The following is a 57671-nucleotide window of genomic DNA, read 5'->3' as shown; positions in this document are numbered from 1 at the left end:
GCAATGGTTTGATTATTGATAGGACTAAACCCTTGTTTCAACAAATTCCCGAAGGACAATACGACATTATTGGTGTCACAAGTTAGTTAACTTGTGTCGATTGTGTAACCTAATACGGATTGGTATTACTTTCAATTTTGGTGTGATGAAAATTCAGCTTGTAATTGGGGGGATAGAAAATCCTTTAAATTTCGACTGCGCTGATTACCAATCAATTTAGCATGAGCTCCATCTCTTTTACGTATAGGTTTATTGGTGAGATTGCCTTGAATTAATACATTTATAGTGGAAGGAAATCTATATTCAATTGAGTTTGGGTAGCTATGGCCCAGATAAATTTTATTATTCAACACTTGTGTATTTGGGCTCTCCTCTAACACAATACCTACATCGGCATTAGGGTGGTGGGGTGCGTTATGATATATAGTGTTGTTGCGAATGATCCCCCCCATGGTTGGTCTGTTTTCCATTCCGAAGCCAATTCCTCGGTCACAGTTAATAATCACATTATCTTCAATTAGAGTGTTTTTTGTATTGTTCCAAAAATGAATCGCATGTTCTGCGACTTTGGATCCTGGGCTGGCAATGCCTTTGAATTGATTTTTGCGGACTATCCAGTTGTGTCCACCATGTACGTCAATACCACCAATATAATACTGAGGACCTATTCCAGCGGTGTAACTAAACTCACAGTTTTCAATCAGCCCATTGTCACTGGCAACTTTAGTTTTGCGGTTGTAACTCACCTTGAATAATTGTTCATAGCTGTCTTTTAGGACACAGTTTCGTAGAGTAGGGAAGTCCGCATCTTGCTCTCCAGCAATTTGAATCAAGTGGTTACCAGCAAACTGCAGAGTGATTCCGTCTAATGTAAAGTGTTTGCCTGACACTCGAATTAAATTATTCACTTGTTTGGTTTTCTTCATACCTAAACCACTTATTATGACTTTTCTGCGGTTCCCAGAACCTGAAGATAGAGTAATGCCATTACCAAGAATAATAAGGCTTTGGTCGATAATATAGGTTCCGTCTTGCAATTTTATATGTGTATTACCGTATTTATTTCCGTGTCTAAGCGCCGAAAATAACTGCTCTACGTTTTGAACTTGTATCACCTTATCTGCAGCGATGGCATTAATTGAAAACAAGCTGATGATGACTATTGAAACTAAAGTCATTAGTTTAGCTACGGCAATGCAGGGGAGTACCAGGGCATTTAGAAACACTGTAAAAATCCATTGTAAATAATCATAGTGACTTATTTACGCATTTTGATGATTTTAGCCGGGTTACCAGCAACGATGGCATAATCAGGTATATCCTTTACCACTATAGAGCCGGCTGCTACCACGCATTTTTTTCCGACGTTAGCCATGATTAAAGCTCCATTTCCTAACCAGCTATCTTCACCAATCGTGACTTTTTCGAACTGACCTCCTTGGTCTTTTAATGGTGTGTTAATATCATCAAAATTATGTTGGCCTTTACCACTCAGAATATGTACACCACTGCCAATTAAACAGTTTTTGTTGATGGTACATTTTCCAATGTTACATTGTGGGCCGATGTAAGTACCTGAGTGTATATGAGTATCTTGCTGAGAAAACAAGGTTCCAAATCCAATCACCACATCATTATCACAATGGGTCATGGCAAACTTATGAAATGCTACTCGTAGATAAACGCCAAAAACTCCCGGAAAAAGGCTTAAGAACTGAGCAAAACTAGCAAATGCACTATCTGCTGCACCGATTAAAGACAATAACCGAAATAGACAATATAGCGGCAGAGCCAATAGGCTAAATAAAAAGTGCGCTGCGGACTTTAACAAAGACTTCATTTGGGGGTTTTAACCTTAGCTGTAACTGCTTGGTTTAGTATTCTATCAAAAGGAGCTAATACCCCTTCCCAAGCATAATGCTGATGGATTATTGCTAGAGCATTGTCTGCAATACTTTGGCTTAGCGCTTTATCTAAAGTCAGTGTTTCAATTCTATCCACAAACTCTTCTGGTGTTGCTGCAAGTAAAATACTCTCTTGGTTTTTACACCTAATACCTTCTGCACCCATATTGGTGGATACTACAGGGACACCACAAGCAAAGGCCTGTAAAACTTTATTTTGTACGCCTCGAGCAATCCTAAAAGGGCCTACAAATATCGTTGCCTGATGGAAATACGGTAAAATGTCTTCCACAAAACCAGTGACTACAATACCTTTATGTTTACTTAAGTTATTCACCTTGTCAGATGGCGACATGCCAGCGATATAAAATTTAGCCTCGGGCCACTTTGCCAATATCTCAGACCAGACATTTTCTACAAACCATACTACCGCGTCTACATTTGGCGCATAATCCATCACACCTGTGAAAAGTAAAATCGGTTGCTCAGACGTTATCGGGGTTGTTGCTGGTTTAAACGTTTCTGTATCCATTCCGTTTTCAATGGCGAAAATATTATCATTATTAGGCGCATCTTTAGAAAACAAAGCCTTTTCAGCATCTGTGATAAAAAAGCAGGCATCAAAATGTGCAGCAATATTCAGTTCGAACTTGTTTATTAATTTGGTTTCTCTTTGATAAACCCATTTCATTGGTAAGCCTGAACGCTCAGAATATTGACGCCATTTATCTGAGTCTAAATCCATAAAATCCATCAACAATGCAGGGCCTGGATTTTCTTTAAGCCACTGACTCTTAAATACGTATTCAGCCATACTTGAGGCGGTACAAATTATGGCATCGAACTTTTTGTTTTTGAGTAATTCATCAAAACATTTTTGCAGATCATTGCTGTAAAAATTAGCAATGCTCAAGGCCTTTCCTTTGATTAAACCACTACATAAACGTAATAATTTATTAGATAACTTAATGCCAACAGCCATTTCACAATATTGTTTTTCTAAAGCTTTAAAAAAGTCTAGTTCTAGGTCTTCTTCAAAAGGGGCTAATACACTAATACTGTGCCCTTTATCACCCAAAAATTTAAGTTGGTGAAAGGTACGTATTTTCTCCCCTTTATTAGGCGGAAAAGGCACCCTGTGAGATAAAAATAAGATATTCAACATCGATTATTCACTTGTTTTTATTGATTAGATACGACGACTTGAGTGGTTAATTTTTAGTGTTGCTCACTCGGCTGCTAATGAGAAAGAACAATAACATAAAAAATAAGCTGCTGACTCGACTAGAGTCTAGGGGGTCACCAAATAGACCAAACGCAAGGTAACCTAACACTATACTTGCTATCGCCCCATTTATAGGCCGCTGCTCTACTGGGCTCGCCATTACATTTTTGGCTGCAATTCCCAACATGATTATAAACAATAGGCTGCCTATAGCTCCTATTTGATAGAAAATGGATAAATATATGTTTTTAATGTGCCATGGCAAGTGTTCAAAGTCATGATAAAAGAACCAATGATCTGTTCCTTGTGTGAAGTGGCTATTTGTAATGGCTGACTCCATACCTTCATCTATTAATTCAATACTCTTTATTGCAAGTGGAGCGTCGCCTTTTTTGTACCTCAGTAACATAACCGTAGGTAGTCGTTTAATCGCCCAATTCGCTCCAATTGTTTTACTGTTAATTGTGGTTGAAATAAATTGTGTGTCTTTGCTAGGTTGGACATTAATCTTTTGAGTTTCACAATTGACTGCCCAACGTTCAAAAATGATTAGGTTTCGTTCGCATAGAGAAGCAAATATTACGGTTTTATTGGCGATGGATTGTGAATTTAGCTCGAGGTTGAGGTTATATTCAGTGTTTGGTTTTATTGTAAGTCTTTGTCCAAAGGCTAAGTCTTCCCCAGGACCAAGTAACAAAGTGTTTTCTGTACCATTGGTGGTTAATACGTAACTTCCGATACGACGAACTAAGTCAGGCTCGTTGGTGACATAATTTAGTGGAAAACTACCCAAACCGTTGCCCATCATTATCTCTTTAAAAGACCACTGCGAGGAGTTAATAACTGTATTCCAATGATCAAGTCTGGTATCTAAATCTCTAGAGGTGGTGTCCATTCTCATTTGAATACGAGTGCCGCCAAGTGCAATTGCTAATACAGCTGAAATAATTATTGCGGCTAAATGGGGGTAAAAAGTATTGTCATCTTTTTGTGTCCTTGGTGTATTGGCAAAAAAGACACTTCCAATGATACCGACTAAGGATATAAGCAATAAAATTAGGTTGTTATTGGTTTTATCTATCCATTGGCTATCGTAAAAACTATCGATACAAATATAAATTACTAAAATATTTATCATCAATATTAAAGGCCAAAAGGCATGTTTTAGTTTGTCTTTATATTGATAGGTAAACATTGTAAAAATTAAACCAAGGGCAGCAGCCCCTATGGCGTAATATCCTGTTTGCCCATAAGCAAACCAAACACTGATAATATACATTCCATATACACTTAATTTAACGACAGGAAATGATTGTCCTTGTTTTCGCTTCTCTTTGAATTTCCATAAAAAGTGCATAATTGCTAGAGATGATAGGCTAACGGCTGTGGCTACATAGGTTGCACGAGTAAATCCAACTAACACACAATACAAGAGGCTAAGTAGCCCAATTAATGCGAACCCTTTGGCTTTATGGGATTTAAACAAATAAACCCCTAACAAATTAATAGGGGCAAGTAGTAAAAATATGCCGTCTAAACTTTCGCCTCCTGTGTGCATATCCGCCATGACCCCAGTCATTCGATAGGCCCCGGAAAAGTTCAGAAAAGAATGAGCCACTTTCATCCAAGGGGTGTCATCGAGCAAGCCCCCAAAGATTTTTCTTTCCCATAGGGCGATGAAAAAAAGCAATATCGAGGTTAATACCGCGGCATAGATTAAATAAGACACCACTAATTTTCTATCTTGTTGGCTATGCTTTACTAGTAACCAACTAAGGCCTAATCCATATGCAATTCCTTTCGTTATGGCAAAAGGGTAGGTCTCTGAGAAATACAGGTTTTGTGTTGTGGGGCCAAACAACTCAGCCAGTGGAACATGGGCTAGAGATAACAAACAAAAAGCAGTAAAAATACTGGGAAGTAACATAGTGTGTGTTTGGCCACTGTTTGGCTTCTTTAGAGTATTTAAAAGTCCTACGGCAATGGTAATCAAAACAAATATGTCATGTTCATTAAAAATAAATCTACCGCTCCAAGGAGATAGACTTAGACCTACTGTTATTAGAGGTAAAATAATCAGCCAGCTTAATGGTTTATAAAGTAATAAAGCCACATAAATTACAATTGCGATAAGTAATGACGTTTGAGCAATGGGAAAATGCCAGAGACCGTATAAGCACAAAGTAGCCAGTAATAGACTTGGCATAATAACGCTGATTTTCATGCTGGCTGGCAAAGTCGAAGGCGCGTGTGTAGTCAAACCTATTCCTTATTATCTGAAAATAAATGTTAAGTGCCTATCAAATGATTATGTGTATTTTTCTAATCGTGACACAAGCAAAAAGCTTGTGCGGTTCAAAAGCTTATTTTTGTACCATATCATTTGATGTTTTGGGTGATAGTATTGTACAAGGACACTATGCCAGACAGCAAAAAATAGCTATTATAGTATGCTAAATCTTTGATGTATTGGCACTTTGTGTTCATCATCCTATTCAAATAATGGCATAAGGATCTTATGAGTCAACTTCCTAAGTTTATATGTATTGGTGCGCAACGAGCTGGTACAACTTGGTTACATGAGTGTCTGAGTGAGCATCCAGATGTATATGTTCCTCCAGAAAAAGAGTTACATTTTTTTGACCGTTTTTATGACAGAGGTATAAGTAGTTATCAAGATTTTTTCAAGGCTGAAAAAACGGGTAATGCAAAAGTGTGGGGTGAGTTAACACCAAACTATTATCAAGAAGATCAAGCCTTAGAGAGAATAAAAGCCCATATTCCTGATGTGAAGTTAATTTATATACTTCGTGAGCCGGTTTCGAGAGCTTATTCTCAGTATCAACTTTATAAACCTAGTCAGTTTTCTGAGCAAAGCTTTGAAGAAGTTATCGCTACACAGCCTTTTGTCACCGATTTAAGTCTGCAAGGTAAACACCTAGAGCGTACCTATTCATTATTTGCCAAAGAACAAGTCTTAGTGTTGTTTTATGATGACTTGTCTAGTGATCCTAAAAGTACCCTAGAAAAGGTGTATTCGTTTATAGATGTTAAAAGTGATTTTATTCCAGAGCATTTAGATAAGCGCATTAATCGTGTTGTGTTGCCTGATTTACAGGAAAAGCTACAGAAATTTGGACTTGGTTGGTTAATTGACCTAGTAAAAGCCTCACCATTTTCGGAGTGGGTCAAAGAATTTTTCCATAAGACACCAAAGAAAAAACAAAGTGATCCTATGGTTAGTCAAATGCAAGGGACCTTCAAAGAAGATATTAAGTTGATAGAAAAGCTTTTGGATGTTGACCTAACGGCTTGGCGACAAGATTAATTGTTGCTAATTTAAGGCTATTTTAAATTTTGAGCATTTCGTTCATTATGATACTCAAGCCATTGGTCTGGTAAGTTCATTGGGATGTCAGGTCTATCATCATCAACAATTATTTTATAAGCGACTAACTTTGCCTGTTTACGATCACCTATCGCCGCCCAAAGCAGCTGTCTTTGGTTATCCCAAGTAACTGAACCCACAACCGTCGGGTTTTTTGAACTAACATCCCATTTCAAGCCTGAGTCAGGCCACTCAAATTGACTGAGCTGTGTTTCCCATGGCTTTTTCTTATTGTTGTACACTTCGACTAGGGCATCAGGGTCAAATACTCTTCCTGCATGTGCGAGTATGCCTTCTGGATAGGTACTATTTGCTATTTCTTTGGAATGGTTACCACGGTCATTGCGCCTACCTAGGCCTCGCTCTGTGTAAAATATTTCTGGCCTTTGTACTAAAAAATAACGAATTGAACCAAGATCTCCTTGGGCTCGATAGTCATGTAAACCCCTTCCAAAATTGTGTGTAGCTAAAACACCTTTTACCTCAGGGTGATTGATAAAAGTCAATCCACCCACACTTCCAGCTTGCCAATAGCCTGTATCACCTTGTGGATGTTTCCACATAGGTATATGAGCAAGATGTGAGGTGTTTGGGTCTTTTTCGGGGTAAAAGTAATATGGGTCGCGGGTAGCAGGTTGTTTATTATGAGGGTAATCAAGTAATATTCGGGGTGGCTTATTATCCATCTCCCAATAACCAAGAGCAGGGCCTAAAGGTGAGCCCAAAACGTCATAGCCGCCTTTACCTAATAAAAAACCTATGCCGTTAAGATACTTTTTCGACCATTCTTTATCGGTCAAACGCATAAAACCACCGCCTAAAGCTTGCAGCATATGGAAGTTATCATTTTTTGTATTACTTTCAGATGTAATTGTGTACTGAATTTCTGTACCAGTTGCAAGGTTCACTTTCGCCAACCATTTAGGTTCAAACCCAGACCTGTAACTTTTTCTGCCTGATGTGAGTACTTCGTCTTCATTTAACCACAACACTCCAGAAGCTGTGATTTTCCTAATATCTTGTAATGCAGGCTGTTTTCTGGCTACTTTTAATGTGGGCCAAGTTTCAGGGGCTCCTATTCCTATTTGTTCTGGTTCGATAAGCTCAATCACATAGCCTGCAGAATGGCCGGTAACCCATTTGTTACTGCCAGGTAGAAAATCAAGCTGAATACTTCTGTGATAGGTTTTACCTATTTTTATTCGAGGAATAGTGAAACCACCTACGGCTTGTAAATATTTACCTTTTAATAATTTACGTTCAGGGTAGGGTTTAAAGGTTTCTGGTTTAGGTAAATACAGATTATTTAAAAGAGGAGGGCTGTCTGCCTCTGGTTTAACCAAAGCCATATCTTCGTTAGCTGTTATTGACGGCTGCTCAGTTTCGGTGGTGCCATTAGCCGCTGGTAGTAAGTATTTGAATAACAGTACGGTGAAGATTGTTAGAATAATAGACAGTGAGATGTTTTTTAAATTGAGAAGTCTCATTTATGTTTCTTTGTTTTATTTTTTGATAATAATAAAGCGAAGCCAATAATCATTATGATTATTGGAAATGGCCATTTTAGAACATAGGCGACTTTTTCAAAATAATACTTGTTGGTAATAAAGTGTTTTACCCCATCCCAACGTTGGTAACCCAACTCGTAAGCACGCATTAAGCCCTTTATTTCTCGTAAGCTATAACCCTTATCAATGTAATGCTGGTAAATCTGGGTTGGTGAATCTTTTATCTCTGCTGGGCTGTAGGGTAGGGTTACTCCAAAATCAGGATCAAAAAGTTTCTCTTCACCATCAATCTCAGCAGTTACGATGACGTGCCCTGGAAAAGATAAAATTTGATTTGGGATCCCTTGCTGGTCAAATAGCTGCGACATTACCATTGAGGCATCCCCACATATTCCAATTCCTCTTTTTAGGCTACGTTGGTAATTTGCATAATGATATTTCTCGTATTCAGGGATCCCTGAGTACTTGCCCATAAAATACAAAAAGTAGTTTTCCCAAATGGGAATTAATTGGTTGTATCGAGTCACGTCGTACTCTTCGTTCCAATGTATATGTGCCAAACTTTGAGAGATAACATCTGTCATTCTAATGGCATATTGTGAGTGGTCTTCATCTGGAAGAGCTTCAATGTGTTTCATCGCTTGTTCATAGTTTAGTGAAAGATCATTAGGAAAGCGTAATGGTTCAGTCTCAATTATGCTTGGTCGAACGTCTTGAAAAAGTCCATAAACGTTAACAGCTAACAATGAAGTTCCCATAACAATACAGATTAAAGATAAAATTTTTCTTATCATGAATTCATTGCCTTTCGTTTATTTTTGACCACAACCCAAGCTTTAGTAAAAGCGCTGATGATTATATAGCTGACGCAACAAATAAGGAGTGCGACTATAAATTTTAATATAGATGTCATGGCGTAGCTAAGGTGGGAGCCAAAATGGTCCACAAACCATTTCATCACGCCCCCATGCAATAGAAATATATAGAAAACAGCGCTGGCTAAAATTATCACAGGACGATAGCTAAAGTTTGGAATTTTAACCGTACGGAATAATATCAATAAGGTGACCAATATCGAAAAAATAATAAAACGGTTAATGGGAATAGGTTGATAAACTTGTAGCACAATAAAAGTACTAGTTACAACAATCACCCAACAAAGCAATTGGTTTCTCACCGTTCTAGGGGAGTCATACAGCATGGCCCAAATAACCCAGCCCAATATAAAATTCCAAGCAATATAGTGGGGCAATTTCCAATATAAACTTGCACTGTCAATGAATAGGTCTATTGCCAATGGCATGGCCATGGCGAGAGCCAACATGCAGAGACTGAATTTAATTGGATGTGTTTTTGTCCATCTTGAAAAATTAAATAGAAAAGCCAGTGGTATTATTATCAGAAAAAGTTGTGTGATGGCTTGTACATACCACACAGGAAAAGTTGAAATTTTTTGTGGGTAGTAAAAATTACTGATAAGAAAAAGCTCTTTCCAGTCGAACTTAGTATAAATCATGCTATAGAAGATAATGAGTAAGACACTTGGGACTAAGAGCTTTTTAAGTAATCTTAAAATATCTGCAACCATTTCCTTGTTGTCTTTTTTAAAGGAAAAACGTGCAAAGTTTAAACCTGAAATCAAAATCAGTATGTTTACACCTCCTTGCAAATTATGCCAAGAGGAGTGGTTGATCAACACCAGTAATATGCCTAGGGCTTTTAGTAAGTCTAAGTTATCGACTTTTTTTAAGGCGAATAGCGAACTAAAGGACATGACTTTCCTTTTTAGCTTCAAGCTCCTTGATGGAAGTGTTGTGCCAATCTTCTGGTAATGTTCCCAAATATTCTTCAAGGGCTGAAGAGGTGCTCACATAAGATAAGGAGTCGCCCGCTAAGCTTCTGAAGGTACAAAGTACTGTAATATCAGTTGAAGCCAAGGTTGTTTCATAAATTTGCAGCACGCTTTCCCAAGAGTGGTCATTTAGGCCTAGGATATTGAGTATTTGCTGTTTAAATTCATGGGTAAATAGTTGTATCAAAGACTGTTTATTAGTTTGTTGCAAATAGTCAGATTGCAATTTCTTATAGTCAAACTTATCGTTTGCTAACCTGGGTAGTTGGATTAAAGTTTCAACTTGGAATACTTCAGGAGGCAACTTATAAATTGATATTAGTTGCATGATTGTTTGGTGGTCCTCAGGTTTTTTACTCTCTACTGCGACGATAATTTTTTCATCATCTCCAGTTACCGCTACCACATAACCTTTAGTAGATAAGGCATTCTGAATATCGTCCAAACTCACTCGTATTCCAAAAGGTTTTACAAAACGTGACATGCGTCCCACTATTTTATAAAGCCCTTTTTCATTACGTAGTGCGATGTCTCCCGTTTTTAACTCTGTAATCGTTTCTTTATTGTGGAAGTCATTAGGCCCTAATGCATATCCCATCATGATATTAGGCCCTTTATATGTTAGCTCACCTGGGGTATCTATATCAGTGATAACTTGGTCTTCTTCATCGATAATTGCCAGCTCACCATATTCCAGAGCAACACCAATACAATCGGCATATTCAAATACATATTTTGGGGGGAGGTAGCTTATTCTAGGACTAGCTTCAGTTTGTCCATACATTACAAAAAACTGATTATTGTTATCTTTTAGTTGTTTAGCAAAATGTAATATTGAGGTTGTAGATAATTTCCCTCCCGCTTGGGTAACATAGCGAGTTGATGGATAATCATTAAAATCAAAGCCGGTGGATTCAAGGGACTGAAAGCTATAGGGGACCCCTGAAAAACTAGTGACTTTATGCTTTTTATAAAGCTCCCAGAAGCTTTCATTAACCACTGAAAGCTCTGTCAATACGATTGACGCTCCTATGCGTAAATGAATATTGAGTAACGACAATCCATAAGAATAATGGATAGGTAAAGATGTAATTCCTCTATCTTCGGCGGTTAAGTCTAAATATTTAATAATCCCATCACAGTTAGCTTTGATATTTCCATGGGATAGCTTGACGAGTTTCGGAGAGCCTGTAGAACCAGAGGTACTTAGTAGGTGAGATAACTCTGGGTGCAGCTTAATGTCTGTTTGGTTTAGTAACTTGAAGATAGGCTTTGAGGTATCGGTAGTTACAACTATATTTGGATGATAACGGCTGATAAGTTCGTCTAATTGGACTTGGTTTTCATTGGCGACTAATAACACAGGAAAGCCTGCTAGCACGCAGGCTACATAAGCGAGAACGGCTGCGTAGTTATTTTGAGCTCTAATAAAGACTAGCTGTTTGCTGTGCTGGTACTCTAGTGTTAAAGCTTGGGCATCATTACAAAGCTTTTGATAACTGATGGGATTCTGGTTCTCGTCAATTATGGCTATGGTATTTTCATACTGCTCAATACCAGAAAATAAAGTCGTCACTTTACTACCTCACAGAGCCCAATTTTGTCACTACAGGCTCATCTTCTGTGTGTCTCTTTAGCACATAAATATTATAGGCAATTGCGGTATACAATACGCACCAATATAAAATTTCTGCCCGTAATCGGTTCATAAAGGTCATAGCTATCATAAATGCGATGAGCGAAGCTTGAATAGCAATAATCTTAAAGTACTGGTCCACTTGATTGTTCTTTTTAAGGTAAGATTTACATTTTTGAGTGGTTTTAGCGCAGTAATACAACATCATAATCAATGCAAATAAACCCAAGTAACCAATCTCTGATAAAGCTTCAAACCAAGTGGAGTGTACGGTTCGGTTTACTTTCCTCCCAGTATTCACACCTTCGGGAATATATAAATGAGCGTAAACGTTAAATCCTCTAAACCCTTTGCCAAAGGGGTAATCTTTGGCCATCTCAACCGAAGCCGCCCAAAACACCATTCGTGTTGCCCCAGACTCTTGTTCTTCATTTACTTCTGTTTCACTTGAAATAGAGTAAATTCTTTCTATAAACGCATCATCCGCTAGATATAGGCCTCCGGATACTCCTGCCAATGTGATAAAAACAGCTGAGAGCTTCTGAAATTTACGTTGGAACGAAGAGAAGTACATGTAATACATGAAAATTAAGATGCTGATCGCCACACCTAAAAACGCCCCACGGCTGTTTATGAGTACTATTGCATTGGCTATAAATATTCCTGCGACAGCAAATGCTGCTTTGGCGTATTTGTTCTTAGATGTCCAAAAATAATACAAGCATAGTACTATGGAAGGCGCGATAGCGGCTGCAAGCCCGTTGGCATCTGGCGCATCGACTGTGCCAATGCCTTCGACCCGTCCACCAGAGTTTCGGCCAACTTGCCAAGCATAGAAACTGATATACCAAGCTCCTAAAACATAACCCCATAAAACGTAATCAAACTTTTTGTCGGTATCGCATAACTTGTAAGCAATGCTAATAACTATAAATAACTTAATCATATTGACCATGGCATTGTAATGCAGCACAGGGATAGCGGCGTAAGTATAGGCAATACAATATAAAAATAGGATGAAAAAGGCCCATCTAAATTGTGGGACTGCAAATAGACGATTTGCTTTGATTTTCTCGAAATTTGTGAATAAAAATAAAATTAGGGTGATTGAAATAAAGAAAGAATAACTGATGTCCGGGACCATTTTCCCCCACCAGCGGGATTCTGGATTGAAGAAATAGACGGCTTCATAAAGCACAAAGGCGAATATTGGAAAGACTCGAAATGCCAAAATGAAACCTGAAACATAGGTTAGAAAAAACAGTAAGACACTTATCATTAGTCGTCAGAGCCTATTAATTTTGCTTGCGCCATTGCTTTACTTTGCCTTTTATCTTAGCTCGTTTTAGCTGAAACTGAAGTTGCCACTCGCCAACTATTTTTTGATGGAGCTTATAGTAGAACATAGCGATAGGGGATAAGGTTATATTTTGTCCCTGTAAAGTATAATTATTGGCGTTGAGCTCATCACCAGCCGCATACTCAATGATATCAATTTGCTTTTTAGTTAATCGTTGTTGCCATTTATTAGCCAGCTGAACGTCGGGCTTTCTTTGAGTGTTTATGTTTTCTTTATTGGCCACATATGCGGCATCACTCTTATGGTAATTTAACATAGTGTCGGAATATTCTATGTTTAGAAATTCACATACCTTCTTTAGGTTATTTGGCATATCCGTCACTAGGTCTTCAAAGCGGATTAACATAAAGTTTTCTGGAGCTAATTTCATAAAGGCTTTTTGTTGTTGTACTTCTTCTTTCCAGCGTAGGGCCCCAGTATACGCATTGGTGCCTAACCCCCATTTATTTTCTATATATGAGTTAGCCACTCCTCGGCCGTCACGTACAATAATTATGAACTTTGACCCTGGTAGGAATGCTTTTAGCTCTTCGATATACTCTGTTAATTGAGGGTCCTTTAAGCCCCAACATTTTATCCCTTTATCAGACACAAGTTCATCTACCGAAGAGCCATGTTTGCGTTTTATGATTTCGCTTATTTTTTTAATTATCGTGCTTTTACTACGATCTCCCACAAAAACCTTTATCAAAGGTAGTTCGTTTTGCACAAATATATGCGCATGAGCTGATAACATTCTTGTTAAAAGGGTAGTGCCAGAGCGCTGTGTGCCCATAATAAAAATAGGGTGTTGAGCTGCATCTAATGGTTTTTTCAAATCATTCATTGGACATCTCCCGCTTTAATTGCGGACTTATAGTTTTTATACCCCTTGTATCTATCAGACCATTTACCTTTTATATTATTTCTTAATTGGACACTCGTTAGATTCGTTGCTGGCGACGTAAACCATGAGCTTAGCCAGCTTTTCAAGTCTGCACTGAGCTCCCAATACAGTAATTTTTGGGCGTGTTTATGTCCATTGGTAATCTGCTTGTAGTAAAAAGAGCCTTGCCCAGTTTGGTAGTTATGTTTGAGTTTTTGGTGTTCTTCTGGTGTGCGGCGCCCATGATTATGAAACACAAACCAATCGGGGCAATAAACTATTTCTTTTCCACTTAACCAAATACGATAATAATAATCAGTATCTTCTGCTGAGCCACATAGGCTACCTGCGCCTAAATTGGTATCAAACTGACCTGTTTTATCCATGACGTCTTTTGAAAATAACATGCAGCAACCATGTACGAATCCAAATAGTTTTAAACCACCTGCATATTTGTCGTGGTTTTTACTTGTTTTTATTGTGATAGGTAAATCTTGTTGGTTGTACAACTCAACTCGGCCACCTATCATTCCTGCATGGGGATATTTTTGAATACTACCTTGTAAATCAACTATAAAACTCTCTGGTAATACAAGGTCGTCGTCGATGGTACAGACATAGTCTGTGTTATCTGAGATAGCCTCTATGGCGGCGTTTCTGGCATTACTCAAACCTTTTTTCTTTTGATTTATATAAGTAAGTTTAAACGGACATTCAATTGAATTAACTAAGGCCTGTACATTCGCATCAGGGCTATTGTCTATTACTACGATAGTAAAATTCACATCTGTTGGTTGAGTAAGCTTTGCGATAGAGTCGAAAAGAAGACGAATATCATCAGGTCTATTTAACGTGGGAATGATGCCAACCAAATTCATTATTTACTTACTCTTTTTAATGCTATGTCGTTAATTTGCTTAGTTTATCTGAATATTTAACGGGGATCTTAATCCAAGGTAAATATTTTAATCTCTGCCAAGTAAGGTCCTCAGATACCGTCTAACTCTATGATGAAGTGGTGGGCTAGGAGGCTTTCTATTTAAGGTGTAAGTTAGCGCTTCGCTTAATTCCGCTTTTTCTGGAAATTGTGCTAAGGCTTTTAGATTTTCTAATACAAACTCTCTGGCACTGTGGCTATTTATAGGCATAGCTCTAACTTTCTCAAAGGTGAGTTTGTCGGGAAAAGCGGCGCTTCGATTTAGCGCATCATATATTTCTAAATTAATCATAGTACGAATACATTTTTCACATTTACAACAATTATAAGCACTGTCTGGATTTCGCCAACATACCCTGAGGCTTTCAAGGGCTAAATTGTTTGTAGCGATTAGCTTGGCCTTATCGATGCGTTTTGCTTCACAGCCATCATGAATAAACGCTAAGCCCGATGAACTCCATTGAGGATCTAACAGAGGGTGGGTGCCCCAAGGAAATAGGTTACCATAATGATAAGATGAAGGAATGGTAATAGATTCAAACTCGTGGCTTAACAAGTGACCTATGCTTATTAATGCGGCACCATGTCCTAATTCTCCCCAAGTCACATATTTATCTAAGTAATCTCGTAGATTAGTTTCGATTTCAATGAGGTTGACATTGTTTTGTTCCGCAACCTTGTGGAGTTGAGCGGACGTTTTAGTTCTTAATTCATGATCTGAGAGTTTAATGTCATAACCATGTACAAATATCAGATCTGTAATTTTGCTTTGATGCTTTAGAAAACTGTAAAACGAGTCCATTCCACCAGAGAAAAACATACCGTGTCTTTTAAAGTTTTGAGGGGTAACTTTAGTTTCAGAGGAATGAATTACAGGGAGAGAGGTAGCCTGGTTGTGCTCAAAGTCTACTTGAGTAAAGTTTTCATGCCAGCTTTTGTAAATATTTTGAACCGTGTACTGACCTGCTTTAAAGTTTGTATCCAATTCTGCTTCTAAAAATACTTTGGGTATTCCTTGTTGCATGGCTGGTAGTAATGTAATCGTAGCTTCCACTTCTGCAGACATCACTAAAGGGTGTTTACTTTTAAAATATATTTCTTTGGGGGCAGATTGGTTCTGAATGTTCACAACAAAACCAGCTCCATCAGGCAGTGAGCTTGATGAAACATTGAGCTGAGAACTCTTAACGTTGTTAGACATACTCTGTTCCATTATAGGTGATCTTGTAAGTCATCGACTTCGTTGAGTAGGTAAGTTAAATCGGACTCTGTCATCCAAGTATGGTGAAAGTTTGAAATTTTTCCCCCTAAAGAGTCAAAGGTGTAATTTTTTATACCGAGCAGAGTGCTCATTATAAAAGCATGCAGACGGTCGGTTACCACTCGCTCACCTTCACTAAGCAATGCTATTCCTCGGGTGAGATTGGTGTGAGCATAATGTAGTCGTAGTTTTTCATAAAATGGTTGTATTAACTTGGTTTGGCTAGGATAACGTTTGATTAAGTAGCATAACCAAAGGTTTAGTTTGCTCTGTAATGGGGCTTTTTCGACAACCCAATCAGAATAAGAATAGGTTAGCGCCTTGGCTTTTAGTAATTGGTTAATTGCCTCAGTTTTATTCACTAAAAGTTCTTTGTCTTCACGAAGTAAGCAGAACACATCAGACTTTGCTGGCAGGCGTACTATCGTTGGTAAATAGAAAGCCATATCGGGTATTAACTCAGTTGTACAACTGAAATTATGTCGCGCAAACTCCAAACTTTTTTTATCTCTTACAAACAGTGAGTAGTGAGCACATTTTGCTATAGCATCTGCCGTTTCTTTGATTGAATCTTGGGTTTCAAAGTGAATACTTTGTGGAAATTGTATTAACCTTTTATGTGAAAATTCATTCATTATCGCAAGGCGAATTTTTTGGTGACGTTTCCAAAGATCACCAAAATTCCCTCCACCTTGAAAAAATATACAATCAGCTTGTTCTAAGAGGTATTTTTGCCCTTTAGCGTAACTTCTATGGTCAATAAAATGTACCTTAGCTTGTGGAAAATGAATGTTTAGAAAATTCATTTGTCCCAGAAAAATCGCACTATCACCTATGTTTGGATAATCTGGCGGATCGACTAAGACTATATTTAAAATGTTTTCAGGTACGCTTGGTAGTAACGTCTGTTTAATTATGTTTTTTAAAAACATATTGCATTTCTAATTAACATTTTATTTTTCCTTAAAAAATGTTGTACAAGCCACGCTAAACATTCTCTGTATCTATCTTATATTAATGTTTCTAGTTCACTTGTCTTCGTACTATTTTATTGTTTCTCTTAAGTCATCCACATCGTCAATTAGATGGGTAATTGATGCATCACTTAACCAAGCCTTATAAAAAGACGCTACCTTGCTTCCTAGCGAATCAAAAGTGTAGTTAGTGATGCCTAATAAATGACTCATTATCATGGCATGCAACCTGTCGGTTACAACTATTTTTCCTGAGCTTAATAATTTAACACCCCTTTTTACATTGTCTCGCATATAAAGAATACGGATATATTCGTAAATAGGTTGGAGTATTGGAGTGATACTAGGGTGTAATTTAAACCAGCGACATAATAAGTCATTCAGTTTGGCTTTTAGTGGCGCTTCTTCAATGACCCAGTCTTCGTGCTTATGAGTAAGGGTAAGCTCATCAAGAATGGATATAATCGCTTTAGTTTTGTCTACTAATAACTCCTTATCTTCTCTTAGTAAGCAAAAGGTATCTAGGTGTGGTTTCAAACGTGTCAACTTAGGCATATAAAATGCCATATCTGGACTTAAGTTAGTTTTACATGAGAAATGTTTTTCAGCGAAAGCTAGGCTATTTTTATCTCTTACAACTAATGTGTAATCTGCACATTTGCTAATTACTTCAGCCATTTCGGCTATATTGTTCTGGTCTTTGAAGTGAATACTTTGTGGAAATTGCAGCATTGGTTTATTAGGAAATTCGCGCATTATTCTAAGGCGTGTGTTTTGATGTCGCTTCCACAAATCCCCAAAATTGCCACCACCATGAAATAAAATACAATCTGCTCGTTCTAATAAATATTTTTGGCCATTTGCATAGCTTTTGTAGTCAACAAAGTTTACTTTTGCATTTGGAAAGTGGACTGATAGAAACGTCATTTCACCATATAATATGGCACTGTCTCCCACATTGGGGTGATCAGGAGGGTCTACCAAAACAATCTTAGTTGCGTTTGGTGGTATTGCAGACAAAACTTGTTGCCTTATTACTTCTTGTAAAATCATACTGTATCTCTTTTCAATCTTTTATTGACTATGCCGCTGAGTTTTTGCTCTATACCTTGTGGTTTTCCTTGCATTATCCAAATAAGAAAATGACAACTGCAATAGGTGAGTGCTCCAGCAGCACAAAGCAGACTTAGTTCTATCATTAAGTCCAAGGGAGTGGTTTCAAAGGTTAACTGACTCTTTAATAACAGCATAGTGAAATACATAACACAGACACTTAAAACTGGGCGACACAAGACTGTTAACTGCTGCACTATGCCTACATTAAGTAAGTAGCGTACTAAGAAAAAGTTATACACAAGGAGAAATATCAAATTAAGTAATTTAGAATATAAAAGTCCAAAAAAGCCGTAAATGTATAGGCCGCCTAGACTAAGCACTACTTTAACAATAAAGAAGAGCACGTCCCGTTTGAATATAATTTTAGTCTTACCAGTGGCCATGGCAATGGCTTTGGTGACTGAAGTAATACAAGCCACAGCATAAATACCAGCCAATATTTCTATGACAAGGATTGCCCCTTGCCATTTTTCACCAAGAGCCAAAAGTACCATTGGCTCAGCTACAAGCACCAACCCAAAACCTATGGGTAATAAAATAGAGTAAAAAATGGAAATGCTGGTGAGATAAGCTTGAGTGAAACGTTCTGGTTTATGGATAAGTTGAGAAAAGGCTGGAAACAAAGCCCTATTTAAAGGTGTGGTTGTTTCTCTTGTTGGCATACTCGCCAATTCATTGCCGATATTATAAACCCCTAGGGTGACCGTACCAAAAAATTTCCCAATTAGTAATTGGTCGAGCTTCCAATTAATATTATTGATAACGTGGCTCAGTGAAACCCACACAGAAAACGATAGAATTTCTTTATGTTTTTGCAAAGACAGTTTTGGGAAATAAGGTAAAAACCAGTAAGTAAATACAACATTGAGTACTTGAGTAATAACACTGCCAATAACCAATGCCCAATAAGATTGGGTGTAGTAAGCAACGGCAAGAGATACGCCTATTGCAAGTACCTTTGACAAGGTATTAGTGAAAAATAGATAAGAAAAGTTTAGAGATTTTTCAAAAATTACAAATTTAGGATTGATAAAACCACTAGCCAATGCAGCGATAGAAAATATGATCAGTATGGCAGTGACTTGAGGTTCATTATAAAAATTAGCGATAGGTATGGCTAATACCACCAAAACTATACAAATCATTGCCGTACGTATAATGTTGATCGTGAAAGCGGTATCAAAATGGGACTTTTCAGGATTTTCTATGGCAATAAGAGCTTGGCTAACTGGAATTTGCACCATTGATTGTAATAAGGTGGCCACCACACTCGCAATGGCTACTAACCCAAAGTCTTCTGGCGTTAATAATCTTGCTAAAATAAAAATGCTGGTCATGCTTAACACAGTAATGACAACTCGCGTGAACATAAGCCAGCCAGATGCTTTAAATACTTGTGAGCCGAGTGATTTAGGCACTGAAATCCTTAAATAAATTAATCATGTTATGAATAACATTGTTTGCTTAACACGCCTACCTGTTCCCAAGTTAACTTGTCAGCGGCTGCTTTATTATTCGTACCCATGGTTTCTAGTGGTAATTTGTGTACATTTTGTAGTACTGATGTGAGCTCTGCAGTATTTGTAAAATACTTAACACCTAATTCGGGAACACAGCCAAATACTTTTGCTTTTTCTGGCAGAATAAGGGGCTTACCTAATGTCATGGCTAGTATGGTTGAGCCTGAAGTCAGAGTGTCTGCAAATGGTATAACCACAATGTCGGCCGCAGTGATTTGATCCACTAATTGCTGTTCTGGCAGAAACTCAAAATTGGCAACGATCTTACTGTTTAGTTTTACTTTTTCTGATAATTCATTTTTATAGTTTGCATCGGACACGCCGCCAGCAAGGGTTAAGGATGAATTTTCTAGAGTGGATTCAATACTATTGAAACAGTCAATTAAATTATCCACCCCTTTGTAAGGTCGTATCGAACCGAAGTACAGAATATTAATGACATCAGGCTTGATATTTAAGCTTTTTCTTAAGCTATCTTTAGTTGCTGAAGGTTTTGGGTAACAGTTGTCGTAATTACCATGAAATATTACCTTCGCTTTTTGCTGCAACGGATATTCGTAGAGCTTAGTAACAAGCTTCATTGCTTCAGTGCTATGAATAATTACTTGGTCTGCTAGGCGGCAAAATTGACGTCTAATTAACAACTCTCTGTTCTTGTTTAAACTTTGATGGGAGAGCTTGTTATGTATGGTCCATACTATTTTTACGCCCCGTTTTTTGAGGCACCATAAATCGAATAACATTCGCGCTAGTTTAATGAAAAAAACTAAAGAAGATTTTGACCAGCTTAAACGGTGAATTAACTCTGCAATCCAATGTAAGTGCAGAACTTTCATCTTTGGGTTCTGGTGATATAACTTAGTAAATGGTGCTAAGCCTTCTGGGTAGTTTTGCATGGTCACTTGGTAGTCATCTGCAAGGCTTGCAGCTAACAAATTTTGGTATGGGTTATTTTTTGACCAGTTAGGGGCAAACACTACTAAATCTTTATTACTACTCATAGTTTAATGCCTAAAGGCGCTATGCAGATTCTGACTAGGCTCACTAGATAAGATTTAGCATATCGCCAGTTAGTAGGGGCCAATTGCCATGCTTGTAGCATAGCGGATGAGGATTCTTTTAATTGCCCTAAGTCTTTTAAAGCTATCGATAACTCCCATGCATTAACCCTTGCCAGTTGGTTCTTTACTGCAACCACTTCTTGTTTTGAATGGGTTAATGGTAATAGTGCGCTGTAGCCTCTAAGCATAGTGTTTGCACTACGTTTGACTTTCTCTGGGTTGACGTCAGTCACTAAGGAGATATGAGCGTCGTGAATATGATAAATTTGATGTGTGGTGTCTACAAAAGCGAATTTATGTCCTCGTAATACAGATTTTATTGCATAAAATCTGTCATAAGCGGTTCGATAAGTACCGTCAAACACGTTTTTTTCAAATACACTTTTGCGTATAAGTGCACATTGAGTACTCCCTGGTACACAATGTTTAATGGCCACAGTTTTAATGGATTGGTCATTGATTACTGAAAGTCCGTTTCTTTGCTCTGTATGTAAATTTACAAACGGGTGGCGACTGCCGTCTGCCATAATAAAGTTGCTTGCTTCCTTAATCTCTTTAGTGTCGTGATCAATTCTTTGTAAAGAGCCAAAAAGCCAATCAATGTCTGAATGCTCGTCGAGTGCTTTTACAAACTCATCAAGATGGTAGTTTGGCCATTCATCGTCGCTATCTTGAAAGGCAATATATTGACCTTTAGCTAAGGATAGTCCGTAATTTCTGGCGACATAGGGGCCAGCATTTTCTTGATGTCGATAAATAACATCTTGACCATGGGCTAAAGCATGTTCTTGTAACCATTGTTGAGTATTGTCTGTGCTGCCGTCATCAATCAAAATAACCTCAAAATCTTTAAATGTTTGTGCATCTAAAGTGGCATATAACTGAGGTAGAAATTTCTCTCTGTTATACAGAGGAACGATAACACTGATTTTAGGTGTAGTATCTTGCACTATTGGCTACCTGCGGTTTTTTTGTCAAATGAAGGAATAAGCTGTGTCAAACATAGATAAATCATTTTTTTAATAGTTTTTACAGTTTGTAAATAAGGAGAGAGCAAAATTATTATCAACCAAAGGGTTACAATGTAAACCCCTAAAAATGAAGCGCCGGATATTATTAGCTTTAAAAATGCATACTCAGGCACATACACAGTTATTAAACGGGCACAATGAACCGCCAAGTAAATATCAGCAATACAGACTAAAAACCAAAATATAAATAAGCCTAATGAGAAAGGTATTTTGAAGCGCACGGTGCAAAGCAATAACAAGGTACAGCCGATCCCAAGACCGCCTCTAATTAATGCAAATGTTTCAATATTTTCAGCTGGAATATAAATAAGTCCGATCATTATCAAAAGCAAACTAAATAAATCAAAAAGGCAGGCGAATTTGATTTTGCCTCTAATGATCAATATTTGCTCGAGCAACAATACGTAAGGTATATACAAGACTAGCAATGTTAAGTAGGGCATTAAGTTATAACTTGCTGTCCATTGTTTCCCTAATAAAGTGTCGATTATAAAATGTGGAAATTGAGCAATATATGCGACCACCGGTAGGGTAATGCTAGTGACCACTAAAAGCGTTTGATTTAGCTGGTTTGCAATGCCAGTCGTGCTGTTTTGTTGGTGTCTAAACGCCGCAAGTATAGGTTGAATCGCTGGTAAAATAATATTTTGGCCAGGCAACATCACTATGTCTCTGGCTACATAGAATCGCCCTAAAGTATTGGCATCAAACAATTTAGATACAAAAAAAGTGTCTATTTGGGAGCGCAAATACCCTAGGATATTTTTGCATAACATCCACTTAGAGAAGCCCCATTGTACTGTTGTGCGCTCTAAGCTTAGGGTTGGGCGATAAGGGTTATATAAATATGAACCTATGGTAAAAACAACAGCTGCGACTATGTCTCCGATAATGAGTGCCCAATAGGTTGGCTCTATGTATACAATGCTCATTACTGTGGCAAATGAAAGAAGCTTTTGCCACACAGACAAACCAAATATTAACTTGTAATTAAGCTGACGTCTGAGCAAGTGTAATACTGGGTTGCGAAGTGCACTAATTGGTAATATTAGACAAGATACATAGAGTATATTTTGTAAGTCTGGAGCGCTGTAAAAAGCAGCGATTAAAGGGGCGCTTAGAATTAGCGTTAAACATAAAGCTCCTTTAATAATAATATCTAGGGTCCAAGCTGTATTGAGGTCTCCGTTAGTTAATTCTTCTTTTTGTATAATGTATTGTTCGCTACCAGCGCTCGATAATACGTCAAAAAAATAGATAACCATTGAAACAATTGCAACTACCGCAAAGTCTTCTGGGGTCAATAACCTCGCTAGGATCAATAAGCTAATTAAACCAACACTACGTTGAAAAAGCTTCGCCGCCACCATAAATACAGAGCTGCTTATCAATCTTGAACGAAGTGAGTGCATAATGATGGCCTGAATCTAATTAGACTAAGGAAACAATCTAACGGCTTGCTGAGTCAGATTTTCCCAATCTAGAGTTTCAATTACATGTTCTCTGCCTTTTTGCCCCATCTTTTTTGCTAGCTCTGGGTCTTTTAATATCAGATTTATTTTCTCTGGGAGATGAGTGGGTGAGGTACAGTCGACTATGAATCCTGTTTCGTTCAGTAACATCGTTTCAGCTGTGCCTCCTGAATCGCCAGCTATCACCGGTTTTTCACATGATTGGGCCTCCACCAGAACCATACCAAACCCTTCTATGTCCCTGCCAACTGAGCGGTTTGGTAAAACGAATACATCACATTGTTGATAACACTGGATCATTTGTTGATCAGTGAGCTCTGACATAAAAATCACATGCTCTTGGAGATGAAGGTTTTCTACTAGTTGTTGTAAATCGCCTTTCTTTTCGCCATCACCGATAATGGCATACAGCACATCAGGTTGAACTTTAATGATTTCAGGTAAGGCCTGAATGAGCATGTCATGGCCTTTTCTTTCTTGTAATCTACCCACCGTTAAAATGATCTTACGGCTACCCCAACCAAGCTGTTCTCTAGTCGATAGGCTTACTTGAGCTGGAACAAATACATGGGTATCGACCCCAGGGTTAACTATAAAAGTTTTATCGGGCTCTGTGCCCCATTGATTTAGAACTATATTGGCAGTATTTTGGCTATTACAAATTAGTTTGTCAGCATTTGATAAGGCTTTACGCACTATCCAGCTCAGCTCTCGACTAGTGGCGGCAGTTTCAACATCTTCACCGTGTATGTAACAAATGTACGGAATACCTTTGTATTTGTTTATTAAAAATCCAATAAATCCCTCAGGCAAACATCGACCACAATGAATAGACTCTATGTTCTCTTGTTTAATTAGCTTTAGAACAGCTTTGAATACTCGCCAATAGAAGGCTAATCCAGTTAAACTTTTTAAGCCCCAACTCCATGAGCTAAGAGGTAAACGGTGGCAATTTAATCGGTTATTATCATCAAATTCAGCGGCTGAATCATTATCTCCAGCTGCAATGACTACTCTTTTCGTATCAAGCCTAGAGTAGACTTCCCAAAACCAACGGCCACTCCCACCTTTTAAGGGGGGGAATATTTCACTTAATAATAATGTCTTTTTCATTGTTGATTTCTTAAGTTGCCATGCCATTTAAAAGTAAGGTTAAATTGTGTTCACAAATATTTTCATGCTGCTCAAACCATTCATTGCTAGCATATTTTTGCCATTGATTTTTGGGTGGTGCTTGAATTACCTCACACAGCTCACTTATGCCGGTTTGCGAGATATTTAAAACATCATAGAGTTGTTTAATTTGCTTTTCGGGGTCTTCAGTTAGTTGCTCAAAGCTTAGGTTATGGTCGCTATGAGCTACGCCATGTAAGTATGAAAGTTTCCACAAATAGTAAAATCTTTGATATGGATGGGGTGTGTTAACTTTAGACAATATAGGGTAATGCTGTGATAAGTCTTTACACCAAACATCTAAATAAAATGCATCTTGATAGGTATGTTCCACATCATCTTTATTCATGATGTTTTTATCTGTCAAAAATGAACACCATTGGTCTCTTGGATGCCGATGTAAGTGAATGATTTTGGCATTTGGAAAGTGTTTTTTGAGCCAAGGTAATCTGAAATCTATACGATTAAATTGTAAAATGGGTCTGCCTTTGGCGGAGCTAACTATCGACTCAATGTAAGACTTCATACCTGGGTTCCAACTATCTTCGGTCATTAATAGTTGTTTTCTAATCCAATCTTCATTGTAGAATTGTGTCAGTTCGTTCAGACCATTATATTCAGCTGAATAATCTGCAACGCCCCTGTGTGAACTATCAACTGTGTTACCTCTTAAAGCAGGATTAAACCATTGTCTTTCGTTGAAAGGCTCATAATAAGAGGTACAGCCGGGGGTTTGCCTGAATAAATTCCAGAGTAAAGTTGAACCACTACGAAATCGACTGGTTATAAATACAATATCATCTCTATTCGAGGGAGATTTTAGTTGGTCGCTACTATGCTGACAGTAAGGTGACTGAGTGTTCTTTATTTTAGGTAGAGGATTCGATGTATGATTTATTTGCTGCTGCAATTCTGTCTGTATCTCTTCGCGACGAAGAAATTGCATGAAAATATACGTTAGTTTTTGTTTTAAGTTAGAGAGCATCTGTTTACCCATTAGACTTTATAGAAGCTTGCTTATTCGTAGGTAAACATTTTAAGTAGACGGCTCTGTAAGCATTAGCCATATTAGGGATACTAAACTCCTGATTAAATCGCTCTTTACCAGCTTTGCCAAATTTATACTGTAATTGCACATCATTTAAAAGGCGAACAATTGCTGCTGCATAAGCATCTTCATCGTCATTTGGAGTTACTAAGCCTGTAACCTCATCTAACACAATTTCTGGGTTGCCCCCAGCATGTGTAACTATGCAAGGTTTACCCATTGACATAGCCTCTAAAAGAGTCATAGATGTACCTTCACTTAATGAAGGTAAGAGATATATATCCATTAAGGCTAAATGATTTTGAGGTTTCGGCTCGTATCCCGTTAGAATGACGTGTTTATCAAGCTTTAATTCTGTTATCAATCTCATTATGTTTGGCATTTCCTCGCCGTCACCAACTAAGAGTAGTTTACACTTTATGCCCGCCTCTAATGCTCTATTAAAAGCCTTTAACATCATGCTATGATTTTTGATTGGGTCTAATCTTGCTATAGTTCCAATGCAAGGGACGTGTTCTGAAAATGCTAATTCTTTGGATAATACCTTGGTTTTGTTTGCATCTTCACTTAGGCCAAAAATCCCGTTATAGACAACTTGTATTTTACTGCTGGGGATATTTTCAAACTCAGATAATGCTTGCTTCGTAGCCGCTGATATCGCCGTTGTAGCTGCTGTAAAAATATTGAGTATTGGATTAAGTAATTGACGCTTCCAACTACTGGAGTCGGGGTAAAAGCGACCATGCTCTGTAAAAATGACCTTAGCGTTAGTGAAGAAACTTCCGAATAAACCATATACGTAAGGTGTGTATTGGTGACAGTGTACAATATCAATTTTGTTTTCTTTTATATGATGACGTATCTGGGCAATGAGTTTTGTGTCGAATCCAGGTTGTCTAGATAAGGCTTCAATTTTTGTACCTTGTTCTAGCAATTCATTTGCAAATGGACCTAGTGGAGATTCTATGCATAGAATCGACATCTCAAAAATGCATTTGTCAGAGCCTTGGATTAAGTTCTTAATGACTTGTTCGGTGCCACCAATTCTCATGTCATACGTGACATGTAAGACTTTTATTTTATCCATAAACTTGCCTCTCAACCGATGGGTGGCAAGTTAGTTTAATGACTTGTTTGGACCTTAAGGTATTCTTAAGCTGCATCTGAGTGTTGCTCAACCTGCATATATTGGAACCACCACATTTGAAACATCAGCATACTCCACAACACATTGCTATGGTCGGCTTTATTTTGCTGATGTTGCTGCCATAACTCTTCAACAATATGCATATTGAAAAACTGCTGAATACCTGATGATTTAGTAAATAAGTAATCTTCGGTGAGGTCTTTGATTTCACCTCGCAGCCAAGTGGCAAGTGGCACCGAAAATCCCATCTTTTTGCGGTATAAAATGTCGTCTGACAAAACTGGTTTAAAAGCTTCTTTGAGAATGTATTTCTTCTCTCCATTATTAAACTTTAATGAAGAGGGGAGGGTGGCCGCAAACTCTATTACATCTTTATCTAAAATCGGCGCTCTAACTTCCAGTGAGTTAGCCATACTCATTCTATCCACTTTTACTAATATGCCTCCGGGTAAATAGGTTTTCATATCGGTATACAATATTTTGGAGACATGATCGGGTCCGTCAGCTTTATTGTAGGCGTCAACAGTGATTTTGGAAGGATGGTAATCACCCAGGGTTTGCAATGTTGTTTTGGAGGCGAGTTGTTGCCATAACCTATCTTCAATTTGTGAATTTGTGATGTAAAATCCCATCGCAGGCTCTAAACTTAAGCTATAAAAAAGTGATTTGGCTTTGCGAAATATGGGCATTTCGCTTTTGGCAAATAAATTAGAAAGTTTAGGGAATACCTTTTTACGTAATGCTTTCGGAAATTTATTGCGAAGACGGTTTTCGATGTCGTCAGTTGTGTATTTTTCGTAGCCTGCAAACACTTCGTCCCCACCATCACCAGCAATCGCCACTGTTACTTGAGAGCGGGCCAATTCAGATACAAAATAGGTGGGAACCAGAGATGGGTCTGCAAAGGGCTCGTCAAAGTAGGCAACAATTTCTTCTAAGCTATCATTCACATTTTGATGCACCATAAACTCATGGTGCTCGGTGTGATATTGCTCTGCGACGGCTCTAGCAAATTCAGTTTCGTTATATTTTTTATCATCAAAGCCAATTGAGCAGGTTTTAACTGGGGTATCTGAATTTTGTGCCATCATAGCTACCACGCCACTTGAATCAATGCCTCCACTTAAAAATGCACCTAGGGGCACGTCACTTACCATTCTGTCTTTAGTGCGGTTTGTGGCCAATTCAAACAATTCTTTGGTGAGCTCTTGTTCGGTTTTTGTGGAGGTGTTGCTAAAGCTCACATCCCAATATTGCTCGATTTTAACCCCTTCATTGGAAACTGTCATTAAGTGGCCAGGCGATAACTTATGAATATCATTGAAGATGGTTTTTGGATCTGGAATGTATTGATAGGCAAAAAAGTCGTGGACTGCATCTAAGCGTATTTCTTTAGGGACCTCAGGTAAGGTTAATATCGCTTTAATTTCTGATGCAAAGGCAAATTGTGTATCAGTTTTAAGGTAATAAAGGGGCTTTTTCCCGACTCTATCTCTGGCTATCAACAGCTCTTCACTGGTGGTATCCCAAAGTGCAAAGGCAAACATGCCGTTCAGTTTACTTAACATTTCCTTACCCTCTTGCGCATAAAGGGCGAGTATCACTTCTGTATCTGTGTGGGTTTTAAAAGGATATCCTGCAGCACTTAGTTCATCTCTGATGGCAAGGTAATTATATATTTCACCATTGAATACAATAATGTATTTACCATCATGGGAGGTCATGGGTTGTACACCAGCTTCAGACAAATCAATGATTGCTAAACGTCGGTGTGCTAGTCCTACATGATCATTAATATATTCACCGCCAGCGTCAGGCCCGCGGTGATAGATACTATTACCCATTTTCTTTAGTGTGTCTGTATTACCCATGTTTCCCAAAAAATGGGTAAAGCCTGCAATTCCGCACATTAAACTAATTCCTGTGTTCTAGTTTTCAAATCAATAATAGGTATCTTTATAAACTAATATGTCTGCGTATTTTGGGACCAATAATTGTTGTCACTTTTAAAGGCAATCTTGACCAAATATTTTCTACTAATGCTCTAGTTTTACTGGTCCCAGCTGCTTCGTTATAGTTTCTAATGTCAGAACTAAGGTTAGACCATTTTAATGGCGTAGGCGCTGCGCCCCATTGGCGCTTAAATTTATAAGTCCCTTCGTTATAGGTTGAGCGACCGAAATCGAATTCGGTAATACCTGTATCAGATACACGTTGTAGTAAGGACCAATACAACATCATATTTGGCGCTAGTTTGTTATATTCTGAAACAGTTGAGGCCCATGGTATACAAGCTTTATTGCCATTGGTTAACACTATGCCTGCACCAACTGGAGTATTCTCAGCGTATACAACAGATAAAACGATATTATCACCATAATTTATAAATAAGGTTTCAAACCACTTTTTACTATGTACTGGAGAGCCTAGTTTTCGCATGTTAACTGAAAATATTCGATAAAAGTCATCGATACTTTTCTGATTAGAAGCAAGTTGGTGGGTCAAACCATTTTTTTCTGATTTACGAATTTGGCTACGTAATTTTGACTTGAAACCTGACATTAAAGTTTCAGAATTCTCTGGTAAAGAAAGTAACATACGTACCTTTTTCCCTTCTAGCTCTGCTTCTTTTGTTGCCTCTGTGCTGGTGTCTCGGTATTCAAATGCGGTTCCCTTAAGAAACTTTAAATGCTCAAGCGCTTTCGTGGTTAAGGCTTTTTGAATCGTTTCGTTATTGGCTAAACAAAATCCTAAGTCGCAATAGGGCAGAGAACAAAACACCGTTTTAGCAAAAGGTTTCTTCATGCTGATGCAAGGCAGAACGCCAACGACAGAGTCACCTTCTAAGGCAATAAAACTAATATTTTTATGATGGTAGGCTTGTTCAATACTTTGAACCCAAGCGAAGCGATGGTAAGGCGTTGCGTCTGGATGAGTACTTACATACTGATCCCAAATCTGTTCATCAGCTATTACACTTAGTCTGATATTCATTTTGTGGAACTACCATTTGGGGAGGTACGTTCCTGCATTTTTTTTGCTGCTTCAGATATGGTACAAAACTCAATGTTGTAGTGACGTGACAACTCTTTAATAACTGCTTTTATGGCGTTGGTAATAAAGGTAAATGCGTCTTTATTACCAAGTAAGCTATTTTTGTTGTCTACTAAACTGGAGCTATGCATATACATATGTAGAATGGGATAACCTTTATCAATGACAGATTTACATAATGAAATCATATCATTAGGTGCGGATAATTCTGGACACAAATAGTTTTTTCTTAAAACATTGGTATGCCATGCAATACCATTAAACCTAGTCCAGCTTAATGGTGGCTTAGTAAATGCTGTGTGGATTTTATTAGCCAATTCAAAATTGCTTCGATTAAACCCCACAGTTACAGGAAGCTCATAAATCATTTGTTGTGAGGAGACTTTAAGTGGATAGTCCAAGTCAGGCCAATACGGTAAAGAGGGTGAGCCATTACAATGAAAATATTCATTTTCATAGAAAGGGTAAACGCTAGAGTCCACATTAAAACCTTGCTCTATAAGCAAACTCATAACTTTTTTGTCAATTCCCCATCGGCCCGTTCTAAATGACTTTGGTTTTATCGAAAAACTTTGCTCAAGTTTTTTTACTAAGTTTTCTAGTTTTTGGGAAACTTGCTCTTTAGGTAAGTTAACAACATGAGACTCGAACTCTCCAACCGGACCGAAGAAAGGAGGGTTACACCATGGGTGAAGATGTGCTCCTATTTCACAGTTGCCTTCAGGTACTAACGGCAGTATATGTTCAACGGCTTGTGGGTTGTCAGCTACCGCGTAATCGACAAAATAAGTGGGGCGCAGGCCCAACCCTTCACATACTTTTTGGAAGGCCGGAATATTGTCAATATTGGAAACATTAGCATCCTGCTGCGGAAAAGCCTCACCCCATTCCCACTCTTCTTCTGTATCAATAGACAATACAAATAGAATCGGTTCAGTGGTGTCCATTTTTGGGGTCATGAGTTTTCCTTAACCAGATCTTTAAACAATCCTGTATATTCTTTTGCCATACGATTTGCGGAATAATGTTCATATACATACTTTTTGGCATTTGTGGATAGTTCATCAGCATATTCCTGATTAAATAATAACTCTTCCCAATAATTTTGTAGGGTTTGTTTGTCTAAAAGTGGCGCTAATAGACCAGTCTTTTTGTGTTCTATTAATTGGTCAATGCCCGGAATATTGTATGCTGCAACAGGTATGCCCGCTGCTGTCGCTTCCATTAGGCACCTAGGTATGCCTTCTAGTGTTGAGGTCATAACAAATAAATCAAAAGATTTTAAGAGCAATAGACGGTCGTCTCTGAAGCCTAAAAACTCAACTTTGCTATGGCAAGATAGTGTTTTTGAGTAGCTTTCTAATTCGTCACGTGCGTCTCCGTCTCCTAGTAACACTAATTTGGTGTTCGGGTGCTTTTTATGCAGCTGCTCGAATATATCTAAGATATCGAAAATGTTTTTACGGCTTATCATTTGGCCCACAAAACCGATACGTTTTTCTTCCGAATTCTCTCGCTCCGGCGCTATGGTGGCTTCAACTTCAGACAAATCAACGCCATTTTGGATATATAAACTTTTACTTCTGGCTACTCCCATTGACAACACATCGTCTAATAACTGTTGGGATAATGGTACAACCTTGGTTGCGTACTTCATTGCTTGGCAGCCTAACCAAATAAAGAGTCTTAGCTTAAAGTCTTTTGCATTTTCAAAGCCATGTGGCGTAACCACACAGGGAATACCCGCTTTCTTTGCTGCCCAAACGCCAATAATGTCTGACTTATAACCGTGAGTATGCACAATATGAATATCTTCTCTTTTTATCAGTTCTACCATTTTGTCGACTGCAGATAGGTCAAACTTACTTTTCATATTTATGGTGTGACAAGGTAAGTTTAGTTTCTTGTATTCTTTTACCAACTCTAGAGGTTTTTGACCTGGCTCCATGGTCACAGCTAAGTCACTTCGAACAACTTTGGTATCTAAATGTTTTGATAATGCCAATACCCATCGTTCTGCACCATAAAAACCTGTTGGGCATATAAACTGCAACACATTTATAGTTTTTGTCATTTGTGTTAATCCTTAAAGTGTTTTTACGCCAATAGATTTAAACAAGCCTACAAATGTTCCTATTGCCCTAGCTGGGAAATAAAATACATAAAAGAGCACAATATACCAAAGATGAATATTTTTGTTAGCTAAGGAGTAAAGTCGAATACTGTAGATAAAAATCGGAAGTACACCAAAAATAAAAGCTGATATAGCAATTAGGGGCTGGCGACAAAGAATGAGTATTACTGAAGTAATTAGCATCAAAACTATAGCTGGAGGGACCGCGAAACTCGGCCATTCTCGGATTGGGATACGACGGCCAGAGATTGATTGGAGGTTAGACTGTCCTCTCCAGATTTCCTTATCAAACATAGCTTTATATTCTTTATCTTCGCCTAGATGAATATAGTTGGCATTTGAGGTGTAAAATAAAGTTCCCAATTTGGCGGCTTGATCTGTGAAATAATAATCCTCACATGTAATGAGATGTTCCGGAAAACCACCTATGTTTTCAAATGAGGTTTTTTTTAAGCACAAATTCCGTCCTGGAAGAAAAGCTACGTCAGTATCAAGTTCTGCATTACTTAGAGCCGTGCGGATTTTCTCTAATGGTGGGGCACTTTCTTCACAAATTTGCATGGCACTGCAGATTATTCGATTACTATCATGGTCGAGTGCCGTTAGCATTTGCTCAACCCAATTATGAGATAGGTAGACATCCGCATCTAGAAATGCCAAATATTCTCCACTAGCCTCTGTTACTCCGTAATTTCTTAATGCTGATATTGTGTCTGATGCGGGCCGAATATGTACACTCAGTGATAAGGTAGTGTTTGTTGATAACACTTGTTGCTGAATTTCTGGTGTTTGACTAACCACAATGACTTCAATGTCATTTTGATTGCAAGTTTGTAGACTGATAGATTCTAAGGTCTGGATCAGCATTTCAAATCGCCCTTTATGGGGAATAATAAATGATACTTGCATATGAAATTATTTTTCCTGTAAGTGCTGGCTTAAGATAGCCGTTTTTTTAGCCATTCGAACTCTCGCTTTAATGAGAGCTTGAGTAATCGCCTAAAAACTGTTGTTATCACGGCTGTTGCCAATGAAAGCTTTTGATAACTAGCTTTCGGCCACTCCTCTTTTAGGTTATCAAACTCTACTTTTGGGGCATTTTGATAAAATGCTACAGCACCGTAATTTTGCATAGTTAACACTAAAATTCGAGTATAGGTTTTGGTTTCTGAATCGTTAAGTCTTTTGGCTACATAGTCTTCAAAGTATTTAGCTTTTGTTAAATACTCTTTATTTTTCTCAGGGGAAAAGTAATAAGCACTCGCTAATACATGCGCTTTTCTTAAATCTTGAGCTGTCCATGTGTCATTGGGGTATTCCAATATGTCAGGCTTTTCTAAGTAAGGGTATTCATGAGCTAACATCCATTGAGCATAATTTAAAAGGCTGTCTCTACAATAATAAAAGCAATCATCTAATTGGCCTTGATTCAGTTTTAAATGTAAGTAACGACTCATTGCCTGTAGTAGCACAGTATAGAACCAAGTGTTCTCAACATCCTGTAGTGACCTTTGTGCCACTTGCTCGGTGGGGTGCACTGTATGAGTAATGATGTGCTCGACTTTATTTAAAAATGTTTTATCTTTTGTTAATTCGTAACTATCTAACAATGCAACTAGGTAATTTGCAGTGCCTCTATCCAATGGATATTGTCCTGTAAAATGATTTTTAATACCCGAGATGTGTCTGTTTTTAAAGGCTAATAGTAGCTCTAAACAAGTTCCTGATCCCTCATATACATTGGTTATCCAATTAGTTAATGTGAGTACAGCGCTTTTTGAACTTTCATTTGCGGTTAAAAAGTAATGCAGCATTAATCCTGTTGTATAGCAATGTTGCCCGCCCGGGCCTCCACCACCGGCATGATCTTGGTAGGCGTCACTATCTTGATGTTTTGAGTAAGATCGGTGACTCGATGTATGGGCCGCTAGGTAATGATCTGTGTGCCAAAATAAGCCCCCATTATATTCGTTTTTGTCTTCTTGGGTTTGGTAAATATCTATGTCTTTAATATGCCGGGCTAGGTCATCTGCTAACTCAAACCATTGAGGTTTTCCGGAGGCTAAAAATTGTTTTATACAACCCATTAGAGGGTCATATTGGTTGTTATAATGGGAAACAAATATATCTTTACCTTCATGACCTGCAGTTTCATGGTCTGCATAGATATCGCCAAAATTTCGCCACCCATACTCGTCTAGTTTTTCTCGTTTTACGAAGAAGCTATTGTCTCCGTTAATTCCTGTTTCTATCAGGTTACTAAGTAATTCATTTTCATGAAATGACGCTAATGGATATAACACTTTTGTTAATTGAAGCCATTGAAATGGAACATTGACCTGGTGCGTATGGTGTACCCATTCTAAGGTGTCGGAGTCGTCTCCAAAACCTAACCACAATACGTGGGACTTTTTCTCTCCTGCCTGTAGTTCATGTTGTAAGCCTTCTTTCTGAGGAAAGACACTTACATTAATATTTTCAGAAGACAACTCGATTCCGTTAGGGAAATTTTGCCAAAATTTCTCTAGGGTAATGGCGAATTGTTTATCAGCTTTTATTGTAGGCGTGGCTCTTTGACCTTGATGTATAACGTGGTCACTCTCAACGCTTTGGTACCCACAAATTGAATGTGGGACCTTGTTGAAACGATCTAAGTGCACGGGGCTATTCCAATTTTCTCCACCACTAGAAAACTGTTCTATTTTTATGGCTTTGTTATCTATGCTTTGCCAATTTGCCATTAACTCTGTTTGATAGCTTAGGGCTGACTTGTCAAATTTTCTAAAATTAAATATTAATGATTCAAAATAAAATGAATTAGGATCGCCTAAATCCCAATGACCATTTGGATGGGCTGCAGCTTTAGGATTATGAATTGTATGTTCTATTTTTACATAAGAGCTGAATTTATAGAAAGTGAGCTCAAGTTCGAATTCTGTCTGTCTTTCAGATCCAGGTGAATGATGATAACCACATAACTTAACTTTTATAGTACTTGCCAAACCATCATTTAAGTTTTTGTATGTCTCTATAGCAGTGCTAGTCACTTTACCTGTTAATGGTGTGTTTACATCTTCCTTAAGGCTTATATTGGATAATTCAAGTAATGGGTGAGTTGCTGTTCCATCAATTGCTTTTATGGATAGTGACACTCTTTCGGTATTGATTACATAGCTATGTATACAGTTATCTAACTCCAAGCTATTACCATTTTCAATGACTTTGAAATCATCTGATGCTTTTAAAAGTGACTGTTCTTGAAGGTATACAACAACTGAGTAATTATTTTGCTCTTGGGATTTTATAAAAAAGCTGGCAAACATCCATTTAACGCTGCCATCGGGCCAGCTTCCACATACTTTTACTGAGCAGTCAATAGCATGGTCATCAGAAAACAGGCGAACCTGCTTTATATTACCGACTAAAGCTAGAGGGAAAGGAACTGCAAGCTCATATATACCATTCTCTTTAATTTCCGTAGAAGTTATTTTAAGTGGAATAACGTGTTTATCAGAATGTTCGAAATTCATATTACTTGCTACTTTTTATAAAGTCAGAATAAAGGCTCAATATTTGCCGTTTTATAGCTCTTAATTTTTCCCTACACAGGGGGAAGGCTGTTGGACGATAAAAGCATACCAATTCTTGTAAGGATACAGGTGTATTACTCATTGAGCGTTTATACCTAGCTTCTCCAGCGAGGAAACTATAACAGTTAGCGCCATTATTAATGGCCTCATTAATTAATAAGGTATGGATTACTAATCCTATTTTGACTTTATTATCTCGGTTATTTTTGATAGCAGATAAATAAAAATACCATTTTTCGGTGTTTTTTATGATGTATACATATGCAAGAGGTTTATTGTCTAAATTTAAACTATAGAGCCTGCAATGTTCACCTTCTATGTCAGCATGCAAATTATCGGAATGAAATTTTGTAAATATAGGATTGCTAAAGCCACTACCAAATTGGGTATTTCCCCATTTCTTAATATGAATTTTTGAAATTTCTTTTAAATACAAATTCTTTTCTGTTCGAGTAATTGCTTGTTTTAGCTCGATACTTCCTTGCTGAGTTAATAATTTGAGAGATCTATTTATTTGTGAGCGAGTGTTTTTTGAAAGATCTTTTAGATAGTCATCTGAGTCTTTTATATTTATTAAGTTAACTACAAAATCTGGGGAGCATATATCCACTCTTTTAAATTCGAGTACTTCACTAAATTTGTTTACAGTATTTTCGGTAGCCATGCCTAAATAAAGTTCATCCCATAAACCTTTGTTTTCTTTTAAAAACATCAGTATGGCTTTCCGTATGATATCTTTATTTTTATCTGCTAATAAAAAGTCATTGTGCTCTATCCAGACTTGGTCGTAATCCTGCTGTCCAAACCGATGTAACCAAAGTTGTTTGAGCTTTGTACCAATTACAGTCCTCTCTTGCCTTTCACAAAACAAGGCTAGTCCTACAATATTACCAGCTTCGCGAGCTTCGATTAGATGAGGAATTTTTGGTAAAGAGCTTAACCATGAGTTGATCCAATAGATATTGTGAAAAGGTGATGCAGAAGAGATCTTAATTAATGCTGACCACTTTTCTTGAATTTCCACAAGGTTATCTGGTTGGTAATATTTAATTTTAATATCTGAAAACACTACGGTACCCAAATGCTAAGTGATTTAATGGGCAACTTACGCTTGCTAATTAACAAAGACGTCAACACTTTTTAAACTTTATTTTGCTTGCGCAGTTCATCAATTTGCGTTCTTTGTTCGGCATTTTTAGGCGAAATGTTTTTTAGTATTTCTAAGACTGTTTCAGTATCGCCTATTTTAGTGAGTAATTGAGCATAGTGAATGGCAACATCTAAATGGGCGTTATCAATTTTATATGCTTTTTCTAATAGTCTTAGAGCACTTTCAGTATCATCTAGCGCTATTTTAACCGCTGCGGCAGTATCTAAGATATCTGGCATAGTGGAAGCAATAGTTAGCGCTTTCTCAGCGTAGACTTCTGCTTTAAATAGCTGATTTTTTTGTAATGCGTGCCAAGCTAAATTATTTAAAGCTATTACGTTTTCTGGCGCCAATTCGAGTATTTTAGAATACTGTTCGTATGCACGATCATCATTGGTTTCAACCATAATATTAGCTAATTGGGTTCGAGCAATGACATCATTTACGGATGAAGCTAAATGAACTTGCAAAAACTCAATTGCAGCTGTTGTTCCATTGGTAAGTTTAATTTGCTCTGATAACCAAATTGCTGTGTTAGATTCTGGCAATAATTGATAACTCGTTAAAAGTAGTTCTTTCGCATTACTATTAGCATTATTTGCCGCTGCAATACGCCCCTGAGCATAAAGACCTGTTGCCGTTTTAAGTAGATTTTGGTCAGTGACTTTTTGTATTGAGCGTTCAGCTAATAATATATTGCTTACTTTTAATTGTAATAAAGCTTCAGCAATATACATTTGGTTATTCTGATTTTTACTATTCCACAAGCTTAACTCTTCAATTGCTTGAGTAATATGCCCAGATTTTTCTAAAGCAATGGTTTTAAAATATATAGCTGAAACACTATTTGGAAAGCTTTTTAACCAAGAATTTAGTGTTTTTATAGTTGACTCAAAGTCAGGTAGGTTCATTTCTGCAAGGGCTAATGTGCGCCAATAAAACTCTGGAAGTTGCTCGTTTTTTTCACTCGTTTTTAATAAATTTACAGCCTGTATATACATACGTTCTGAATTATAGACTCTTGCTAGGCCAATTTTGAATTCCCTTGTAGAGTAGGTTTCATACTGCTTTTTAAAGTAGTTTACGAACTCAGCTCCTTTCCCTTGCTCTTTTCTAATTAGATATAAGTGCAGATAAGCTCTAACATCATTCGGTTGAATCTCAATGTATTGTTCCATTTTTTTAGCTGCTAGCTGAGGCTCACCCTCGGATAACAATTTGTTTTTTAAAAAAAGGTAAGCTCGAAAATTACTCTTATTGATTAACAAAGAGTCTAAGTATGCTTTTGCTGCAAGTTCTAATTTGCCTTGTTTATAATAGATGTAAGCTTCTAAGTTCTTGGTTTCAACATTGTGAGGCTCGTCAGCTTGCCAATTTAAGGCTAAATTAATGGCCTTATCGAACTCATTAATTTGTATATAAGCCGTTGCTAGCATAAGTTTAGCTTGTAGTTGATTAGAGTTTTTTTCTAAAGATTCTTTTAAGTCATTAATACCTGTAAGGTCATTAACTGATAATTTTAATTGTCCTAGACGAGTAAGCATTTCATAGGAGCCATCTAGTGTTGATTCTGTTTTTGCTATTAAGTCTTTAGCTTTATCAAGTTGACCACTTTTCATTAGTCCATAACTAATTGAAGTATAAAGCTCGAAATCCTCTTCAGCCGATGTGCTAACTTGCTCCAAAGTTGTGGCTGCATCTTCAAAATTTCCAACTTTCAATTGAGCTATTGAGAAAATTTTATGAATTGGATGGTTGATTGGGGCTTTTTTTACTAGATACTCTAGATAACTGTATGCTTGCTCATAGTTCCCTAATTGCATAGCGCTAACTCCAGCAATAAACTTGGTAGTGTCTTGCTTATCACCAAATTGTAATGCCTTCTCTGAGTATTCTTTTGCAAGTAAGAAGTGTTTGTTTTCGAATTCAACAACTGCTTTTAACTGGTTTATTAAAGGTTGATTAGGAAACAACGCTAGCAGCTTTTTCAATTCAATATTTGCTTTATCATAGTTTTCAGCTCGAACTAACGCTTGGGCATAGTAAATTCTAGACCAGTGGGCATTTGCGTAATAGTTTAGATAAATTTCTAAAGTAACAGCTGATTCGGTAAACCTTTGTTGTAAATAATGAATGCGACTTTTTAAAACTAAAGCTTCTGCGAAATCTGGTTCTATTGAGAGTATGTTGTCGAGTAGCTTTATACTGCTATTTAGATCTTGGTCAAGATACGCAAGATAGGCTTTAGCGAGACTTTGATATTTATTATATTTTACATCTTCTTCGATTGCTGATGTAAACCATGCTCTAGCTTTGTTAGTGTAATTTTGTTCTATGTAAGAAATACCTTTATAAGTATTACTAGCGATTTTAAGAGAAGGACTAGTTGTGCTAAGCGATTCTAAATAATGTAACGTATCCTCTACTTTATGTTGCATCGCTAATGATTTTAAGTACTTTAGGATTGTTTTGTCATCTTGTAAACCAAGCTCTAACGCACGTCTTAGCTCCTTTTCGGATAAAGTAGCTAAACCTTGACTAAGATACAATGTGCCTAATTTGGCTCGTAAATTTTTATCTTGAGGATATTTTTTTATGGCCGATTTCAATGTTATCTCTGCATCATTAAGTTTTTCTTCCGCAATATAAACGTTTGCTTGCTCTATAAACTCATGTGAATTTTTTTGTTCACAGCTCGAAAGTATCAATAGAATAAATGCAATTTTAACAGCGCTTTTTATCATCCCTTTTCCCTTTAGTAGGCGGTTCACTTTAGGTGTATATCACAATTTACCTGTACTAAGAGTGTATCGACTCGTAATCATAAAGACTACAAAAATAAGATTGTTATACGCCTAACATTATAGCAAATAATTGAATTTTCTTGTGTTTTCATATTTTTTAGTGTTTTAAATGTGAGCTTGTAGAGGCAGGGATTGTTTGAATTTACATCTAATATCACAAAGGGTTAAAACTTAAGTTTTCCAAACTAGTGTTTGAAGTATTAGATTGAAATCAATTTGAAGGGATGCATCGTATATTATAGATGAGTTAGTTGCTGAATATTCTCAGCCCTACAATTAGGTACATGTGTTTTTAGCAAGGTAAAGTGAAGTTACTAAAATGATTTTTGTGCATAAAAAAAGGCTCATTAAGAGCCTTTATTAGAACAGTGAATATTATTTTTTTCTTCTCGCCAATCCACCTAGACCTATCAAACCAAGACCTAATAGAGCAATTGATGCAGGGGCTGATACTTCAACCGGTACCAATTCAGAATCTATTCTAAACTCGGCAACTAATTGGTTGGACATTTCTTCAGTTGTTAAGAAACCAATACAGCCTGCTTCTAAACCAATAGTTACACAAGCAGTGTCAGTAATTAATTGAAGACCAGATAATACCGTGGTTATAGTGTATTCGTAATCATCTAAAATGAAGCTACCTGAAAACTCTACATTACCACCGACAATGTCAAAGTCTGTGGTATCAGATGTAATTGCAAAAATATCCGCACAACCATTTAGGTTTACACCGGTGCCGTTTAAAGTTCCATCAGGGCAGATTAAAGTATCATCTAACACCGCTTCATCTACGGTGAAGCCTCCACTTAAATCATAATCCACACCATTAATAGTCTCTAAGAAACTAATTTCAAACCCTAAAGTAGGGGCATCTATTACTAGCGCAGGCCCAACGTAAGGAACGCCATCTAACTCGGTAGCAGTTAGTTGTAATGCGTCTAAAAAGCTCGCGCCAATTAAAAGGCCGTCACCTGTTCCTACTACCCAGTTATTGTGGAATAAATCAGTACCTTGCTCTAGGCCTCCATTTGTAACAACTGTACCTAGTACAGGGCTAGCAGATTGGAAAGAGCTTTGGATGTCATCAACACCACCGTTTATGACTACGTCTCCGCTTGTGAGGCCTTCACCCCAAGTAAGATCGGTAGAAGCCGGAACTCCAAGTAAGCCGTTTGGCGTAGCGTCACCAGATGCGGTTACACTTCCGCCGGTAGTTTGAGTGAAGTCAGTGAAGCCTGCTTCGTTAATATAATTCCAAGATGTAATTTGTGCTGCGTTAGCGGTACCTACTACAGCTAACGTCATTGCTGCGAATACCGTATTTAACTTTTTCATTGTTATTTCCTTTTAGTAGCTAGTTAGCTGAAGTAATGCCAACTAGCTAAAGCATGTAGTGTGCCATAAAAAAATAATGCATGTTAAACAAGGGGTTAGGTTTTTTTGTGGCTGTTTAATATAGTGTTATGTAAAAAAAATGGACATAAATACGCCTAATTATTAATTAGGTTTGTGGCCAGTTTTATTTTTAACCTTTGTAATAAGCCGTTATTACCAAAGGGCAGATAAGTCTTCTTTAGTTTGTTTTTGTAGGCATCAAAATGGAGCCCTGTCGGTGCACATAAAACCTTTCCCCGTTTTAATAATATTTTTAAGGCATAAGTTCCTGCGACACCTGAGCACATCTTTACAGCCATCGGCATTGAAGGGCCTGTTTCTTTTTGAAAATTCGCACTTTCGGGAATGACTAAATAATCTCTTTGTAATAATGATGGTGAGAGGCCCACTAAAAAACGTATAAGTTGCTCATTTCTGCTGTGCTGCTCAAATCTGAAGTATTCTTCATAGGACATTTTACCGGGCATGAAGCACAGAAAAGCGACTCCCATACCTATTGGGGCCGCGGTGACGTAAGGAATTTTAAATTCTTCACATTTTTTGAATACTAGCTTTCTAGCATCTAATGCAAAAAAATCTAGGCTATCAATATATAGATCTACGCCAAATAGAAAGTCATCTACATTATGCTTGTTGATCCCATCATTAAATGATTTAATTTGCGAATCGGGATTTATGTCTTTGGCAATGTTTTCCATTACCGCAGATTTGGGTTGATTGATTGTAGATAAAAATGCTCCGGCTTGGCGGTTGAAGTTATGAACTTCAAACTTGTCAAAATCTGAAATGTTAAACTTTTCAACGCCTAGTCGAGTCATAGTAATGAGGTGTTCTCCTCCTACTCCTCCAGCTCCCGCAATTGCAATCCGTTTAGAACGTAATATTTGCTGTTCATCTGGCGTTATCCATCCAATATTTCGAGAGAAGGCACGGGTATAGTCAAACATTTTTAAGTTCCTTGAAGGCTACAAATAATCAATTCAAGCTATTTTAGTAGAACTGGCTTACTTAGCGTTAAATTGATCACTAATATCTTTTTCTATTACACTTAGTATGCTTTTGAAACCAGGAGTCAAGCCTGAAAGAAGTAATTCTCGATTGATATAATACGGAGCCCTTTTACCGTGATATTCAACTACTGGCCCAACTTTTGTAAATACTATACCTACAAACTTTAAACTTCTAGCAAGTCTAGGTTCCATCATTACGAAGCAATGCTTTATCCCCATATTTAAACAAACGGAAGCTGCAGAAAGGTATAAGCCTACTGCTATAAAAGGGAAGCACCTTAGTTCTTTTTCGGAATAATTATATTCATTAATTGAACCCGTAGCAGAGCCTTTAAATTTATCAGTTGCTCTTTTTCTAAACTGTTTAGGGATGGCAAGTCGAGATATTTCACATACTTCCTCTCTTGGAAAGTCCGAAGGATGTACACTTTTTTCGTTAATTGCGCTTAGGCAAAACTTCTCAATGGGAAGCATTTGCTTTGGATCTTTACTGGTTACAATTCTGACGGTACCAGCAAAGGTTCCTGTAGGTTTATGCTTAATTAGGCAAGGAACTGCTCTTGTATCAAATTCGTCACTCTCTTCATTCGTAGATTGAAGCTTCTCAAACTTTAGTTCTTCACAATATACCTTATGTCTAATTTTATATGACTCAGACTTATGACCTTTATTAATAGCAACGACAGCAGATAGGTATTCTGAAAAATGCTTGGATATTTGGTTTGCTTGCCTGCTAATCGCGAAGTTAATGAATAGCTTAACAAGCGGACCAATTATTGGCTTCCCAGCGTACTTTCTTAATTTTTTCACTATTTTTTGAATCCCTAACTAAGGCTCCAGCTCCATTATAAGTTAAGATTGAAATTTGAATTGAGCCAAAGATGAATGTTAACTCAGTTCTAGTTATTTATCATAAAACTTTTGTTAGCCACGTGTTTAGCGTAGGTAGTTTTGGTAAATTAGCCCAAGGTATTCATGCAGGGCTCTTTCACTTCTATATAAGCTAGATGCATTAGGTAAGCCTAGTACTGGTTCAACATTTTTACGACTCAAGTGTTCAACGGGTATTGGTAGTACCTTAATATTATAGTCTTCGAAATAAGTGATAGCGCGGGTTAAGTGGCTTGCTGAGGTAACTAACGATATGTACTTGCCATCGAGCATTTCTGCAAGAGCAGCGACTTCAGTTTCTGTATTATTTCCTTTGGCGTTTATGAAAATGTCATTGGCATTTACCCCCATAGTCGTTAGGAACTCCCGATTATGTGCAGCTTGTGAATAGACATCTCTTCTACCTAAAATTCCACCGGCTAGGTAGATTGGTTTATTGACTGATTGATACATTAATGCAGCATAATGATTTCTCTGCATAGAGCAGTTTGGCCACCTAGAAACAAAAGGTAAGTCATCATCTTCAACGTAGTTACACGCTAAAATAACAATCGCATCTGTTTGTTGCCAAGCTTTAGATTCAATTTTTATTGTGGGGTAGGGGTCTTCTAAATGTTTAATCAACATGACACTTGGGTAGGTCATTGAACAAATTAATAACCATCCTACAGGCAGAAATGAGACGAACGACAATAATTTACTGTTAAAGATTAAACAAGCAAACCTGAGTAATACAAACATCAGTGTCGAATGGACCAAGGGGGAGCTAAGTGACGTTGCTATATCTGCTAACATACGGTTTGAAATTTTTTTGATTTTTTGATGTTACTGTATTTCATAAAATGTTTTATACCAAGTAACAAACTCTCCAATTCCTTTATCTAAATTGGTCTTGGGTTGATAGCCTGTGTCATTTGTTAGCGCAGAAATATCGGCATATGTATCAGGTACATCACCAGCTTGTAGTGGCAACATTTCTTTCATAACTGTTTTAAGCGCCCTTCCTTAAGAGTTACATCATAATAATCGTTCATGTTATCGATACCTACAATAGTATCTCCGCGGCTTAGCAGATATTTAGTAACGTGAAACCCAATAAATCCAGCAACTCCGGTAACTAGAACTTTCATAAAAAATACCCTTAGAACTTGTTTAAGATCTTAAATACCTTAAACGTAAAAATATAAATGGAATGCAAAGCCAATATTTGTGATTATAACCAGATATTTGCTCGTAACTGTACCGATTATGATGGTAAATAAAATATTTTTATTTAGTTTAAAGGTTTTCTTATCTGCATGGCTGTTATCAAATCCGACTTTCGCTACTAAACTAAGCGATCTCGTTTCGAACATTAAGCCATCAATTGTAGGGGTGGGGTTATATGACCCATTAGGTACGCAAACTCATCAATTAATGGGGAGTGGCTTTGTGTTTGGAGATGGTTCATTAGTTGCTACCAATTATCATGTTGTTTCTATTGAATTAGACCCTTCGAAAGTGCAACACCTCATTATTTTCTCAGGTCAAGGCCGTAAACCAAAAATCCAAAAGGTGAAAGTGGTTGCCACAGACCCTCTGCATGATTTAGCAATTCTTAAATTAGAGAAAGCCTTAAAACCTATAACATTGGCAACTGATGAATATGCGCCAGATGGGACAGAAATTTTACTTACTGGGTTCCCTATAGGTGCAGTATTGGGGTTATTTCCAGCTACGCATAGAGGCATAATTGCTGCTACTTCACCAGATGTCATTCCATCAGCCAATTCTCGAGGGTTATCCACAAACATTCTCAAAAGGTTGGATGAGCAGTTCTTAATATATCAACTTGATATAACAGCTTACCCAGGTAATAGTGGTAGTCCAATATATGATTCTGAAACAGGGGAAGTCATAGGTGTGCTAAACAAAGTATTTGTTAAAGAATCAAAAGAGTCTGTACTGGAAAAACCATCAGGAATCAGTTACGCCATACCCATAAAATATTTGAAAGCTCTCGCCAAAAGCAGCGGCTATTCTATATAATTGGAAAAATTCCATTAAGTGTCTATTATATTTACACTAATGATATATTTTGATTTTTTATTTATTAAAATCAATGCCTTGTAAATTGGTTTGCTTTTTGCATTAAGTGGTAAAGTTTAAGAATTCATAATACGGATGGTGAATAGTTGTGAAACATAATAAGCAAAGTATTGTAAAAGAAACAGAATCTACGGACTCAAGAAGGAAGTTTTTAGTTAAAAGCACAGCTACTGCTTTAGTCGCGACTTTACCCATTAAAACAAGTTGGGCTAGAAGTGGCGGTCATGGTGGTGGGTGTATGGTTTCTGGCAACTTGTCTGGTAACCAGTCTGCTGTCTGTGAAGCTGTTGTTGTTTCAGGTAAGTCACCGGAAGATTGGTACGATGATTGCCGTTCTAGTAAATATGTAAGTGCAACCGCTCGAACCGCATCTACCACGCCTTGGGGAACAATTTTTAGTTTTACACCTACTTCTGGTTATAGCCGTGGCGGTTATAAGAATAAATATAATAGGTCGAGTGTTAGCTCTTCTAGCTCTTTATATGAAATTTTAGAAAGAGGCGGAGACTTGGAGCAAAACTTGGTTGCAGGATACTTAAATGCTTTAGATAACCGTTACCCTCTAAAGCCTGGCGTGACAGCTGAGATGTATGCTTCAATGTTAGAAGCCGAGGCAGAGAATGACGAAGCTGCATTAATTCAAGCATTGCAGCAAACCTATACTTATAGCGGTGGTTCTAGACGTTAAGATCTAATTCGATATGTTTCATGTTTCTCCATCCGTTTTTATTTATAACGCCAGCGACCAGTCTGGCGTTTTAGTATTTGTTCCTGCGTTAGGTAAGGTTGTAACTTTGACCTCTAAGGTTGGATTTGTTTTATTGGCCTTAAAGAGTGAAGAAAGTTTTGATTTCACAACATTTAATTCTAGAATTGTGGAAATTGAGTCTGCTCAAGTGAAAGAAGTTTGGCATACTCTAATATCAGAAGGTATTTTGATAGAGGAAATTTAGTTGCAATTAAAAGAGTTGGAATATGGAGACCTTTCTGAAAAAATGCGCAAAGGTAATATCGGTATTGATTTAGGCGTAGCCTCATTCCGAGTTAAATCAAAATTACCAGACGTTCAAAAAGTATTTTATGAATTATATTCTGACTATTCAATTGTAGGTCAGGATGATCCAACCGACTTCCAAGTATCAATTCAGCATTCTTTTTCTTTGAGGCGATGGTTTAAACCTCAAATAAGCTTCTCACTTGACCAATATACTCCGTTTTTGCCCTTACCACGATCACAAGCATACCCATTACTTGAATGGGGGATGAATTGGTGTATGGCAGCGCATCAACATAATTTTTTACTCATCCATGGGGCTATCCTTGAAAAAAATGATGAAGCGCTTATTTTTCCAGCTCCTCCAGGCTCAGGTAAAAGCACGTTATGTGCATATTTAGCTAATTCCGGGTGGCGTTTACTGTCAGATGAAATGACAGTTATTAATCTTGAAACAGGGTTAGCTCATCCGTTTGTCAGGCCTATTTGTTTAAAAAACAACTCTATTGATTTGGTTAAAGAGTGGTTTCCTGATGTTGTTGTTTCAAATATTGCTAAAGATACATCAAAAGGCACAGTTGCCCATGTTAAACCTCCAGAAAGAAGTGTTTTGGATCTCTATAAAACTGCAAAAGTTAGGGCAATTGTATTACCTCATTTTACTCCCGATAAAAAACTGGATATTTATACCCTTAATAAAATTCAAGCTTATGAATCCTTGTCTAGTAATGCATTTAATGAAGGGATGTTAGGGGTGCAAGGGTTTAAAGCAATGACTCGATTAATAGAGCAAACAGATACAGTTGAAATCTTTTATAACGACTTAAATTCAGTTATGGAGTTTTTAACTGAGGGAGTATTTACCCTATGATGTCTCCTATTACACAGCAACTGATTTCTTTAGTAAAAGGTCAAGTACCTAAGACTAATAGGTTGGTAGAATGGGAATATATCATTCGAGTTGCTAGGGAAGTATCCATGTTACCGAGGTTAGCTACTATGTCGGTTGACTTTTCTAACTTAGAAACTTTACCCAGTTATGCATTAAATCATTTTCAAGCAGCTAGATGCTCATCCGAACTATTAAAGCAACATGTCTATTTTGAGGCAGAAGGTTTAGTTAAATTAATTAATAAAATTTCTGATAAGCCGCCCATATTTTTAAAAGGAGCAGCCTACTTATTAGCTAAATATAAAGTAGGAGAGGGCCGTGTTTTTTCGGATATTGATATTTTAGTGTCAAGAGAGTTAGTAGACTCGGTTGAAAACAAGCTTCTTGTATACGGTTGGATCCATGATGAAATTGATGATTATGAACAAATGTACTATCGCAAATGGGCACATGAAATCCCTCCACTGATGCATTGTACAAGAGGAACTCAACTTGATATACATCATAATTTAGTACCTATAATCAGTGGAAAAGCTCCTGATATTGAGCTTTTTAAGAATGATCTGGTGAGTATTTGTGATGGGCAAGCAAAAACATTAGCACCATATGCAATGGTATTGCACAGTGCAGTCCACCTGTTTTATCAAGAAGAGTATCATCACGGTTTTCGTGACTTAAGTGATTTACATTTGATGTTTAGTGAGTTTGGAGAGAGTGAAGGATTTTGGGAGGATCTTTTTCTATTAGCACAGCGAACTAATTTTACTGTTGAGTTAGGTTTAGCATGTCGCTATACAAACTTGTTTTTTAATTCCTCCATACCGGATAAATGGATGTTAAAAAGCGATGATTTTTTGCCTTCAAGATTAACTATGCTGTTATTTGATTGGACATTTTATAGAGTGCTACAACCTCAACATCCTCTGTGTAAGGTTTCATATATTGGGTTAGCTAATTTAATCGCTTTGATAAGAGGGCATTGGATAAAAATGCCTTTGCCTATTCTGATTCAACACGTTTCAACTAAAGCATATAAGGCAATTGGTGAGATGATAGCTGGAAAAGGAGCTTTTAAAAAAAATACGGATAAAAAGCTTCCAGAAAACCTTCCCAAAATATGACTAACCACTAAGTGTTACTTTTCTGTTAAGTCATTACCTGCTTCTGTTATTAACCTTCTTAGCCAGATATGACCAGCATCATGCTGTAATAATGGGCTCCAGGCCATTTTTAATGCAATAGGTGGAATATCAAATGGCGGCTCTAACATAATTATATCCGGGTCTTGAATATATAGTTTTGCCGCTTTACTGGGTAAAGTGGCCACCAAGTTTTGAGCTTTAGCCAGTTGAAGCGCTACATGATAATGTCTTGTAAATACCCGTATGCTTCTTTGTTTACCAATTTTTGTCAGCTCTGCATCTACCCAGCCTAATTTTTGTACTTCTGTTGGATCTATTCCAACACCGACACCAAACCCTGTTTTACTAACCCATATATGCTTACTGGTTAAATAGTTATCTAGATTAAAATTGCTCACAATTGGATTTTGACTGTTTAATACACAGCAAAAAGAATCGTACCAAACTACTTTTTGATGAAATGATAAAGGAAGTTCATCAAAACGATTAATTGCCATGTCTACTTTTCCATGTTCTACATCATGAAAGGTGACATCACTAGGGGTTATTAGGTCTAACGTTACATTTGGGGCTAATTTAGTTAACCGTCTAATGACTTCCATTAGTAAAGTCGATTCGGCATAGTCACTTGCCATGATCCTAAAGGTTCTATTACTTTGAAGTGGGCTAAATTCTACTTCTGGCTTTATGGTTGTTTCTAGCTTTGAAAGTACGTCCCTAATTATGGGTTGTAATTCAATGGCTCGTTTTGTGGGGGTCATGCCGCCACTAGTTCTAATCAGTAAAGGATCTTTAAATAAATCTCGAAGTCTTCGAAGGCCATTACTCATAGCTGGTTGAGTAATGCTTAGTTGGTTTGCTGCTTTTGTAACGCTGCCCTCTCTAAGTAGTACGTCTAGATAAACCAGTAAGTTTAAATCTACTTTTGATATATTCATTATTATTATCTCAAGGCTAAGAGTTATTTAGTATCTGAATTTTACTCATTTTAATTTCTATTTTCATGGATTAAATGCAAATAAGAGGGAAATATTAAATTAACGTTGATTAAAACTGCAAAATTGGGGAAAGGGGTGAACTACTTGAAGACGTCCAAAATCAAAGCACTAATAGCTTTGATTCTGAACATATATTGAATGATGTTTTTCTGATATGACTAATTATATCGTGAATTATCATGCATCGAATTGGTTCATCGTATTGTCTTCTCCAGAGGCCTTTAGTGCTTGTTCGCCTGAGAAGTATTCTTTGTGGTCATCACCAATGTTTGAACCGGCCATAGCTTGGTGTTTAACACATGCTAAGCTTTGTCTTATTTCTTTGCGTTGCACACCTTTTACGTAAGCTAACATGCCCTCATCACCAAAATAGCCTTTCGCTAACTCATCTGTTGATAATGCTGCAGTATGATATGTTGGCAAGGTTATTAAGTGGTGGAAAATGCCCGCTTCACGAGCAGCATCGGCCTGGAAGGTTTTAATTTTTTCATCAGCTAATTGAGCTAATTCAGAGTCGTCATATTGCTCTGACATTAAAGCGGCTCTATCGTAACCTTTTATATCTTTGCCACTTTCTAACCAAGCATCGAATACTTGCTGGCGGAAGTTAAGAGTCCAGTTGAAAGATGGCGAGTTGTTATATACCAGCTTGGCATTAGGTACAGTTTTCCGAATCGCTCTTACCATATCACCAATTTGCCCAACGTGAGGTTTTTCCGTTTCAATCCATAAAAGGTCTGCACCATTTTGCAGTGAGGTAATGCAATCTAAAACAACGCGATCAATACTCGTATTATCTTTAAACTTATATAAACCGTTAGGTAAACGTCTGGGTTTAACTAGCTTACCGTTTTGTTTGAGAACTGAGTCACCTTCATTTAAATCTTCTATTGAATTAACATCAGAGGTATCCAGAAATGCATTGTATTGGGCGGCTAAGTCTCCTGGACTTTTTGATACAGGTATTTTTTGGGTTAGGCTTGCTCCTAGAGAATCCGTTCTCGCTACGATGACGCCATCATCTACTCCCAGCTCAAGAAAAGCATACCGTACAGCATTAATTTTCGCTAAAAAGTCTTCATGTGGAACCGTTACCTTTCCGTCTTGGTGACCACACTGTTTGGCATCTGAAACTTGGTTTTCAATTTGAATACAGCAAGCTCCCGCTTCTATCATTTTCTTTGCTAACAGATAAGTTGCTTCTTCGTTGCCAAAGCCTGCATCAATATCCGCAATAATTGGTACTATATGGGTTTGATAGTTATCTATAGATGTTTGAATTTCTGTGGTGTCAGACCCTGCTGCTGTGGCCTTGTCTAGCTCAGTGAAAAGGTCGCCCAACTCACGGGCATCTGCTTGACGTAAAAAGGTATATAGTTCTTCAATTAATGCAGGAACGGTTGTTTTTTCATGCATAGATTGATCAGGTAATGGACCAAACTCAGACCTAAGAGCTGCTACCATCCAGCCTGATAGATATAAATAGCTTTTATCAGTTGTACCCTGGTGTTTTTTAACTGATAACATTTTTTGCTGACCCACAAATCCGTGCCAGCAACCTAGAGACTGAGTATATTGACTAGAGTCTTCATCATAATCTAGCATATCCTTACGCATAATAGAGGCGGTATACTTGGCAATATCGAGTCCTGTTTGGAATCGGTTTTGAGTTTTCATGCGAGCAGCATATTCTGGCGTAATTGCACTCCAAGTGCCATTTTGGGCTGACTTTAGAGTGTTGAATTTAGCGATATCTTGTTGATATTGTGACATATGAATATTCCTTAGTTGATGATATTTTGTAACAAGCTAGAATGCGTTAAAGAAATTGCTCTAAACTTGTTGTTGAGATAATCCTATATAGGCTTTGGTTATATTTGAAATCTATATAAAGGATTCTCATTATTTATTTTGTGAATGTTTGGTGGGCGTTTTATGAACAATTTAAAGGTGTTAATGCAAAGTTTAAGACTTTGTTTTAATTAAAAGACTTGGTTATAGTTTGTTTTAGAATGTTAATTAGAGAGTATCTATGTCAGAGCTAATGTCATCAATTGACCAGCGCACACAACTAGTGGGCGAGAATAGGTTAGAGTTACTCATGTTTAAATTAGGCACTAGGCATACGTTTGCATTAAACGTGTTTAAAGTCAGAGAGGTGATTACAATCCCTCCAATGAATCAAATGCCCGGGGCTCATAAAAACTTAAAAGGGGTCACAAATTATAGAGGAGCATCTATCCCTGTAATTGACTTGCGTGCGGCCATTGGAATTAATTTAAACGAAGAAAAATATGCGCCCGAGAATGTCATTATTACTGAATATAATAGAAGTGTTCAAGGCTTCTTAATAGGTAAGGTGATGCATATTATCAATACTTCTTGGAGTACTATTCAACCCCCTCCAAGTACTGCTGGCAAAAACAACTATTTAACAGCGATTACGCATGTTGAAATGGGTAACGATAGTGAATTAGTTGAAATTATAGATGTGGAGAAAGTACTTGCGGAAATTGTAGAATATGACACGTCTATTTCTGAGGATGTGCTAGATACAAACGTTTCAATTCATCTTAAAGGTAAAAAGATATTAGTTGTGGATGACTCGGCTACAGCTCGTTGGCAAATCAGAGAAACACTTGGTCAACTTGGTCTCGAAATTATTGAAGAAAAAGATGGTTTAAGAGCTTTAAATCGACTCAGAAAGTGGGCTGATGACGGAAAAATAGTAACAGATGAGATTTTAATGATGTTTACAGATGCTGAAATGCCAGAAATGGATGGATATCGATTAACCTCTGAAGTTCGAAAAGATCCACGGATGAGTGAGTTATTTATCGCCCTGAATACCTCTTTAAGTGGCAGCTTTAATGAAGCTATGGTTAAAAAAGTGGGTTGTAATCGATTTATTTCCAAGTTTCAACCTGATTTGTTAGTCGATGTAGTACAACAAAGAATGAGAGAAGCGCTAAATGCTTGATTACAATTCTTAAGTTTATGTTGTGTCACTATAGTTTCATATAATTTTACATTACTAATCTAGATAGCTCACGTATAATCCTACGCTTTAAATTCATCAGTGGAGATAAGATGAAGCGTATTTTAAGCCTTTTAGTCGCAGGCTTCTGCAGTTCGTTAGCAGCAACTGAAGCACCTAAAAATATCATCATGGTAATAGGCGATGGTATGGGACCTGCATATACTACTGCCTATCGCATGTATGCAGATGATCCTGCTACACCGAAAGTAGAAGAAACGGTATTTGACCGATTACTAGTCGGTATGGCAAGTACCCATCCCGATAGTAATACGGGATATGTAACCGATTCAGCTGCAGGCGCTACAGCATTATCATCTGGTGTTAAAACATATAATGGTGCAATTGGAGTCGATGTAGATAAAAAGTCGGTTCAAACTGTACTGGAGTTAGCTAAAAAGCAGGGGCGTAAAACAGGAGTCGCTGTTACTTCACAAATTAATCATGCAACACCAGCTGGTTTTAGTTCTCATAACGAAAGCCGCCAAAATTATGATGCCATAGCTGACAGTTACTTTGATGAAAAAATTGATAACCATTATGTATTAGACGTTATGTTGGGGGGCGGCTGGAAATACTTTATTCGTGAAGACCGCAACCTAGTAGAACAATTTAAAAAGGCTGGTTATCAATATATTGATAATTATGAACAACTTACTAGTGTTAAGGCTAATACCCCATTGCTAGGGCTTTTTGCTGACGTTGGTTTGCCTTGGGCGCTAGATAGTGAAGGTAAGCAGCGACTACCCACTTTAGCAAAAGCAGCGGTTAAACAGTTAGAGAATAAACAAGGCTTCTTTTTATTAGTAGAGGGCAGCCAAGTTGACTGGGCTGGTCACGCAAATGACGTAGCTGCAGCCATGGCTGAGATGCATGACTTAGCCTTAACGCTTGAATGGTTGGAAGCATATGTAAATAGCCATGACGATACACTTATGGTGATAACAGCAGACCATAGTACAGGTGGCCTTACTATTGGTGCTAACCGAATCTACAACTGGGCACCATCAGTCCTTAAAAACTTAAAAGCCTCTCCAGAGCAGATATCAAAGAAGTTAGTTACTGCTAAAGACAGAGCTACGTTAGCTTCAGATCTATTAGGAGTAGACCTTAGCAGCGAGGAAGAGAAGCAACTTATCGATCTTGAGTCCGATAATGCCAGAGTGTTCCACAAGGCCATTACTAAAATACTTGATAACCGTTCAATAACTGGCTGGACCACGGGTGGTCATACTGGCGTGGATGTGCCGGTAATGGCAATTGGTCCTGGAAGTGAACGTTTCAGAGGCTACTTGGATAACACTCAAATTGCTGAAAATATTTTCGATCTATTAAAAGCTAAATGATGAGCATTAAAACATAGTTATCGTATTTTTATAAAAGAAGAATATGTAAGCCAGCACTAAGCTGGCTTTTTTCTATCTTAAATATTATTGCTCAACCAAAAAATGCTCTAAGTCTTCACCGGTTAGTTTTTTAATTTGAGCAAATATATACCACAAGGCAGCGATTAACATGATCATGCTGGGTATGACGATCACAGGATAACTTAAAGCCGTCATTCTCCCTAGCTCTTCGGTATATGCAGTTGTTCCGGGTGGGCTGACTAAAATTACTTTGGCCAATATATAGTTTAAAGCTGATGATAAGAAGAAAGAACCTGCAACGATAAAAGAGCTAGTGGCCATTTTTTTCTCGAAGGCTGCTGTCGTCCCGGTTCTCTCTAGAGATTCGGAAAGATTCTTCCAGTTTACAATTTGTTCATTTAGAACAAATACTTTTAATAAAGGTTTACTCGTTTTCTGAGTGATTAATACTGCAAGTCCAATAAGGGCTGGTATGCTTGCTTCTTTAATTGCGATATATTCTGCAGGTAACTCTAATAGGCTGATACCGCCAGTTAGGAACACACTTACAATTCCTAAAATAGAGAAGGGGTTTATTTTTCCTGATTGTTTTAAATCCCAGATCCCAAAAGCAATGGGAAATATCAGTGCTGCGACAATACTCCATGCAGGTCCTAGATAGTCATCTCCACTAAGTTTAGTTAAAATAAGAACAGGAATAACAATATTGAAGGCTAAATTACCCAGCATTCCTGGTTGCTTTTTGGCTGTAGATTCGGTCATATGTTACCTAAATTATGCAAAAAATTGCTTCCGTAGAGTATATTAAAGTTAATAACTAGGGGCTAGAAATTTGAACTGTAATCCTTACCCCTTTTATCGTTATCAATTAGTTTTTGTTGCCCATAATTTTGCTGCAGCAAGTCCAGTTAAAAAGCCAAATAAGTGTGATTCCCAAGATACGTATGGACTTGATGGCAAAACTCCCCATATCAATCCCCCATAGAAAAATGCCACCAGAACAGATATCAACATGAGTTTGACTTTACCACTTAAAAATCCAGCTAAAACTAAATAGCCAAAATACCCATAAATTACACCACTAACACCAATATGGCTCGAAGCACGCCCAAACAACCAAACTAAAATCCCAGTTCCTAATACTACCCATAGGCTCACCATTACATAACGTTTTAAACCGTATTGCAGTAACAAATAACTGAAGATACATATGGGAATAATGTTTGAAAAGTAATGCTGTAAGCTGCCATGGATAAAGGGCCCAAGTACGATCCCTTTCAAGCCAGGAATATATCTTGGGATATTCCCTAGCTGATTTAACATACGGCCAGTGAAGAGATTTATAAGTTCTACAATTGTGATTATCACAAATAGCCAAAATATAATTTTAACTTGTTGTGAGGTGTTCATAGGTTTGTTAGTAAGTCTCATTTGCCTAGCAATTACAAGAAGTTGTTGAGCTATTATCACTGAAAATGTTGATTAAATTCATGTCAAATTGTCACAAAATAATATGAGGTAAATAACGGGACATATCCTGTGTAATGGAGGACTTGTCCTCACGTACTGAAATTCCAGCAGCTTTATCATCGACTAACCAAGAACCAATTAAGGTGTGATTATCTGAAAACTGTGGCAAGGCAGAGTATGCCTGATAAATAAAGCCCTCCTCACCATATGGGCCTGTCGCTTGTAACACAGTTTCACCATTTTCAATGATACTAACATTGGCCCCTTCTCTTGAGTAGATAGGTTTTTTAACGAGTTTACTTTCTGTAGCTAAAGACAACTCATCCTCAAAGTAAGAAGGCAGTAGGTTAGGGTGGTTGGGGAACATTTTCCATAACATTGGCATAAGTGCTTTATTAGATAATACTGTTTTCCATATGGGCTCAAGCCAATTTACATTCGCTGTTTCAATGGCACTTCCAAACTCTTCTCTTTGAATAAACTCCCAAGGGTAAAGTTTAAAAAGTGTTTGAATCTTATTGTCGGCTAAGTCGCTAAAACTTCCACATTCACTTAATCCAATATCTTCGATAAAAACAAAGTCATTAAGTAGTCCTGATTCTCTAGCACAATCTTGTAAGTACTGGACAGTGCCTCTGTCTTCGTCGGTATCTTGGCAGCATGCAAAATGCATATGGGTCACATCATAATGTTTAGCGATAGCCGCTAATCTATGGACTAATTTTTCTTGTAAAGAATTAAATTGATCTGCCTGTTTAGCTATATTGCCCGCATCAACTTGTTCTTGTAACCACAACCATTGCCAAAATCCAGATTCATAAAGTGAGGTGGGGGTATCAGCATTATTTTCGTATAACTTAGCTGGTCCAGTACCGTGATAAGTAAAATCTAAGCGAGAATATAAAGAGGGAGCTTGTTGTTTCCAAGAATCACGTATTTGCTCCCAAAATGTATCGGGTATCTGAAATTTTTCCAGCAGAGCTTGATCGTTTACAACCTTATCAACCACATGCAAACACATATGGTGAATGTCTTCAGTGGGAGTTTCTAAGTCTTGTTCGATTTGTTTCAGGGTAAATTGATAATAAGCGGATTCATCCCAATACGGCTCACCATGCATGGTATGAAATTGAAACCCATACTCTTCTGCTTTGCGCCGCCAATTGCTACGTTCATTAATATTGACTCTTAACATTTCAAAACATACTTGATGATAAAACGGTTAAAAAGCATGGATTGGGATTAACCACCCCAGCCACCTTTTTTAGAGCTGCTGCCCCAGCTAGATTTTGCTCTAACGCTGCTACCAAAACCGCCCCGCTTGATTGTTCTGCTAACTGTTGGTTTGGGCTTTAAGGCACTTTCGCTGACATTCATGGTTCGACGACGGTAATCACCAAAATCGTAACCGTCAGCACCTATCCATCGATTTCTATATGGAGAATATCGAGAATAAGACGTGAACATTGGTTGAGAATAGTAACCTCTTGGTGATAACAAGTTACTAAGCATGTAACCCGCCATAAATGGCATAAAAAATGAACCTGAGCTGTTTTGTACTTGGTTACATTGGTTGTATCCAAATTCTGCTTCACAGTCACTCTGGGAATTATATTTAGGGCTTGTACGCTCAGCTTCTTGCAAAGCTTGCTGATAGGCTGCTTCACATTGTGCGGCAGCATCAGGATTGTCATTAGTGCAATCAGTAACATCAGTATATACAGTTGCTTTTTGTTGATCGCCACATGCTGTTAAGCAAATAGCGGCAATACCTAGTGCCAAAGGTTTAACGCTAAACCCTTTGCGCATTCCCTTTAGATTTATATTGTGTGAGCGTTTACTTTTATTGGATTGCATAGGGCTCTCCTAGTAACTCATACAAGCGGCGTTTAACAGCCCAACAGAAATAGAAACTGCAGCTAAAATTGTACCTGCTGATATTTCATTCTTATCAATTCTGTCGGCAATTTTAGGCATAAATGTAAAGCGCAATAGTGCAAAGGCTAAAGACTGTGCAATAATCGCGACTATGCCCCAAATCACAAAGTCTATCAAAAACTCTGAGTTTGCCACTGCGCTCGCCAAAGCAATACTGAAGCCTATCATAGCCCCACCAAAACCAATGGCAGCTGCTTGATTTTTATGTACTTTAACTAACGCCCATTCATCATGGGGAGTCACAAATGCATAGATTATTTTAAATACAAATAACAACAAAATTGAAACTGCAAAATACAAAGCAAAGTTGCTTAACCCTGCTAGTGAGTTTAAAACTGCGTCCATTTTTTATCCTTCTTAATATTGTGCACTCCCAACATATGTGGGGGTATTTAAAATTTAAACAGAGCTTATTAACCGTTAATAGTAATGTCTGCTTGTCCGATATTAAAGCCTGTACTTACTACTAAACAGCGGTCTAAATTATTGTTTACTACTTTTTCTTCAGCGCCCACTAGTAATGTTTCCACTTCGTCGTCTGAGGCGACTCTTTCATAAAGCATCACAAATTGATCTGTTTCGCTAGTGTCGCCATCTTCTTCATAGGTTTTTTCAGTCATAGCGACTGGTGGAGATTCTTCGCCGACCGCATCCCAAACTCTATTAAAGCTTTCACCTGCTAACTTATAATATGGTTTAGATAAACCTGATGCTAAGGTTTCCTTCCACTGTGCTTCGGAGCCAATGGTTTTTGTTTCGTAAAAGTACCAAAGTTTTACATCTGTAATGTGGTTTTCCGTATCGCCACCATCAAGTATGACTTGCAGGTATGCATCATCATCAGTGTAAAACCTGAGGATTTTACCTCCGGTATCTAGGTTTACCTCACCCACGGCTTGAATAAAGTGGTGTGTTGCTGCTTTTTCAATGGTTAGGCTTGGCTCTAACAATCTTAACTTTAGGGGATCTAGCTCAAAAGAACCGCCCAAATATAAGCCCATTATTTCAGGTGCCTTAGGCTTAGTCGTTTTATTTTTTTTACCAAATAATTTACTAAACATTATTTGCCTCAACAAATTGTTGCCATCGCACTTTGTTAATGCGTTGATTCGCTATGTAATATATTTTATCACCCGAATAAAGGGTGGTATCTAAGTCAGGGTTGACTTGAATTTTCAATTTATCATTACCCCTAGCCATACCAATTAAGGTTGCCTGATAATTGCTTTTTAAGGCTTG

At 37.6% G+C, this 57671-nt stretch carries 52 protein-coding genes and 1 pseudogene (2 of these 53 cut by a window edge); 9 read left to right on the top strand and 44 right to left on the bottom strand.

What is annotated here, in order from left to right; genetic code table 11:
• Positions 1 to 86: the 3' end of an FkbM family methyltransferase gene (locus tag ABJE44_RS18150; protein ID WP_348111295.1), read on the top strand. The gene continues 784 nt to the left of window position 1, outside the view; 86 of the gene's 870 nt are visible here — the last part of the coding sequence; its start codon lies off the left edge, out of view; its stop codon occupies positions 84 to 86.
• A gap of 45 nt (positions 87 to 131) precedes the next feature.
• Here the strand turns inward: ABJE44_RS18150 and ABJE44_RS18145 are convergent, their stop codons facing one another.
• The 4 genes from ABJE44_RS18145 to ABJE44_RS18130 form a co-directional block, all read right to left on the bottom strand.
• A complete protein-coding gene (locus ABJE44_RS18145; RefSeq protein ID WP_348111294.1) occupies positions 132 to 1178 on the bottom strand; it encodes a right-handed parallel beta-helix repeat-containing protein in 1047 nt (348 codons plus the stop codon).
• Between the two features lie 80 nt (positions 1179 to 1258).
• Positions 1259 to 1840, bottom strand: coding sequence for an acyltransferase (locus ABJE44_RS18140; RefSeq protein WP_348111293.1), 582 nt, complete (start codon positions 1838 to 1840; stop codon positions 1259 to 1261).
• On the bottom strand, positions 1837 to 3069 hold the full coding sequence (locus ABJE44_RS18135; RefSeq protein WP_348111292.1) for a TIGR03087 family PEP-CTERM/XrtA system glycosyltransferase: 1233 nt from the start codon (positions 3067 to 3069) through the stop codon (positions 1837 to 1839). Before ABJE44_RS18135 ends, ABJE44_RS18140 begins: the two co-directional genes overlap by 4 nt.
• Positions 3070 to 3115: 46 nt before the next feature.
• Positions 3116 to 5389, bottom strand: coding sequence for a hypothetical protein (locus ABJE44_RS18130; protein ID WP_348111291.1), 2274 nt, complete (start codon positions 5387 to 5389; stop codon positions 3116 to 3118).
• Between the two features lie 258 nt (positions 5390 to 5647).
• Between ABJE44_RS18130 and ABJE44_RS18125 the strand changes: the two genes are divergently transcribed.
• Positions 5648 to 6457 carry a sulfotransferase gene (locus ABJE44_RS18125; RefSeq protein WP_348111290.1) on the top strand — a complete coding sequence of 270 codons (810 nt, stop codon included), beginning with the start codon at positions 5648 to 5650 and terminating at the stop codon, positions 6455 to 6457.
• 17 nt (positions 6458 to 6474) lie between these two features.
• Here ABJE44_RS18125 and ABJE44_RS18120 read toward each other — a convergent pair whose 3' ends face one another.
• The 31 genes and pseudogenes from ABJE44_RS18120 to ABJE44_RS17970 form a co-directional block, all read right to left on the bottom strand.
• The gene (locus tag ABJE44_RS18120; protein WP_348111289.1) at positions 6475 to 8004 is read right to left on the bottom strand and encodes a hypothetical protein; all 1530 of its coding nucleotides are present in this window, start codon (positions 8002 to 8004) and stop codon (positions 6475 to 6477) included.
• A complete protein-coding gene (locus tag ABJE44_RS18115) occupies positions 8001 to 8819 on the bottom strand; it encodes a hypothetical protein (protein ID WP_348111288.1) in 819 nt (272 codons plus the stop codon). Before ABJE44_RS18115 ends, ABJE44_RS18120 begins: the two co-directional genes overlap by 4 nt.
• Entirely contained in the window at positions 8816 to 9799 is a 984-nt protein-coding gene (locus ABJE44_RS18110) for an acyltransferase family protein (RefSeq protein WP_348111287.1), read from the bottom strand. Before ABJE44_RS18110 ends, ABJE44_RS18115 begins: the two co-directional genes overlap by 4 nt.
• Positions 9789 to 11453 (bottom strand): AMP-binding protein, encoded by a 1665-nt coding sequence (locus tag ABJE44_RS18105; RefSeq protein ID WP_348111286.1) that lies wholly within the window; start codon positions 11451 to 11453, stop codon positions 9789 to 9791. Before ABJE44_RS18105 ends, ABJE44_RS18110 begins: the two co-directional genes overlap by 11 nt.
• Before the next feature lie 4 nt (positions 11454 to 11457).
• A complete protein-coding gene (locus tag ABJE44_RS18100; RefSeq protein ID WP_348111285.1) occupies positions 11458 to 12744 on the bottom strand; it encodes an O-antigen ligase family protein in 1287 nt (428 codons plus the stop codon).
• Positions 12745 to 12808: 64 nt separating this feature from the next.
• The gene (locus tag ABJE44_RS18095) at positions 12809 to 13699 is read right to left on the bottom strand and encodes a sulfotransferase (RefSeq protein WP_348111284.1); all 891 of its coding nucleotides are present in this window, start codon (positions 13697 to 13699) and stop codon (positions 12809 to 12811) included.
• The gene (locus tag ABJE44_RS18090; RefSeq protein ID WP_348111283.1) at positions 13696 to 14616 is read right to left on the bottom strand and encodes a glycosyltransferase; all 921 of its coding nucleotides are present in this window, start codon (positions 14614 to 14616) and stop codon (positions 13696 to 13698) included. The genes ABJE44_RS18095 and ABJE44_RS18090 overlap by 4 nt, the downstream gene beginning before the upstream one ends.
• An 87-nt stretch (positions 14617 to 14703) precedes the next feature.
• Positions 14704 to 15876 carry a hypothetical protein gene (locus tag ABJE44_RS18085; protein WP_348111282.1) on the bottom strand — a complete coding sequence of 391 codons (1173 nt, stop codon included), beginning with the start codon at positions 15874 to 15876 and terminating at the stop codon, positions 14704 to 14706.
• A gap of 11 nt (positions 15877 to 15887) precedes the next feature.
• Positions 15888 to 16868 carry a polysaccharide pyruvyl transferase family protein gene (locus ABJE44_RS18080; RefSeq protein WP_348111281.1) on the bottom strand — a complete coding sequence of 327 codons (981 nt, stop codon included), beginning with the start codon at positions 16866 to 16868 and terminating at the stop codon, positions 15888 to 15890.
• Positions 16869 to 16979: 111 nt separating this feature from the next.
• Entirely contained in the window at positions 16980 to 17963 is a 984-nt protein-coding gene (locus tag ABJE44_RS18075) for a polysaccharide pyruvyl transferase family protein (protein WP_348111280.1), read from the bottom strand.
• Complete coding sequence (locus tag ABJE44_RS18070; RefSeq protein ID WP_348111279.1) at positions 17960 to 19444, bottom strand: lipopolysaccharide biosynthesis protein; 1485 nt, start codon at positions 19442 to 19444, stop codon at positions 17960 to 17962. Before ABJE44_RS18070 ends, ABJE44_RS18075 begins: the two co-directional genes overlap by 4 nt.
• 26 nt (positions 19445 to 19470) lie before the next feature.
• Positions 19471 to 20547, bottom strand: a complete 1077-nt coding sequence (locus ABJE44_RS18065; RefSeq protein WP_348111278.1) for a glycosyltransferase — start codon at positions 20545 to 20547, stop codon at positions 19471 to 19473.
• Complete coding sequence (locus tag ABJE44_RS18060; RefSeq protein ID WP_348111277.1) at positions 20544 to 21557, bottom strand: glycosyltransferase family 2 protein; 1014 nt, start codon at positions 21555 to 21557, stop codon at positions 20544 to 20546. Before ABJE44_RS18060 ends, ABJE44_RS18065 begins: the two co-directional genes overlap by 4 nt.
• Positions 21557 to 23050, bottom strand: a complete 1494-nt coding sequence (locus tag ABJE44_RS18055) for an oligosaccharide flippase family protein (RefSeq protein ID WP_348111276.1) — start codon at positions 23048 to 23050, stop codon at positions 21557 to 21559. Before ABJE44_RS18055 ends, ABJE44_RS18060 begins: the two co-directional genes overlap by 1 nt.
• Before the next feature lie 24 nt (positions 23051 to 23074).
• A complete protein-coding gene (locus tag ABJE44_RS18050; protein ID WP_348111275.1) occupies positions 23075 to 24223 on the bottom strand; it encodes a glycosyltransferase family 4 protein in 1149 nt (382 codons plus the stop codon).
• Positions 24224 to 24233: 10 nt separating this feature from the next.
• On the bottom strand, positions 24234 to 25268 hold the full coding sequence (locus ABJE44_RS18045) for a sulfotransferase (protein WP_348111274.1): 1035 nt from the start codon (positions 25266 to 25268) through the stop codon (positions 24234 to 24236).
• A 4-nt stretch (positions 25269 to 25272) separates the two neighbouring features.
• Entirely contained in the window at positions 25273 to 26418 is a 1146-nt protein-coding gene (locus tag ABJE44_RS18040) for a glycosyltransferase (protein WP_348111273.1), read from the bottom strand.
• Between the two features lie 65 nt (positions 26419 to 26483).
• Positions 26484 to 28388, bottom strand: coding sequence for an asparagine synthase (glutamine-hydrolyzing) (asnB, locus tag ABJE44_RS18035; RefSeq protein ID WP_348111272.1), 1905 nt, complete (start codon positions 28386 to 28388; stop codon positions 26484 to 26486).
• Between the two features lie 46 nt (positions 28389 to 28434).
• Positions 28435 to 29472 (bottom strand): FemAB family XrtA/PEP-CTERM system-associated protein, encoded by a 1038-nt coding sequence (locus ABJE44_RS18030; RefSeq protein WP_348111271.1) that lies wholly within the window; start codon positions 29470 to 29472, stop codon positions 28435 to 28437.
• On the bottom strand, positions 29469 to 30491 hold the full coding sequence (locus tag ABJE44_RS18025; protein ID WP_348111270.1) for a polysaccharide deacetylase family protein: 1023 nt from the start codon (positions 30489 to 30491) through the stop codon (positions 29469 to 29471). The genes ABJE44_RS18030 and ABJE44_RS18025 overlap by 4 nt, the downstream gene beginning before the upstream one ends.
• Positions 30488 to 31606, bottom strand: a complete 1119-nt coding sequence (locus ABJE44_RS18020; RefSeq protein WP_348111269.1) for a glycosyltransferase — start codon at positions 31604 to 31606, stop codon at positions 30488 to 30490. The genes ABJE44_RS18025 and ABJE44_RS18020 overlap by 4 nt, the downstream gene beginning before the upstream one ends.
• A gap of 12 nt (positions 31607 to 31618) precedes the next feature.
• Complete coding sequence (locus ABJE44_RS18015) at positions 31619 to 32575, bottom strand: glycosyltransferase family A protein (protein WP_348111268.1); 957 nt, start codon at positions 32573 to 32575, stop codon at positions 31619 to 31621.
• A 29-nt stretch (positions 32576 to 32604) separates the two neighbouring features.
• Positions 32605 to 35196 (bottom strand): hypothetical protein, encoded by a 2592-nt coding sequence (locus tag ABJE44_RS18010; protein WP_348111267.1) that lies wholly within the window; start codon positions 35194 to 35196, stop codon positions 32605 to 32607.
• Position 35197: 1 nt separating this feature from the next.
• A complete protein-coding gene (locus tag ABJE44_RS18005; protein ID WP_348111266.1) occupies positions 35198 to 36325 on the bottom strand; it encodes a GNAT family N-acetyltransferase in 1128 nt (375 codons plus the stop codon).
• A 71-nt stretch (positions 36326 to 36396) separates the two neighbouring features.
• Complete coding sequence (gene prsT, locus ABJE44_RS18000; RefSeq protein ID WP_348111265.1) at positions 36397 to 39150, bottom strand: XrtA/PEP-CTERM system TPR-repeat protein PrsT; 2754 nt, start codon at positions 39148 to 39150, stop codon at positions 36397 to 36399.
• A gap of 435 nt (positions 39151 to 39585) precedes the next feature.
• Positions 39586 to 40545 (bottom strand): THxN family PEP-CTERM protein, encoded by a 960-nt coding sequence (locus ABJE44_RS17995; protein ID WP_348111264.1) that lies wholly within the window; start codon positions 40543 to 40545, stop codon positions 39586 to 39588.
• A 155-nt stretch (positions 40546 to 40700) separates the two neighbouring features.
• The gene (locus tag ABJE44_RS17990; RefSeq protein WP_348111263.1) at positions 40701 to 41552 is read right to left on the bottom strand and encodes a ThiF family adenylyltransferase; all 852 of its coding nucleotides are present in this window, start codon (positions 41550 to 41552) and stop codon (positions 40701 to 40703) included.
• Positions 41553 to 41609: 57 nt separating this feature from the next.
• Positions 41610 to 42425 carry a PEP-CTERM/exosortase system-associated acyltransferase gene (locus ABJE44_RS17985; RefSeq protein ID WP_348111262.1) on the bottom strand — a complete coding sequence of 272 codons (816 nt, stop codon included), beginning with the start codon at positions 42423 to 42425 and terminating at the stop codon, positions 41610 to 41612.
• Between the two features lie 126 nt (positions 42426 to 42551).
• Positions 42552 to 43199: a YdcF family protein gene (locus ABJE44_RS17980; protein WP_348111261.1), complete on the bottom strand. Its 648-nt coding sequence runs from the start codon at positions 43197 to 43199 to the stop codon at positions 42552 to 42554.
• A 132-nt stretch (positions 43200 to 43331) separates the two neighbouring features.
• A complete protein-coding gene (locus ABJE44_RS17975; protein WP_348111260.1) occupies positions 43332 to 43490 on the bottom strand; it encodes a hypothetical protein in 159 nt (52 codons plus the stop codon).
• A pseudogene (locus tag ABJE44_RS17970) lies at positions 43490 to 43636 on the bottom strand (NAD-dependent epimerase/dehydratase family protein); the annotation flags it as partial. The pseudogene ABJE44_RS17970 and the gene ABJE44_RS17975, both read right to left, overlap by 1 nt.
• Before the next feature lie 121 nt (positions 43637 to 43757).
• Between ABJE44_RS17970 and ABJE44_RS17965 the strand changes: the two are divergent.
• The 5 genes from ABJE44_RS17965 (at position 43758) to ABJE44_RS17945 (ending at position 47601) form a co-directional block, all read left to right on the top strand.
• The gene (locus ABJE44_RS17965; RefSeq protein ID WP_348111315.1) at positions 43758 to 44534 is read left to right on the top strand and encodes a serine protease; all 777 of its coding nucleotides are present in this window, start codon (positions 43758 to 43760) and stop codon (positions 44532 to 44534) included.
• A 148-nt stretch (positions 44535 to 44682) separates the two neighbouring features.
• Positions 44683 to 45282 carry a hypothetical protein gene (locus tag ABJE44_RS17960; RefSeq protein WP_348111259.1) on the top strand — a complete coding sequence of 200 codons (600 nt, stop codon included), beginning with the start codon at positions 44683 to 44685 and terminating at the stop codon, positions 45280 to 45282.
• Positions 45283 to 45295: 13 nt separating this feature from the next.
• Complete coding sequence (locus ABJE44_RS17955) at positions 45296 to 45547, top strand: hypothetical protein (protein ID WP_348111258.1); 252 nt, start codon at positions 45296 to 45298, stop codon at positions 45545 to 45547.
• Positions 45548 to 46459: an HprK-related kinase A gene (locus tag ABJE44_RS17950; protein WP_348111257.1), complete on the top strand. Its 912-nt coding sequence runs from the start codon at positions 45548 to 45550 to the stop codon at positions 46457 to 46459.
• Positions 46456 to 47601, top strand: a complete 1146-nt coding sequence (locus tag ABJE44_RS17945; protein ID WP_348111256.1) for a nucleotidyltransferase family protein — start codon at positions 46456 to 46458, stop codon at positions 47599 to 47601. Before ABJE44_RS17950 ends, ABJE44_RS17945 begins: the two co-directional genes overlap by 4 nt.
• Before the next feature lie 14 nt (positions 47602 to 47615).
• On the opposite strand, the gene ABJE44_RS17940 is transcribed toward ABJE44_RS17945, so the two are convergent.
• On the bottom strand, positions 47616 to 48560 hold the full coding sequence (locus tag ABJE44_RS17940) for a LysR family transcriptional regulator (RefSeq protein ID WP_348111255.1): 945 nt from the start codon (positions 48558 to 48560) through the stop codon (positions 47616 to 47618).
• A 237-nt stretch (positions 48561 to 48797) separates the two neighbouring features.
• Positions 48798 to 50393 (bottom strand): isocitrate lyase, encoded by a 1596-nt coding sequence (locus ABJE44_RS17935; protein WP_348111254.1) that lies wholly within the window; start codon positions 50391 to 50393, stop codon positions 48798 to 48800.
• Between the two features lie 259 nt (positions 50394 to 50652).
• Here ABJE44_RS17935 and ABJE44_RS17930 point away from each other — a divergent pair, with 259 nt between their 5' ends.
• Positions 50653 to 51600, top strand: coding sequence for a chemotaxis protein CheV (locus ABJE44_RS17930; RefSeq protein WP_348111253.1), 948 nt, complete (start codon positions 50653 to 50655; stop codon positions 51598 to 51600).
• A 110-nt stretch (positions 51601 to 51710) separates the two neighbouring features.
• A complete protein-coding gene (locus tag ABJE44_RS17925; protein ID WP_348111252.1) occupies positions 51711 to 53003 on the top strand; it encodes an alkaline phosphatase in 1293 nt (430 codons plus the stop codon).
• 84 nt (positions 53004 to 53087) lie between these two features.
• On the opposite strand, the gene ABJE44_RS17920 is transcribed toward ABJE44_RS17925, so the two are convergent.
• From ABJE44_RS17920 to ABJE44_RS17890, 7 genes are all read right to left on the bottom strand, one after another.
• Positions 53088 to 53786 (bottom strand): VC0807 family protein, encoded by a 699-nt coding sequence (locus tag ABJE44_RS17920; RefSeq protein ID WP_348111251.1) that lies wholly within the window; start codon positions 53784 to 53786, stop codon positions 53088 to 53090.
• Positions 53787 to 53888: 102 nt separating this feature from the next.
• A complete protein-coding gene (locus tag ABJE44_RS17915) occupies positions 53889 to 54455 on the bottom strand; it encodes a rhomboid family intramembrane serine protease (protein ID WP_348111250.1) in 567 nt (188 codons plus the stop codon).
• Between the two features lie 70 nt (positions 54456 to 54525).
• Positions 54526 to 55689, bottom strand: a complete 1164-nt coding sequence (locus ABJE44_RS17910) for a glutathionylspermidine synthase family protein (RefSeq protein ID WP_348111249.1) — start codon at positions 55687 to 55689, stop codon at positions 54526 to 54528.
• A 47-nt stretch (positions 55690 to 55736) separates the two neighbouring features.
• Positions 55737 to 56351, bottom strand: a complete 615-nt coding sequence (locus ABJE44_RS17905; protein WP_348111248.1) for a DUF1190 family protein — start codon at positions 56349 to 56351, stop codon at positions 55737 to 55739.
• Between the two features lie 9 nt (positions 56352 to 56360).
• Positions 56361 to 56777 (bottom strand): DUF350 domain-containing protein, encoded by a 417-nt coding sequence (locus tag ABJE44_RS17900; protein WP_348111247.1) that lies wholly within the window; start codon positions 56775 to 56777, stop codon positions 56361 to 56363.
• A 68-nt stretch (positions 56778 to 56845) separates the two neighbouring features.
• Positions 56846 to 57493, bottom strand: a complete 648-nt coding sequence (locus ABJE44_RS17895) for a YjfK family protein (protein WP_348111246.1) — start codon at positions 57491 to 57493, stop codon at positions 56846 to 56848.
• A protein-coding gene (locus tag ABJE44_RS17890; protein ID WP_348111245.1) for a potassium channel family protein crosses the window boundary here: on the bottom strand, positions 57486 to 57671 show its 3' end. The gene runs 873 nt beyond the window's last position; only the last 186 of its 1059 coding nucleotides appear in the window; its start codon lies beyond the right edge, outside the window; the stop codon is at positions 57486 to 57488. Before ABJE44_RS17890 ends, ABJE44_RS17895 begins: the two co-directional genes overlap by 8 nt.

Source organism: Paraglaciecola sp. (assembly GCF_039942875.1).
Taxonomy (GTDB): Bacteria; Pseudomonadota; Gammaproteobacteria; order Enterobacterales; family Alteromonadaceae; genus Paraglaciecola.
The sequence above is the reverse complement of the archived record's forward strand: the minus strand, read 5'-3'. Positions and strand labels throughout refer to the sequence as shown.

Excerpts from the sequence above, each read along its gene's own strand:
- ABJE44_RS18055 (WP_348111276.1), bottom strand. The coding sequence starts at position 23,050 with ATGCACTCACTTCGTTCAAGATTGATAAGCAGCTCTGTATTTATGGTG.
- ABJE44_RS18080 (WP_348111281.1), bottom strand. The coding sequence starts at position 16,868 with ATGTTTTTAAAAAACATAATTAAACAGACGTTACTACCAAGCGTACCT.
- ABJE44_RS17965 (WP_348111315.1), top strand. The coding sequence starts at position 43,758 with ATGGTAAATAAAATATTTTTATTTAGTTTAAAGGTTTTCTTATCTGCA.
- ABJE44_RS18040 (WP_348111273.1), bottom strand. The coding sequence starts at position 26,418 with ATGGATAAAATAAAAGTCTTACATGTCACGTATGACATGAGAATTGGT.
- ABJE44_RS18065 (WP_348111278.1), bottom strand. The coding sequence starts at position 20,547 with ATGAGTAGTAATAAAGATTTAGTAGTGTTTGCCCCTAACTGGTCAAAA.
- ABJE44_RS17925 (WP_348111252.1), top strand. The coding sequence starts at position 51,711 with ATGAAGCGTATTTTAAGCCTTTTAGTCGCAGGCTTCTGCAGTTCGTTA.
- ABJE44_RS18020 (WP_348111269.1), bottom strand. The coding sequence starts at position 31,606 with ATGACAAAAACTATAAATGTGTTGCAGTTTATATGCCCAACAGGTTTT.
- asnB (WP_348111272.1), bottom strand. The coding sequence starts at position 28,388 with ATGTGCGGAATTGCAGGCTTTACCCATTTTTTGGGAAACATGGGTAAT.
- ABJE44_RS17935 (WP_348111254.1), bottom strand. The coding sequence starts at position 50,393 with ATGTCACAATATCAACAAGATATCGCTAAATTCAACACTCTAAAGTCA.
- ABJE44_RS18025 (WP_348111270.1), bottom strand. The coding sequence starts at position 30,491 with ATGACCCCAAAAATGGACACCACTGAACCGATTCTATTTGTATTGTCT.
- ABJE44_RS18140 (WP_348111293.1), bottom strand. The coding sequence starts at position 1,840 with ATGAAGTCTTTGTTAAAGTCCGCAGCGCACTTTTTATTTAGCCTATTG.
- ABJE44_RS18045 (WP_348111274.1), bottom strand. The coding sequence starts at position 25,268 with ATGCTCTCTAACTTAAAACAAAAACTAACGTATATTTTCATGCAATTT.
- ABJE44_RS18095 (WP_348111284.1), bottom strand. The coding sequence starts at position 13,699 with ATGAATGATTTGAAAAAACCATTAGATGCAGCTCAACACCCTATTTTT.
- ABJE44_RS17915 (WP_348111250.1), bottom strand. The coding sequence starts at position 54,455 with ATGAGACTTACTAACAAACCTATGAACACCTCACAACAAGTTAAAATT.
- ABJE44_RS18075 (WP_348111280.1), bottom strand. The coding sequence starts at position 17,963 with ATGATTTTACAAGAAGTAATAAGGCAACAAGTTTTGTCTGCAATACCA.
- prsT (WP_348111265.1), bottom strand. The coding sequence starts at position 39,150 with ATGATAAAAAGCGCTGTTAAAATTGCATTTATTCTATTGATACTTTCG.
- ABJE44_RS18015 (WP_348111268.1), bottom strand. The coding sequence starts at position 32,575 with ATGCAAGTATCATTTATTATTCCCCATAAAGGGCGATTTGAAATGCTG.
- ABJE44_RS17895 (WP_348111246.1), bottom strand. The coding sequence starts at position 57,493 with ATGTTTAGTAAATTATTTGGTAAAAAAAATAAAACGACTAAGCCTAAG.
- ABJE44_RS17940 (WP_348111255.1), bottom strand. The coding sequence starts at position 48,560 with ATGAATATATCAAAAGTAGATTTAAACTTACTGGTTTATCTAGACGTA.
- ABJE44_RS17930 (WP_348111253.1), top strand. The coding sequence starts at position 50,653 with ATGTCAGAGCTAATGTCATCAATTGACCAGCGCACACAACTAGTGGGC.
- ABJE44_RS18125 (WP_348111290.1), top strand. The coding sequence starts at position 5,648 with ATGAGTCAACTTCCTAAGTTTATATGTATTGGTGCGCAACGAGCTGGT.
- ABJE44_RS17975 (WP_348111260.1), bottom strand. The coding sequence starts at position 43,490 with ATGAAAGAAATGTTGCCACTACAAGCTGGTGATGTACCTGATACATAT.
- ABJE44_RS17945 (WP_348111256.1), top strand. The coding sequence starts at position 46,456 with ATGATGTCTCCTATTACACAGCAACTGATTTCTTTAGTAAAAGGTCAA.
- ABJE44_RS18145 (WP_348111294.1), bottom strand. The coding sequence starts at position 1,178 with ATGACTTTAGTTTCAATAGTCATCATCAGCTTGTTTTCAATTAATGCC.
- ABJE44_RS18135 (WP_348111292.1), bottom strand. The coding sequence starts at position 3,069 with ATGTTGAATATCTTATTTTTATCTCACAGGGTGCCTTTTCCGCCTAAT.
- ABJE44_RS18120 (WP_348111289.1), bottom strand. The coding sequence starts at position 8,004 with ATGAGACTTCTCAATTTAAAAAACATCTCACTGTCTATTATTCTAACA.
- ABJE44_RS17905 (WP_348111248.1), bottom strand. The coding sequence starts at position 56,351 with ATGCAATCCAATAAAAGTAAACGCTCACACAATATAAATCTAAAGGGA.
- ABJE44_RS18110 (WP_348111287.1), bottom strand. The coding sequence starts at position 9,799 with ATGTCCTTTAGTTCGCTATTCGCCTTAAAAAAAGTCGATAACTTAGAC.
- ABJE44_RS17900 (WP_348111247.1), bottom strand. The coding sequence starts at position 56,777 with ATGGACGCAGTTTTAAACTCACTAGCAGGGTTAAGCAACTTTGCTTTG.
- ABJE44_RS18090 (WP_348111283.1), bottom strand. The coding sequence starts at position 14,616 with ATGAATTTGGTTGGCATCATTCCCACGTTAAATAGACCTGATGATATT.
- ABJE44_RS18010 (WP_348111267.1), bottom strand. The coding sequence starts at position 35,196 with ATGAATTTCGAACATTCTGATAAACACGTTATTCCACTTAAAATAACT.
- ABJE44_RS17955 (WP_348111258.1), top strand. The coding sequence starts at position 45,296 with ATGTTTCATGTTTCTCCATCCGTTTTTATTTATAACGCCAGCGACCAG.
- ABJE44_RS17910 (WP_348111249.1), bottom strand. The coding sequence starts at position 55,689 with ATGTTAAGAGTCAATATTAATGAACGTAGCAATTGGCGGCGCAAAGCA.
- ABJE44_RS18085 (WP_348111282.1), bottom strand. The coding sequence starts at position 15,876 with ATGTCTAACAACGTTAAGAGTTCTCAGCTCAATGTTTCATCAAGCTCA.
- ABJE44_RS18050 (WP_348111275.1), bottom strand. The coding sequence starts at position 24,223 with ATGAAAAAGACATTATTATTAAGTGAAATATTCCCCCCCTTAAAAGGT.
- ABJE44_RS17920 (WP_348111251.1), bottom strand. The coding sequence starts at position 53,786 with ATGACCGAATCTACAGCCAAAAAGCAACCAGGAATGCTGGGTAATTTA.
- ABJE44_RS18030 (WP_348111271.1), bottom strand. The coding sequence starts at position 29,472 with ATGAATATCAGACTAAGTGTAATAGCTGATGAACAGATTTGGGATCAG.
- ABJE44_RS18115 (WP_348111288.1), bottom strand. The coding sequence starts at position 8,819 with ATGATAAGAAAAATTTTATCTTTAATCTGTATTGTTATGGGAACTTCA.
- ABJE44_RS17995 (WP_348111264.1), bottom strand. The coding sequence starts at position 40,545 with ATGAAAAAGTTAAATACGGTATTCGCAGCAATGACGTTAGCTGTAGTA.
- ABJE44_RS17990 (WP_348111263.1), bottom strand. The coding sequence starts at position 41,552 with ATGTTTGACTATACCCGTGCCTTCTCTCGAAATATTGGATGGATAACG.